We start from the raw sequence: 56074 nt of genomic DNA, 5'->3' as shown, positions 1-56074 counted from the left end.
GGCCGGACACCACCGAAGGCTGGCGGCGGTACAGCCAGGTGCGGCGGTTTTCATGGCGCGGCGCGGTGAAGGCGGTGCCCGAGAGCAGCTCGGTGTAAAGGTCGAAGGGCGCGCGCTGCGGGTTGTTGCGGCCCTGGGGCAGGGCACCGGCCACGGCCTCGGAGGCGTACTCGTTGCCGAAGCCGCTCTGGTAGCGCCGCTGCTCGGCATCGGGCTTGTTGTTGGCGGATGGATTCGTCATGGTTCTCTCTTCCGGAAATCGCGATGAAGTTGGCACGTGTGTTCAGCTGCTGCCGCGCGCGGCCTCGAAAGCCTCGCGCAGCACGGCCAGCGAGCCGACGTGGTTGGCCAGCACGAGCACGAGCCGTGCGTTGAAGGCGTGGCTCTCTTCGGTGGAAAGCCCCTGGTGGGCCTCGATCAGCGCTTCGTAGAAATCGTCGGGCGCTTCGAGGTTCGGCGTGGTGATCAGATGTGGTTGCATGGTGCTGCTCATCCCTTTGCCAATGCGCGGTCGATGGCCGCGCGGATGTTCCCCGCCGTGGGCTGCCGCCAGCGTGCGCACACGTGCTGGTCGGGCCGCAGCAGGTAGACGGTGCCGGGTTGCGCGTCGTAGCGTTGCATGGCGAGTTCGCCTTCGGTCGTAGCGGCTTTCACGCGAACGATGTGCAGCGGAAGGTCGCATGCCTTCAGCGCCTGCAGGCTGCGTTCGGTCGCTTCACCGGTGCCGAATACCAGCGCCGTGAACTGCGCCACATGGCATTCGCGCAGCAGCCAACCGCTGCTGCCATCAGGTTGCACGATGGGTGCATCGGCTGCCGCCGCGCCGGGCACCATCGCACCGACGAAGGTATCGACGTCCGGCGTGTTGAGCGGCGAATCGCGCAGCACCGCCGGCACCGAGAGCCGCCCGCTGTTGACCAGCGTGCGCGCGAAGGCTTGGCGCTTGGTGAGCTCCAGCACCGCGTCGCGGAACAGGCGGCTCACTTCGCTCTTGGGCGTGATGAAGTCGGTCGCGCGCGTGGAGTTGCGGATGTTCTCGTCGGCCGCGAATTCGCGCTCGCTCGCGTAGCTGTCGAGCAGCGCCTCGGGCGCGCTGCCCTGGAGCACGGCCGCAAGCTTCCATGCGAGGTTGTCCGCGTCCTGCACGCCCGAATTGGCGCCGCGCGCGCCGAAGGGCGAGACGCCGTGCGCCGAGTCGCCCGCGAACAGCACGCGGCCATGGCGAAAGCGCTCCATGCGCTGGCACGCAAAGGTGTAGACGCTCGCCCAGCCGATGGTGAACTGCACGCCTTCGAAGCCGATGCTGTCGAGCAGCGCGCGCACGCGCGGCGTGATGTTCTCGGGCTTGCGCTCTTCCCCCGGATCGGCATCCCAGCCAAGCTGGAAGTCGACACGCCACATGCCGTCGGCCTGCTTGTGCAGCAGCACGCTCTGGCCCGGGTGGAACGGCGGATCGAACCAGAAGCGGCGCTCCGTCGGCAGGTCCGCATCCATTGTGATGTCCGCAATCAGGAAGCGGTCGCGGAAGGTGCGGCCTTTGGCTTCGAGGCCCAGCAACTGCCGCAGGTTGGAGCGCGAGCCGTCGCAGGCGGCAACGTAGCCGGCTTGCAGCCGGTAGTCGCCCTCGGGCGTTTCCACGGTGAGAACGGCGCCGTCGTCGTTCTGCTCGATGCCCGTCACCTTGTTGTTCCAGCGCAGGTCGATCAGCGGCAGCGCCGCGGCGCGTTCGACGAGGTAGCCTTCGACGTAGTACTGCTGCAGGTTGATGAAGGCTGGACGCTCGTGGCCGGGTTCGGGCAGCAGGTCGAAGCTGTAGACCTGTTCGTCGTGGAAGAACACCCGGCCCACATGCCACGACACGCCCTTGCCGACCATGCGGTCGCCGCAGCCGAGGCGGTCGAACACCTCGAGCGTGCGCTTGGCGAAGCAGATGGCGCGCGAGCCGCTGGAAAGAGTGTTGTCGTTGTCGAGCAGCACCACGGGAATCTGGCGCAGCGCAAGGTCGATGGCCAGCGTGAGGCCGACCGGGCCGGCGCCGACGACGACCACCGGGTGGCGGACGGGCGTGGCCGCGTCCTGGTCGGCGTGGCGCTCGTGGTCGAAGCGCAGGCTTTGGTAGTCGATCACGTTTGTCTCCGTGTCTTTTGTCTTGCTCCTTCCCCCTTTGGGGGAAGGCTGGGATGGGGGCTGACGGCGCTCATTGCCGGCGCCGCGTGCCCCCACCCCAACCCTCCCCCAGCGGGGTAGGGAGCAATGCGGGGTCAGCCTTCGAGCGCCTTCCACATCTCGATGTCCCGCTCCGCCGTCCACACGCGCGGATCGGCATGGCCCGAGGCTTCGTCGTACGCGCGGCTCACGTCGAACGGCATGCAGTGGTCGAAGATCACCCACTGGCTGTACTTGGGCTTGAGCTTGGCGTAGGTGTCCTTGTAGACCGTGTTCAGGTCGCGTCCGGCCTTCACGCCCTCTTGCACGCTCGCATACACGTCGGAAATGAAGTTGCGTGTGCCGGTCAAACCTTCGGCCACTTCGGCCGGTGTGGTGAGCGCGGCGCCGCGGCCCGGCACCAGCGCGGCGGGCTTGAGGGAGGCGATGTTGTCCAGCGTTTGCGGCCAGTCCTGGAAGTAGGCGTCGCCCGCGTACGGCGTGGCGCCGAACTCGACCAGGTCACCCGACAGCAGCGTGCGCTCCTCGGGCAGCCACACGACCGTGTCGCCCTTGGTGTGGCCGCGGCCGAGCTGGATCAATTGCACCTCGAGCTTGCCGAGCCACAGCGTCATCTTGCCGGTGAAGGTCATGGTGGGCCAGGTCAGGCCCGGGGGCACCGTTTCCACGTTCTGGAACAGGCGCGGAAAGCGGCCGATTTCGCTGGCCTTGTCGGCCTCGCCGCGCTCCACGATCAGGTCGCGCGTGTCCTGGCTGGCCAGGATGTGCTCGGCACCGTAGCCGGCCGCGCCCAGCACGCGCACTGCGTGGTAGTGCGTCAGCACCACGTACTTGATGGGCTTGTCGGTCACCTCGCGGATGCGGCGCACCACGTCGGCCGCCATGGCGGGCGTGGCCTGGGTGTCGGCCACCAGCACGCAGTCGTCGCCAATGACGATGCCGGTGTTGGGATCGCCCTCGGCCGTGTAGGCCCAGGCGTGCTCCGAGATCTGGCTGAAGGTGATCTTCTTTTCTTCCATGTCGGCCTGGCTGGCGAACTTCTTGGCTTGGCTCATCGTGTGTCTCCGTCGGGTGGATCGAAATTTTAATTCGTCTAAAGCAAATGAATTTGCGGTTAACGAATTTCTGAAGTGTAAGCCCGAGATCAGTTAATGTCTAATCCCTTCTTCATGAACGAACAATCAGACGCCAAGGCGGCCATGGCAGCCAACGAGACCGACCGCGCCGCCCAGCGCGGCATCCAGAGCATCGAAGTGGGCGGCCAGCTGCTGCGCGCGCTGGTGCACCACGGCCGGCCGATGGCCCTGAAAGACCTGGCGCGGGAAGCCGACATGACGGCCGCCAAGGCCCACCCGTACATGGTGAGCTTCGGGCGGCTGGGCCTGATCGAGCAGGACCGCGCCAGCGGCCACTATCTGCTCGGCCCGCTGGCCTTGCAACTGGGGCTCATCAGCCTGCAGCAGGCCGACCCGGTGCACATTGCGACGCCGCTCATCGCCGGGGTGGCGCAGCGCATCGGCCATACGGTGGCGCTGGCGGTGTGGGGCGCACGCGGCGCAACCATCGTGCGCACGGCCGAGTCGCCCTCGCCGGTGCATGTGAACATGCGCCACGGCACGGTGTTCTCGCTCACCAACACGGCCTCCGGCCGCGTGTTCGCCGCCTACCTGGAGGCCGAAACAGTCAAGCAACTGCTCGACGCCGAACGCCAGCGGCAAAAGCAGCGCAAGGCGGGCGAGCAGCCGCCATCGGCCGGCATGCCGCCGCAACCGCCGCTGCCGTCGTGGAGCGAGTTCGAGCGCCAGCTGCAGGAGGTGCGCGTGCACGGCATCAGCCGATCGGAAGGCGAAGTGATCGAAGGCGTGAGCGCCATGGCGGCGCCGGTGTTCGACCACACGGGTGCCATCGTGCTGTCGGTCACGGCCATCGGCCCGGCCGCCATCTTCGACACCGCCTGGGACGGCGAAATCGCACGCGCGCTCAAGGCCTGCGCGGGCACGGTCTCCGAGCGGCTGGGCGCAACGTCGGCCGGAAGAAACGCTTCCGCTCACCTGGATCCATGAGCCCGGACATCACTGCTTCGTTTTCCCCGCCCCCGATCGAATCCGCCATTGCCTTGCTGAGCGCCGCCCGGCGCATCGTCGTGTTTTCCGGTGCCGGCCTTTCCAAGGCCTCGGGCATTCCGACCTATCGCGACAGCGACGGACTCTGGATGAACCAGAACGCGCTGCAGTACTCGCATGCCGAAGACCTGCAGCGCGACCCGGCGGGATTCACGCGCTTCTGGTCGCGGCGGCTGTCCGCGGTGGAGGACGCGCAGCCGAACCCGGGGCATACCGCGCTTGCGCTGCTGCAGCGGCTGCGGCCCGCCACGCGCCTTATCACGCAGAACGTCGACGGGCTGCTGACGCTGGCCGGCGGGCTCGATGTGCTCGAACTGCACGGCTCGCTGCGGCGCTGGCGCTGCGACCACTGCGGCAATCGCCAGGGCCCGTGGCCCTTTCACCGCTGCATGCGCTGCGCCTCGCGCGCCCGGCCGGACGTGGTCATGTTCGGTGAAATGCTGAACCAGGGCGTGCTGCTCGATGCGCAGGCGGCCGCGCAGGAGTCGGACGTGTTCATGGTGGTCGGCAGCACGGCCGTCGTGTACCCGGCGGCCGAGCTGCCGCAGATGGCGGCATCGCACGGCAGCCGGCTGATCACGCTCAACATGGAGCCGCTGCCGCATCTGGACGATGCGGCGGCAGTGGTCTTGCGCGGGGAATCCGAGGTTTTGCTGCCGCAGCTGATGGCGCGGCTCGGCGGCTCGCCGCCCTAGGGGTCGATCAGCTCTTCTTGCCGCCGAGCAGCACCAGCGCGCCGCCCACGACAATCGCGGCCACGCTCGCCCAGGCCGGGAAGTTGACCTGCTGCTTCTCCTTCACCGAGAACTCCAGCGGGCCGAGCTTGGCCTGGTGCGTTTCCTTCGTGAAGCTGAAGCCGCCGAGCCCGAGGCCCGCGATACCCGCCACGATGAGCAGGATGCCGGCGATGCGTGTTGCGTTCATGGTGAGTTCTCCTCGGGTTATTGGCAGGGTGGCGTCGAGCCGAAGCAGAGCTTACTGCCGCGGCTGCTGGTCGACCCACTGCACGATGTCGGCCACGGCGGCATCGGTGGCCGCGGCCAGCGCCTTCACGCCGCCGGGCGCATCGGCGCTCGGTGCCGGCCGGCGCACGGTGAAGGTGCGCTGGCCGAGCACGCGGTCGCCGCCCGTGGTGCCGCGGATCAGCGTGGCGCGCAGGCGGACCAGGCCCACGCTGCTGCCCGCCGATTCGAAGTAATGGCTGAACTCGTCGAGCGAAATGCGCAGCGTGTCGGGCACGCGGCCCTCGGTGCGCGCGATGGTGGCGCTTTCTTCGGGGCCGAGCACCGTGCGCCGCTCGGAAAGCGCATCGCGCAGCCGCTGGCGCAGCAGCTGTGCCGGCGGCAGGCTCCAGCGCGACTGGCCGTAGGGGCGCAGCTCGTTGGCATCGGCATAGCCCAGCCGGTAAAGAATCTGCGTGCCATCGAGCCGCGCGTTGCTCTCGATTTCGGCCAGCGCGAGCGTGGGCAGTGCGGCGGCAGGCGGATTGGCGGTGGCGGCCGGCGCGGCAATGCCCGGGCCGAAGTCGTACAGCGTGGCGCGCGCAGGCTTGTCGGGCAGCGCGCCGCAGCCGGCAAGCAGCAGCGCAAGGCCCAGAGTCAGGCCGGAACCCAGGCCAAGACCGTGGGATGGACGGGAGTGCATGGCGTTCTTGTTCATGGTCATCACTTCAGGGGCGTCCCAGCGAGTTGGTGGCGGGCGGCGCGGAGAAGCCGGGCTCGCCCGGCCCCGCCGCGGCGCCGCCGTTGCCGAACAGCAGCGATTGCGGGTTGTCGTTGATGCCGTCGGCCGCGCGGCCGAGCCGGCGCACCGCGCGCGAGGTGTCGTCGGCCACCCGGTTCACGCGCGGCAGCGTGGCCGAGTTGAACGAATCGACCGCCTGCGCCAGTGCCTTGGTGCCGTCGCCCAGGCGTTCGATCGGGCCTTCGGGCGCGTTGAGGCGGCTCACCGTGGTGTTGAAGTTGTTGGCCACGCGCGAGACATCGCCGGCCGCCGTCTTGACCGACGACAGCGTGCCGGGCAGCGCCGCGAGCGTCGGGTTCAGGCCCGTCTTCACCGTGTTGTCCAGCTGTTTCAGCAACGTGTTGGCGCTGGCCGATGCCGCCGCAATGTTCTCCAGCGCATCGGCCACCCGCTTCTGGTTGCCGTCGCCGAGCAGCTGGTTGGCGCGCTTCGTGGCTTCGTCGACCTGGTTGATGATGGCTTCGCCGCGGTCCTGCAGTTGCGCGAGCATCGAGGGCTTGAGCGGAATGCGCGGCGGGTCGTCGTTGTTCGGCGCAAGCGCGACGCTCGATTCGCCCTTGTCGTCCAGCGCGATGAAGGCCAGGCCGGTCACGCCCTGGTAGCTCAGCGTGGCAAAGCTCGACGTGGTGAGCGGCACGCGCTGGTCGACCGTGATGCGCACGCGCACGTTGCCCTTAGTCTTGGGGTCGAAGTCGATCGAGGTCACCTTGCCGACCGCGATGCCCCGGTAGCGCACCATGGCCTGCGGTTGCAGGCCGCTGACCGGATCGCGCGTGGAGAGCTCGTAGATGTTGCGCACGGTGTTGTCGCGCGTGAACCAGACCACCAGCCCCACGAGCACGGCAATGAGGCCGAGCACGAAGGCGCCGGCGGCGAGGGCATGGGCTTTGTTTTCCATGTGTGGCTACCTTTCAGTGGGCCACGCCGGCAGTTGGCGGCGCGGCGTTGGAGGGTTTGTCATGCAGGGCCTCCAAGGCGCGCTGGCCGCGCCCTCCCAGAAAATATTCGTGAATGAACGGATGCGGATACGCGATGACTTCGCGCGCCGAACCGCTGACGATGACCTTGTGGTCGGCCAGCACCGCAATGCGGGTGCTCAGGTCGAACAGGGTGTCCAGGTCGTGCGTGACCATGACAACCGTCAGGCCCAGTTCGCGGTGCAGGCCGCGCAGCAGGTCGCAAAAACTGTCGGAGGCTTCGGGGTCGAGGCCGGCCGTGGGTTCGTCGAGCAGCAGCAGCGGCGGGTCCATGATGAGCGCGCGCGCCAGCGCCACGCGCTTGATCATGCCGCCCGACAAGTCGGCCGGGCTCATGTTGGCGTGCCGCGGCTGCAAGCCCACCATCTGCAGCTTGACCAGCGCCGCGTTGCGAATCAACTCGTCAGGCAGCAGCTTGAGCTCGCGCAGCGGAAAGGCAATGTTCTCGAGCACGCTGAAGGCCGAGAACAGCGCGCCGTGCTGGAACAGCATGCCCACGTTGGCCGCGCCCTGGGCGCTGAGCTCGCCGGGCGCCTGGCCCAGCACCTCGACGGTGCCCTTCGACGGCTTTTCGAGTCCGAGGATCTGCCGCAGCAGCACCGTCTTGCCGGTGCCCGATCCGCCAACCAGCGACAGCACTTCGCCTCGCGCGATGTGCAGGTCGAGGTCGCGATGAACCACGTGCTCACCCTCGGCATTCTTGAATACCGTCCAGAGCTTGCTGATGTCGACCACGTTGTTCGAATCGGTCATTCGAATACCTCCGCGCTTCGCACTGCGGTGCGAGCTTCCTTCGGAGCGGCCGTGCGGTGGCTCATGCCCTGAACCCGATTCCCTTGAACAGCACCGCGAACAGCGCATCGACCAGGATCACCGCCGTGATCGAGGTCACCACCGACGAGGTCGTGCCGCGCCCCAGGCTCTCGGTGTTGGGTTTTACCTTCATGCCGAAGTAGCAGCCGATCAGCGCAATCAGGATGCCGAACACCGCCGACTTCGCCAGCGCGAGCCAGATGTTGACCATGGGCACCGCGCGCGGCAGCGCCGAAAGAAAGTAGGCGGGCGAAATGTCGAGCGCCGCATCGGCTGCGAGCATCCCGCCCGCAAGCGCCGCCATCGATGTCCAGAGGCTGATCAGCGGCATCGCAATGGCCAGCGCCAGCACGCGCGGCATCACCAGCCTGAAGCCGTGCGGAATGCCCATCACCCGCATGGCGTCGAGTTCTTCGGTCACGCGCATCACGCCGATCTGCGCCGTGATGGCCGAGCCCGAGCGACCTGCGATCAGCACCGCAGCCAGCACCGGCCCGAGCTCGCGGATCAGCGACAGCCCCAGGATGTTGACCACGAAAGCCTCGGCGCCGTACTGGCGCAACTGCTGCGAGATCAGGTAGGCCAGCACCACGCCGATCAAGAGGCCCACCAGCGCGGTGATATGCAGGGCAGTGGCGCCGAACTGATAAAGGTGGCCCGAAAAATCGCGCCAGGGCGCGCGGTGCGGCGCGCGGTGCGGCGCGCGCAGGAGCGTGCCCACGTCGAGTGCGAGCTGGCCGACCAGTCCTACGAAATCGCGCATCACCTCCAGCGCGCGCGCGCCGGTGTGCGAGAAATGGCGCACCCGTTCGGCCAGCGTGGGCGGCGGCTCCTCGGGCGTTCCGACCGTGTACTGGGCCACCTGGTCGAGCACCGCCTTGTGCTGCGGCGACATCTCGAGCGTGGCCGGCCAGTCGTGGCGCCAGTGTTCCCACAGCAGCTGGGCGCCGATGTGGTCGAGCTGCTCGATGGGGCGCAGGTCCCATGCGCGGTCGTCCGACGGCGGTGCGCCTGCCAGGTCTTTTTCGAGAGCCTGCCACGCGGTGCGCGACGACATCGCCAGCGTGGTCCATCGGCCGCGCGCCACGGTCCAGCTGCGGCCGTCCTGCTCGCGCTGCTCGACGCGCGGCAACACGCTGTCGGCGGCGGAGGCGTCGTCGGCAGGCGAAGTTGCTATGGGCATGGTGCGGCGGGGCGGGGCGGAGTAAGAAAAAAGAAGCGGTCGGAAAGGGCGCATCGTAACCGGATGAATCGGCTTTTCCCGTACGCCGCGCCGGTGCTTTGCGTAGGGCGGAACGCCGTCCGAATGGCCACGCGCGCCCTTTTTCCGGTCAGTTCCAGGCCCGCGCCAAAGCGTTCCACGCGCTCGCGATCACGGGCTCGTTGCGCCGCGCCGCCAGCGAGACGAAGCGCAGCGCGCAATCGAGCTGCACGCGGTCGGCCATCACCAGGCCGTGCGACTGGCTCTCGCGGATGGCAATGGAGTCGCGCAAGAGGCTCAGCCCCACGCCCGACTTCAGCAGGTCGAGCATCGAGGCTTCCTGGTCCACCAGCGCCGCGCGGCGCGGCGAAAGCCCGAGCGGACCGAACACTTTATTGAGCAGCCTGTGGTGCGCGGACTCCGGCGGCGTGGCGAGCCACGGCAACGCGGCCAGTGCCTTCCAGTCGCGGCCCAGCACCTGCGGACCCCAGCCCGCGGGTGCGACCACCCGGTAGGTAAAGCGCGTGAGCGTGCGAGCCGCGAGCGGAGCCGGCGCGGCGGCATCGCGATCGGCATCGTCGTCGGTGTCGAGGTGAAAACCCACGTCGAGTTCGCCGCGCAGCACCTGCGCCAGCACCGTGCCGCTCATGCCGTGGCGCAACTCGGTCTCGATCTGCGGCGCGGATTCGACCAGCTCTCGCAGGAACACGCCAAGCCGGGTGAACTCCGGATCGAGGATGGTGCCGATGCGCAGCGCCCCGCGCACCGTGCCCTGCAGGTTGCGCGCGGCCTGCTGCAAGTCGCCCACGGCCGAAAGCACGCGCTCGGCTTGCGGCAGCAGCGCGGCCCCGTCGGCAGTGAGCGCGAGCCCGTGCGGCGTGCGCGTGAAGAGCTGGAGCCCGGTCTCTTCGGCCAGGCGCTTCAATTGCAGGCTCACCGCCGGCTGCGTCAGGTGCAGCCGCTCGGCGGCGCGCGACACGCTGCCTTCGCGCGCCGCAAGCACGAAGGCACGCAAGATCTGGAGGTCCAAGGCGGCGGCAGTCATATAAGAGTGATTTATAAGCCACTCGCGCCGAAATCATTGGCTTTTTGCCGGCCGCTTGGGTGAAACTTGCCCAAGAAGCCCGTGCAGGGCCCATGAGCACCAAGAATATCGTTCCCCCGGAGACAAGCCAGCGCCATGAGCGACAACACATTCGACTACATCGTCATCGGCGGCGGCACGGCCGGCGCATTGATGTGCAACCGGCTGACCCGCAAATCGCAGCAGCGCACGCTGCTGATCGAGGCCGGCCGCAAGGACGACTACCACTGGATCCACATTCCGGTGGGCTACCTGTATTGCATCGGCAATCCGCGCACCGACTGGCTCTACAGCACCGAGCCCGACGCGGGCCTGAATGGCCGCACGCTGCGCTACCCGCGCGGCAAGACGCTGGGCGGCTGCTCCAGCATCAACGGCATGATCTACATGCGCGGCCAGTCGCGCGACTACGACCAATGGGCGCAGCTCACGGGCGACGACGACTGGAAGTGGCAGAACGTGCTGCCCGACTTCAAGAAGCACGAGGACTACTACCTTGGCGCCGACGAGCTGCATGGCGCGGGCGGCGAATGGCGCGTGGAGAAACAGCGCCTGCGCTGGGACATCCTCGACGCGTTCGCCGAAGCCGCCGTGGAGGCCGGCGTGCCGCACAGCACCGACTTCAACCGCGGCAGCAACGAAGGTGTCGGCTACTTCCAGGTCAACCAGAAGAACGGCTGGCGCTGGAACACGGCCAAGGCCTTCTTGCGGCCTGTGTGCTATGGCCGGCCCAACTTCGAAATGTGGGTCAACGCGCATGTCACCAAGCTGATCATCGAGGCGCAGCCAGACGGCAGCCAGCGCTGCACCGGCGTGCAGGTGTGGGACGGCCACGAGATGATCACCGCGCACGCCACGCGCGAGGTGGTGCTCTGCGCGGGCAGCATCGGCTCGCCGCAGATCCTGCAGCTCTCGGGCATCGGCCCCGCCGAGCTGCTGCGCCAGCATGGCATCGATGTGGTGGTCGATGCGCCGGGCGTTGGCGCCAACCTGCAAGACCACTTGCAGATTCGCGCGGTCTACAAGATCAACGGCGCGCCCACGCTCAACGTGCTGGCGTCGTCGATGTACGGCAAGGCAAAAATCGGCCTTGAATACCTGATGAAGCGCAGCGGCCCGATGAGCATGGCACCGTCGCAACTGGGTGCTTTCACGCGCAGCTCGCCCGAGCATGAGTGGCCCAATCTCGAGTACCACGTGCAGCCGTTGTCGCTCGACGCATTCGGCGAGCCGCTGCACAGCTTTCCGGCCTTTACCGCGAGCGTGTGCAACCTCAACCCGACGAGCCGCGGCACGGTGCGCATCAAGAGCCCGCGCTTTCAGGACGCGCCCGCCATTGCGCCCAACTACCTGAGCACGGATGAAGACCGCAAGGTGGCCGCCGATTCGCTGCGCGTGACGCGCCGCATTGCCTCGCAGCCCGCACTCGCCAAATACAAGCCAGAGGAATGGAAGCCCGGCGTTCAGTACCAGAGCGATGAAGACCTGGCGCGCCTCGCCGGCGACATTGCAACCACCATCTTCCATCCGGTCGGCACAACCAAGATGGGCGCCGACGGCGACCCGATGGCGGTGCTCGACTCGAAGTTGCGTGTGCGTGGTGTGCAGGGGCTGCGCGTGGTCGACGCGGGTGCGATGCCGACCATCACCAGTGGCAACACGAACAGCCCGACATTGATGATGGCCGAGAAGGCTGTGGGGTGGATTCTGGAAGCGAATCGCTGAGGCCGCGTTTCTCTTGGGCCATTGTTGTTTGGGGCGCTGCTGTTCAGGGCGTGTGCAAAGGCCACCGGGTACTCCCCTCCGCGAATGTCCCCCGGGGCTGCGCCCCTCCTCCTTTATTTCGCTGCGCGGAGCACCCGATGCCCTGTGCACTTGGGCACGCTGCTGGTGCTTCGCTGATCAACGACTGCTCTTTGCATCGCACCCGCTGGCGGGGTGCCTTGCGCAGCGAAATAAAGGAGGAGGCCGCAGGCCGGGGGACATTCGCGGAGAAAGGTACCCCGTCGGCGGGTGCGCCGCCCTGAACACAGCGCCCTGAACACAGCCGCCCCAAAAACTCACGCACCAATCACTTCTCGATGGTCTTGTTCCAACGCGCATTCCAAGCAGGACGGTTCGCGTTGATGCTTTCCCAATCGATGGTGATCGCAGTCTTCATCCACTGGTTGATGTCGGCCACCTGCTTTACGCCATCGCCCACCGCCGGAGCCTTGGGGTTGGTGGGAATCTGCGCGCCGTATTGCAATACGTTGGCCTGAGCCAGCGGGCTCAACAGGAACTCGGCGAGCTTTTGCGACAGCTCGGGTTCGCTGTTGTTGGCAATCACGCACTGGCCCACCATCAACACCACCGCGCCTTCCTTCGGCGGTGCGTACTCCACCGGAATGCCCTTGGTCTTGAGCGCGGCCACGGCCGTGGGCGTCAGCGGGAAGATCGCGGCCTCGCCGGTCTGGACCATTTCGGAGAGCTTGGCTGAACTCGGGATGTACTCGAGCACGTTCGGGCCGATGGTGGTGGGCCAGGCCTTGAAGCCCGGCTCCACGTTCTTGTCGTTGCCGCCCTGGATGCGGTTGAACATCAGGAAGCCGTGCAGCCCGAAGGATGATGACGACATCGATTGGAACACCACCTTGCCCTTGTACTTGGGATCGGCCAGGTCCATCCACGAGGTGGGCGGCGCCCAGCCTTTTTCCTTGAACATCTTGGCGTTGTAGGCCAGGCCCGTCATGCCCAGGCTCACGCCGCTGGCCATGTCATCCTTGAAGCGCGCGGCCGGATAGATCTCGGCGAGCGACGGGTTGGGGCGCTGCTTCTGGCACAGGCCCATGCCGATGGCGCGCACCATGATGCCGTCGTCCAAAAACATCACATGCATCTGCGGACGGTCCTTGTTGGCCTGCGCCTTCGCGAGGATGTCGGACGAGGTGCCCGGCACCACCACCACCTTGGCGCCGTAGAGCTTCTCGAAGGCGGGGAACACGTACTGCGTGTATGCCTTCTCCATGGTGCCGCCGTTCATGCCGATGTAGAGCGTCTTGGTCTGCGCGCCGGCGATGCCGCTGGCCGCGAGCGCGGCCACTACTGCCGCACCGAGCACGGTCCGGCGAAGAGAGAAGAAAAAGGTCTTCTGGAAACGGGACATGGTGTTTTCCTTTCAGGGTGGGCTGGTAGTGGTTTCTTCGGGAAAGAAGCGTTCGATCGAGAAGGCATCGATCGGCGTGCTGCTGCGGCCGTCGCGCACGAGCTCGGCGAGTACCTCGCCGGCGGCGGGGCCGATCTGGAAGCCCGCGCCCGAGAAGCCGAAGCCGTGGAACAGCCCGGGCGTGGTGCGGCTCGGGCCGAGCACGGGCTGGCGGTCGGGCAGGTAGCCCTCGGTGCCGCTCCAGGTGCGGATGAAATGCGCATGGCGCAGCGCGGGCAGCAGCTCGATGGCCTGCGCGGAAAGCGAGGCGATCGCGTCCCGGTCGGAGCGGGCGCGGTCGGCATCGAGCGCCACACCCTTTCCGCCTCCGCCCAGCACGAGGTTGCCTCGCGCCACCTGGCGGCAGTAGATGCCGCCGCCTTCGACGCCGAGGCTCCAGTTCATGAAGAAGGGCAGCGGCTCGGTCACTGCCATCGCGGGATGGCCCGACTGCAGCGGCACGGCTTCGCCGAAATACGCGGCCACGGGACCGGCCCATGCGCCCGCGCAATTGAGCAGCGCCGGCGCATGCACTTCGAGCGCATTGCCTGATCGAAGTACGAATTTCGTGCCGTCGTGCGCTACCTCGTCGACCTTGTGGCGCTCGAAGATTTGCGCGCCCGCGCGCTGTGCCGCCAGTGCGAAGGCCGGCGATACGAGGCGTGGATTGGCTTGCCCGTCTTCCGCGCACAGCGAACCGCCCACGGCGCGCTTGCCGAGCCAGGGGCAGCGCTCGCGCAGGCGGGCGTCCGAAATCAGTTCGAGCCCGAGGTCGAAGTCGCGGCTCTGCGCGCGGTACCGCTCGAGCGATTCCATGTCCGCTTCGCTGCGCGCGATCTTGAAATGCCCCGAACGCAGGTACTCGCCATCGGTGCCGATGGTTTCGCGCAGGCTGCCCCAGATGCGGTGTGCGCGTTGCGCCAGCGGCAATTGGCTCACCGGCCGGCCCTGCCGCCGCACGCCGCCGTAGTTGACGCCGCTCGAGCGCGAGCCGCACAGGTCGCGCTCCAGCAGCACCACGCCGATGCCCATCCGCCGCAACGCCAGCGCAGCGGATGCGCCGACGATCCCGCCGCCGACGATGGCGACGTCGGTGCGCAGTGTCTTGCGTCCGCTCATGCGCCGGCTCCTTCGGTCGAAGGCGCCGTGGCGGCCAGGTGAATCGGAATCGGCTTGATCGGCGCCTGCCCGCGCAGCCGGCCGACCTGCTGCACCGGCTGGCCCGTGGCATGCGCAAGGATCTCGGCTGCCGCCGCGCCGCACATGCGGCCCTGGCAGCGGCCCATGCCCACGCGCGAGAGCGCCTTGAGCCGGTTCATTTCATCGGCGCCTTGCTCGGCAACGGTCTGGCGCAGCGTGCCCGCCGTGATGTTCTCGCAGCGGCAGACCACCAGTTCGTCGGGCGCATGCGCGGCCCAGTCGTGCGGCACCGGAAAGGCGCGCTCCAGCCCCTGGCGGAAGGCGCCGAGCTTGTGCAGCTTGCGTTCGAGCATTGCCGCGCGTGCGGTGTCGACGGCCACGCCGCCGTCGGCGAGCAGCGCGAGCGCGGCGCGTTCGCCGGCCCACTCGGCCGCATCCGCACCCATGATGCCGGCGCCGTCGCCCGCGAGGTACACGCCCCGCACGCTGGAGCGGCCGGCCGCATCACGCACCGGCAGGTGCGCACGGTGCAGCGGCGCAAATTCGAAGCGGCAGCCCAGCAGGTCGGCCAACTGCGTTTCGGAGCGCAGCGCATAGCCGAAGCCGACGGCATCGCAGGACAGCGTGCGCTCTTCGCGTCCGTCGTGCCACGCCACGCCGGCCACGCGGCTCTCGGTGGCATCGCCGAGCACGCGCAACGGCCGCACGCCACCATGCAGCGCCACGCCATGCGCGCGCAGCCACGCCACGTAGTACACGCCCTTGGCGAACACCGTCGGTTGCCGCAGCATCGCGGGTGTGGCGGCAAGCTGGTCCGCGAACCGCGAGGTGTCGAGAACCGCGGCGACCTTCGCTCCGGCCTTGGCGTACTGGTACGCGACGAGATACAGCAGCGGACCGGTGCCCATGAACACCACGCGCTGCCCGATGGCGCAGCCCTGGAACTTGAGCGCCACCTGCGCGCCGCCGAGTGTGTAGACGCCGGGCAGCGTCCAGCCAGGGACCGGCAGCACGCGGTCGGTGGCGCCCGTGGCGACGATCAATTGGCGGTAGGGCACGCTGGAGGTGCTGCGCATGGGGCCGTGCAGCACGTCGAGCCGGCCGCCTTGGGCGTTCCATACCAGGCTGTCGGGGCGGTAGTCGATGCGTTCGCGCAAGGCGTCGAAGGCGGAGTGCACCGCATCGGCGCGGCGGGCCTCGAAACCGTAGAGCACATTCGCGCTGCGCTCCACCAAGCTCGAGGGCGGGCGCCGGTAGATCTGCCCGCCGGCGCGCGACGCCTCGTCGATCACCACGGGCCGGAGCCCATGCGCCACCAGTACCTGTGCGGCGCGCACCCCCGCAGGCCCGGCGCCGACGATCACCGGCTGCAATGCGAACGAAGAAGAAGGAGCCGTCATGCGCCGCTCCTTCCCGTGACCAGCGCCATGCCCGGCGCAATGAAGGTGGAGCAGGCGCGCAGGCGCTCGCCTTGCTCGGTGGCAATCCAGCAATCCTGGCAGGCGCCCATCATGCAGAAGCCGGCGCGGGGCTCGTCGCTGAACTCGTTGCGGCGCAGCTGCGCGGCTTGCGTGAGCACGGCCGTGAGCACGGTGTCGCCCGCGAGTGCGGAGGCGGGCCGGCCGTCGAGCGTGAAGGGCACCGCGGCGCGGCCAGTCTCGGCCACGCGATGCAGCAGCGGTTGAATAACGGTCGGCAGGTTCATCTACCGGCGCCCCACCAGCACGCGGTCCAGCCCGTAGACGCGGTCGAGCACCACCATCGCGATGGCCGTCACCGCCACCATCAGCGCCGACACCGCCGCCATCAGCGGATCGATCGACTCGGTGGCATACATGTACATGCGCACCGGCAGCGTCACCGTGCTGGGCGAGGTGACGAAGATCGACATCGTCACTTCGTCGAAGCTGTTGATGAAGGACAGCAGCCAGCCGCCCGTGACGCCCGGCAGGATCATCGGCAACGTGATGCGCCGGAACACCGTGGCTTGGCTTGCGCCCAGCGACAGTGCGGCCTGCTCGGCGCTGCGGTCGAAGCCCACGAGCGCGGCCACCACCAGGCGCAGCGTGTAGGGCGTGACGATCAGCGCATGCGCCATCACCAGCCAGCCGAAGCTGCCCGTGCCGCCCACCAGCGCGAACAGGCGCAGCAGCGCCACCCCCAGCACCAGGTGCGGAATGATCAGCGGCGAGAGGAAGAGGCCGTTGAGAAAGTCGCGCCCCGGAAACGCGTAGCGCGTGATTGCCATGCCCGCCGGTACCGCGAGCAGCGTGGCAATGGTGGCCGAGGCCAGCGCAAGCCACAGGCTGTTCCAGAACGACTGCATGAAGTCCGGGTGTGCGAACACCGCCTTGAACCAGCGCAGCGAGAAGTGCGTGGTCGGAATGGTCAAGGTGTTTTCAGGCGTGAACGCGACGATGCACACCACCACCAGCGGTGCCAGCATGAAGGTGATGACCAGCGCGTTGAAGGCGAGGGCGAGGGGGCCGTTCTTGCTCATCGGGTCAGCCCAGCGCTTTCTTGTAGCGGCCTTCTACCAGGCGGTTGTAGCTCAGCATCACGATGAGGTTGGCCGCCAGCAGAACCAGCGCAACGGCCGCCCCGAGCGGCCAGTTGAGCTCGTGCAGGTATTCGTCGTAGACGACGGTGGCAACCATCTTCAACCGGCGGCCACCGAGCAGGCCCGGTATCGCAAACGAGCTTGCGGCCAGGCCGAACACGATCAGGCTGCCCGAGAGAATGCCCGGCATCACCTGCGGCAGCACGATGCGCCGCAGCGTGGTGAAGTGCGAGGCCCTGAGCGAAAGCGCGGCGTTCTCCACGCCTGCATCGAGCTTCTGCAGCGAGGTCCACACCGGAATCACCATGAACGGCAACATCACGTGGACGAGCGCCACGATCACCGCAATCTCGGTGTAGAGCATCTTTACCGGCCCGATGCCCACCAGGCCCAGCAACGCATTCACGGCGCCCTCAGGCCCCAGCAGCATGCTCCAGCCGAAAGCGCGCACCACCACCGAAACGAGCAGCGGCGCCAGCACCACCAGCAGCAGGATCGATCGCCATGGGTTGCGCATGCGGCTCAGCACATAGGCCTCGGGCGCGCCGACGAGCACGCAGATCAGCGTGACGAGTCCCGAGATCCAGAAGGTGCGCCAGAAGATGCCGTGGTAGTACGAGTCGGTGAACACGTGCGTGTAGTGCTCGAGCGTGAACTCGCCCGTCTTGGGGCCGGTGGCCGGGTCGTACACGTTGAAAGACAGCACCACCGTGAGCGCGAGCGGCACCACCAGCAAGGCCGCGAACAGCAGCAGCGCGGGCGCCGAAAGCCACCATGGCGTGGCCTTGTGCGTGGCACCGCTCATGCCGCCACCGCCTCTTCGGCCGGCAACAGGCGCGTGCAATGCGCAGGCCAATCGATGCCGACCGGGCTGCCTTCGTCCAGTGCCTCGCGGCCGTCGTTGGGGCTCAGCACCATCAGGTCTCCGGCGGGCGTGCCCAGGCGATAGAGCCATTGGCTGCCCAGGAAGAAGCGTTCCCGCACCGTGCCGTCGAGGCGGCCGCGGCCGGCCTCCACCAGCTGCAGCTTCTCGGGGCGCACGCTCATCAGCACCGGGTCGCCCGGCTTGTAGCCGGTGTCCTCGACCTCGACGGTGAGCGAGCCGATCTCGACGCGGCAGCTGCGTGCGCCGCAGGCCGCGACGCGGGCGTCCAGCAGGTTGGCCTTGCCGACGAAGGTGGAAATGAAGCGCGTGCTCGGATGCTCGTACACGCGATGCGGATGGTCGATCTGCGTGGCGCAGCCGCCTTCCATCACCACCACGCGGTCGCTGATCGACATGGCCTCGCTCTGGTCGTGCGTGACCATCACCGTGGTGGTGCCGACCTTGCGCTGGATCTGGCGCAGCTCGAACTGCATTTCTTCGCGCAGCTTGGCGTCGAGATTGGAGAGGGGTTCGTCGAGCAGCAGCACAGGCGGTTCGATGACCAGTGCGCGCGCAAGCGCCACGCGCTGTCGCTGGCCGCCCGAGAGTTCGCGCGGGTAGCGCGTGGCATGCGCTTCCAGGTGAACCAGCGCCAGCGCCTGCTTCACCCGTTCAGCGCGCTCGGCCTTGGGCATCTTGCGCATCTCAAGGCCGAAGCTCACGTTGTCGGCCACGGTCATGTGCGGAAACAGCGCGTAGGTCTGGAACACGATGCCGAGGCCCCGCGTGTTGGCCTTGGCATGCGTGATGTCCTTGCCCGCGAGTTCGATGCGCCCGCTCGACACCGCCTCGAAGCCCGCAATCATCTGCAGCGTGGTGGTCTTGCCGCAGCCCGAAGGACCGAGCAGCGAAACGAACTCTCCCTTTTCCACCGCAAGGTTCATGGCCGACACGGCGCGCGTGGCGCCGTAAAACTTGGTCACGTCGGTAAGCCGTAGGAATGACATGGAAGGGCCTTTCTGCGCGGTGTCGTGAACGGCGCGCCGCACCTTGGTGCGCGCCATGGACAAGAGAGAACTTTTAGTTCACTCTATTGCAACGATTGCGCCAACCCGCCTCGGGTATTCCATTAATCAGAATTTTTCTCTGATTTATTCCGTTGAACGGAATATCATTCGAATGATGGACCCAAAGAATTCCACAAAAGAGGCCGCCGAAAGCCTCACGGCCGCTAGCGGAGGCGTTCCGCGCGTGTTTTCAGTGCTTCGCGCGCTGGGTGCGGTGCAGGCCGAAGGCGGCCGCGTGACGCAAATTGCACGTTCGGTCGGCCTCACGCAGGCGACCACGCACCGCCTGCTGCAGTCGCTCATGGCCGAAGGCATGGTCGAGCAGGACGAGCGCAGCAAGCTCTACCGCCTGAGCATCGATTTCTTCGCGCTCGCGGCCAGCGCCGGCAACCCGGGTGACCTGCGCTCCATTTGCCGCCCTGTGCTGCTGCGCCTGTGCGCGAGCCTTGGCGACAGCATCTTCTTGCTGGCGCGCAGCGGCTTCGACGCGGTGTGCCTCGACCGCAGCGAAGGCCCGTTTCCCATTCGTTCGTTCACGGGCGACATCGGCGGGCGCATTGCGCTGGGCGTGGGGCAGGGCGCGCTCGCCATCCTTGCCTTTCTGCCGGAGGCCGAGCGCGAGGAAGTGATCCGCTTCAACCTGTCGCGCGTGCGTGAGTACGGCGTGTACGACGAGGTCTATCTGCGCACCGAGATCGAGCGCGTGCGCCAGGCCGGCTATGCGGGGCGCAACACCGGCCTGCTCGAAGGCATGGCCGGCGTGGCGGTGCCCATTCTCGACCGCGAGGGCCGCGCGGTGGCCGCGCTGAGCGTGGGCACGATCGCGGACCGGCTCAACGCCGACCGCATGCCCACGGTGGTCGAGCTGCTCAAGCGCGAGGCGGCAGCCATCGGGCCGAAGATCAACCCCTTCGATGCAACGCTCAGAAGGCCCGCGCAGAGCCTGGCGGGGTCGCCGGCGGGGCAGAAGATCCCCTTGCCGGACGCACCGGAGCCCCGATAGGCGCCGCGTTCATTTCAGCTTCCGGTCTTCGCTCTTGGCTTCCGCCATGGCCTCGGGCTCCAGTTCCTCGGCGGAGCGGTTCAGGCGGATGAAGATGCCCCAGCCCGCCATGAGCAGGCCGACCGAGCCCAGCATGGCGGCGGCGTGCAGCATCAGTTCGGGCGCCTCGCGCGCCTTGAAGGTCGCGACCAGCCCCTCGACCGCCACGGCAACCACGATGACGACCATGAACCTGGACAGGAAGCGGCGCACCCGTGTCGGCGCGCCGATGTGTGCGTCGCGCACCACTTCTTCCTCGAGCACGGTCTGGGAGATCTGCAGCGCCACCACGCCCGCCGCCAGCAGGCCCACCGCTTCGATGACCGCCTCGGCCGCGGGAACATCGAGCCCCTGCATGACCGCGCCCCACCCGGCCCGCGCCGCAATCACGACGAGAACGAGCGATGCGGCGGCAAATGCGAGGGCCATCAGGGCATGGATTGCGGCGTACAGGGTGAGGATCGACTTCATGGCGCTACCGGGGTTGAACGTGCGGCGAGGCGAGGCCCCGGGGCAGCGCACGAGGACCGCGCCGGGGTGCGGAATCTTCGGCGCAGCCCGGCGGTTTGCGCGTAGGCGCGAAGCCCGTCCCGCACCGGGCGCATGCCGAGTTCATTCGGCAAACGCATCAAGTCCTTCCTTTTTTTCACTAGGCAAGCGCGCGGGATTGGAAGATATTGCGCCGGTCCCGTCCTGCCGTTTCCCTTCCTCTCTTCTCCCTTCCCGGAGCGCGCCCATGTCCGAAGCCCAAGCCCCTGTCTCCCTTGCCGCTGAAATCGAACAGCTGCTGCAGCGCCTGGGCGTGCCCCGCAGCGCCTATACCGGCGGCGAACTGACGGTGCGCTCGCCGGTGACGGGCGAGGTGATTGCACAGGTGCCGCAAACCAGCCCGGCCGAAGCGACCGCCGCCATCGGCCAGGCACATGAAGCCTTCAAGGCCTGGCGCAGCGTGCCGGCACCGCGCCGCGGCGAGCTGGTGCGGCTGCTGGGCGAAGAGCTGCGCGCCGCCAAGGCCGACCTCGGCCGGCTGGTCACGCTCGAGGCCGGCAAGATTCCGACCGAAGGCGCGGGCGAGGTGCAGGAAATGATCGACATCTGCGACTTCGCGGTCGGCCTCTCGCGCCAGCTCTATGGCCTGACGCTGGCCACCGAGCGCGCCGAGCACCGCATGATGGAAACCTGGCATCCGCTGGGTGTGTGCGGCGTGATCTCGGCCTTCAACTTTCCGGTGGCCGTGTGGTCGTGGAACGCGGCGCTGGCGCTGGTGTGCGGCGATCCGGTGGTGTGGAAGCCGTCCGAAAAAACGCCGCTCACCGCGCTGGCCACGCACGCCATCGCGCAGCGTGCCGTTGCGCGCTTCGGCGAAGACGCGCCCGAAGGCCTGCTCGGCCTGCTGCTGGGGCAGCGCGACATCGGTGAAGTGCTGGTCGACGACCACCGCGTGCCGATTCTCTCGGCGACCGGTTCGACTGCGATGGGCAAACAGGTGGGACCGAAGCTGGCCGCGCGTTTTGCGCGGGCCATTCTTGAGCTCGGCGGCAACAACGCCGCCATCGTCACGCCGTCGGCCGACCTCGACCTTACGCTGCGCGCCATTGCGTTCTCGGCCATGGGCACGGCCGGCCAGCGCTGCACCACGCTGCGCCGGCTCTTCGTGCATGACAGTGTGTACGACGCGCTGGTGCCCAAGCTCGCCAAGGTGTACGGCAATGTGCGTGTGGGCGATCCGCGCGAGGCGGGCACGCTCGTTGGGCCGCTGATCGACCGCGCGGCGTTCGACGGCATGCAGAAGGCGCTGGGCGAAAGCCGCGAGATCGGCGCCACGGTGCATGGCGGCGAGCGCGTCGAAGGCATCGGCACCAAGGACGCCTACTACGTGCGCCCCGCATTGGTGGAACTGAAGTCGCACGACGGCCCGGTGCTGCGCGAAACCTTTGCGCCCATTCTCTATGTGGTGCGCTACAGCACGCTCGACGACGCCATCGAATGGCACAACGCGGTGGGCGCAGGCCTGTCGTCGTCGATCTTCACGCTCAACGTGCGCGAGGCCGAGCGCTTCCTGTCGAGCGCGGGGTCCGACTGCGGCATTGCCAACGTCAACATCGGCCCGAGCGGTGCCGAAATCGGCGGCGCCTTCGGTGGCGAAAAAGAAACCGGCGGCGGCCGCGAAGCCGGCTCCGACAGCTGGAAGGCGTACATGCGCCGCGCCACCAACACCATCAACTACTCGACGGCGTTGCCTCTCGCGCAAGGCGTGACCTTCGATATCGGCGATTGATCCAACGCAGGCCTTCGTCCTTGCCGCGCAGTTCCGCTGCGCCGGCAAGGCAGAACGCTGCGCGAGCCCCAAGTAAAACCACCAGGAGACAGAGAACATGAAGATGCGTTTCAAGACACTCACCGGCGCGGCGCTGCTTGCGCTCGCATTCGGCGCTTCGGCGCAGCAAGCCCCCGCCGGAGGCACGCTCGACAAGATCAAGAGCAGCGGCAAGGCCGTGCTCGGCGTGCGCGAGGCCTCGCCGCCCATGGCCTACATGCTGGGCGCAAACGATAAGTACGTGGGCTACCACGTCGAGCTCTGCGAGCGCGTGCTGAAGGACATCGCGCCTTCCGCCAAGCTCGAATACATGGCCGTCACGGCGCAGAACACCATTCCGCTGGTGCAGAACGGCACGCTGGACATCGGCTGCGGCCCCACCACCAACAACACGGCGCGCCAGCAGCAGGTAGCCTTTGCGCTCACCACCTATGTGAGCGAAGTGCGCATGGCGACCAAGGTCGATTCGGGCATCACGTCGCTCGACCAGCTGGCCGGCCGTACCGTGTCGGCCTCCACCGGCACCACCGCCGTGCAGTTGCTGCGCAAGCGCGAGCGCGCGCAGAACACCACCATCAACACGATGCTCGGCAAGGACCACCTCGAGAGTTTCCTTCTGATGGAGTCGGGCCGCGCGGATGCCTTCGTGCTCGACGACAACCTGCTCGCCGGGATCATTGCGAACTCGAAGAACCCGACGGCCTATCGCATCACTGGCGAAGCGCTGGGCTCGGAGCCGATCGCGCTGTTGTTCCGCAAGGACGATCCGGCCTTCAAGGCCGCGGTGGACGATTCGCTGCGCAAACTCATGAAGAGCGGCGAACTCGAGAAGATCTACGCCAAGTGGTTCGTCGCGCCGATTCCGCCGAAGAACACCAGCCTGAACCTGCCGATGAGCACGGCGCTGAAGCAGCTGATTGCCGAACCGAACGACAAGCCGCTCGAGGCCTACGCCAAGTGATGTCCGCCGTGCTCGATTCCGCGCTTTCGTCGGCTTGCACATTCGAGCCTGCGCAGCGCGTGCGCGCCATCGGCGTGTCGGAAATCCTGCGCATCACCGACCATGCCAATGCGTTGAAGCGCGCCGGCCGGCCGGTGATCGTGCTGGGCGCGGGCGAGCCGGACTTCGACACGCCCGAGCACATTCGCGCCGCCGCGGCGCGTGCCATGGAGCGCGGCGACACGCGCTACACCGTGCTCGACGGCAGCCCCGCCATGAAGGCCGCGGTGCAATTCAAGTTCAAGCGCGACAACGGGCTGGACTTTGCGTTGAATGAAATCAGCGTGGGCGCGGGCGCCAAGCAGGTCATCTTCAACGCGTTGATGGCCAGCCTGAACCCGGGCGACGAGGTGATCCTGCCGGCGCCGTACTGGACGTCTTACGCCGACATCGTGCAGATCTGCGGCGGCATGCCCGTGAGCGTGCCGTGCACCGAGGCGCAGGGCTTTCGGCTGGATGCTGCGCAGCTCGAGGCGGCCATCACCCCGCGCACGCGCTGGCTCTTCTTGAACTCGCCATCGAACCCGAGCGGCGCGGCCTACAGCGCGGCGCAGCTCGCGCCGTTGTGCGAGGTGCTGCTGCGGCATCCCGCGGTGTGGGTGCTGGCGGACGACATCTACGAGCACATTCTCTATGACGGCCTGGCGTTTGCCACGCCGGCCACCGTGGAGCCGCGGCTGCGCGAGCGCACGCTCACCGTGAACGGCGTGTCGAAGGCTTATGCAATGACAGGCTGGCGCGTGGGCTACGGGGCAGGGCCGCGCGCGCTGATCGCGGCCATGGCGGTGGTGCAGAGCCAGTCGACCTCCTGCCCGTCGTCGGTGAGCCAGGCGGCCGCGACCGAGGCGCTCACGGGGCCGCAAGACATCGTGGCCGAGCGATGCGATGACTTCCAGGCGCGGCGCGACTTTGTGGTGGCGGCATTGAACCGCGCGCCCGGCCTGCGTTGCCGCGTGCCCGAAGGCGCTTTCTATACTTTTGCGAGCTGTGCCGGCGTGCTCGGCCGGCGCACGGCGAGCGGCATGCTGCTGCAGACCGACAGCGACTTCTGCAACTACCTGCTGCAGGAGTTCGAAGTGGCGGTGGTGCCGGGCAGCGTGTTCGGGCTCGCGCCGTATTTCCGCATTTCGTATGCGACATCGATGGCGCAGCTCGAAGAGGCGTGTGCGCGCATTGCCGCGGCATGCGAAGCTCTCGAATGAATTTCTGATTGGACACAGCATGACTTCTCCCCGCACCGGCGGCCAGATCCTGGTCGACCAGCTCATCACCCACGGCGTCAAGCAACTCTTCTGCGTGCCCGGCGAAAGCTTTCTGGCCGTGCTCGATGCGCTGCACGATGCCTCCATCGACGTGACGGTGTGCCGCCAGGAAGGTGGCGCCGCGATGATGGCCGAGGCACAGGGCAAGCTCACCGGCCAACCCGGCGTGTGCTTTGTCACGCGCGGGCCGGGCGCCACCAACGCGGCGGCCGGCGTTCACATCGCGCACCAGGATTCGACGCCGATGCTGCTCTTCGTGGGCCAGGTGGCGCGCGAGGCGCTGGGCCGCGAGGCCTTCCAGGAGCTGGACTACGGCGCGGTCTTCGGCACCATGGCCAAGTGGGTGGTGCAAATCGACGATCCGGCGCGCGTGCCCGAGCTGGTCTCGCGCGCCTTTCACGTCGCCACCTCGGGCCGTCCCGGGCCGGTGGTGATCGCGCTGCCGGAAGACATGCTGACCGAAGCCGCGGTGGTGGCCGATGCGCAGCCCTATGCCGTGACCGAAACCTATCCGGGCGCGACGCAAATCGCGCAACTGCAGCAGCGGCTGTCGCAAGCACAGCGGCCTGTGGCCATCCTCGGTGGCAGCCGCTGGTCAGAAGCCGCGACGCGGCAGTTCGCGGGTTTTGCAGAGGCGTTCTCGCTGCCGGTGTACTGCTCGTTCCGGCGCCAGATGCTGCTGTCGGCCGAGCATCCTTGCTATGCGGGCGACCTGGGGCTTGGCGCGAATCCGCGCATGCTCGAGCGCATCCACAATTCAGACCTGGTGCTGCTGGTCGGCGGTCGGCTGTCCGAGGTGCCGTCGCAGGGCTATGAGTTGCTTGCCATTCCGCAACCGAAGCAGGCGCTGGTGCATGTGCATGCCGATGCCGACGAGCTCGGCAAGCTTTACCGCCCGGCGCTGGGCATCCACGCCACGCCGCAGGCGTTTGCCGAGGCAGTGGCCGCGCTGCGCCCAGCTTCACCGCCGGTTTGGCTGGCCGAGATGAAGACCGCGCGCGAAGACTTTTTGCGCTGGAGCGATCCGGCCCTCATCCGCATTCCGGGCCCGCTGCAGATGGGCGAGGTGATGCAGCACCTGCGAGAGGTGCTGCCGGCCGACACCATCTTCTGCAACGGCGCCGGCAACTTTGCCACCTGGGTGCACCGCTTCTGGCCGTTCCGCTCGTTTGCGAGCCAGTTGGCGCCCACCAGCGGGTCGATGGGCTATGGCCTGCCGGCGGGCGTGGGCGCCAAGCGGCTGTGGCCGCAGCGCGAGGTGGTGGTGTTCGCGGGCGACGGCGACTTCATGATGCACGGCCAGGAGTTCGCAACCGCCGTGCAGTACGGCCTGCCGATCATCGTGGTGCTGCTGGACAACGCCATGTACGGCACCATCCGCATGCACCAGGAAAAGCACTACCCGGGCCGCGTGAGCGCCACGCAGCTGAAGAACCCCGACTTCCGCGGCTATGCCGAAGTGTTCGGCGGACATGGCGAGCGCGTGACCCGCACGGAGGAGTTCGGCCCCGCGCTGGCGCGCGCCCGTGCGAGCGGCAAGCCCGCGGTGCTGCATTGCCTGCTCGATCCGGAGGCCATCACGCCGGCCAGCACGCTGCAGAGCATCCGCAAGGCCGCACTGGCTGGCGGCTGAGCGCCTGGCGTCGAAAAAGAATCAGCCCAGGCCGCCCGCAAACCGCGGCCGGGGCTTCGGCGGATTGCCGTCGGGCGCGCGCGCGGCCAGCCGTGCGGCGCGCGCCAAGGGCTCCATGGCCTGCTCGAGGCGGGTGGCGAGCAGGTAGAGATCCTCGTCCTTGGTCTCCGCGGCATGCGCGCGCGTCATGCGCACGATCTCGGCGGCGTATTCGGCATTGGTGGCCATCCATTCGGTGTCGGTCACGCGCCCGTGCTTTCGCCGCAGTGCCACGTGCAGCCGTGCGGCAAGGGCGATGCGTTCGCTTTCGGACATGGACATGGTTCGAGGGGCTCCATGAATGGCTCAATCCGCCTGCGTGCACAAGTCGTGCCATGTCGGGTCCGCTGCGTTAACGCTCCGAAACACTTTTGTTTGCCGTGAGCCCCTGGAAGGTAAGGCAAAGCGGGTAATTCCCAATGCACTGGCCCGGTGCACCGCCTAAAGTCTGCCCACTCGCGAACGGGCCAAGCTCGTGCTGCCGAGGGTCCGAGGAGACAAATTCGGTCTACAACAAAAATTCTTCAAGGCTTCCGTTCGAGAAGCCGTGTTTGAACTTGAAAGGCGCCGCTGGTCGGCGCCTTTTTTATTGCCCGGCGCAGCCCCTTCGCCTGCCGATTCCTGACTGGCGCAAGAGCGCTTGCAAGCCCGCCCTGCCTTTCATCGAAGCTCCTCTTTTGGTAGCGCCTCGGGTGCGACAATCCAGGCATGGAAATGCTGGTGGTCACGGGCGCTTCGCTGCTCGCAGGGTTTGTCGATTCGATCGTGGGCGGCGGCGGGTTGATCCTTGTGCCGGCGCTCTTCGCCGTGTTTCCGGGTGCACCGCCGGCCACGTTGCTGGGCACCAACAAAAGCGCTTCTATTTGGGGCACGGCGGCCGCGGCCGCGCAGTTCAGCCAGCGGGTGCAGATGCGCTGGGGTGCTTTGTGGCCGGCCGCCCTGCTCGGATTTGCGGGGTCGATGCTCGGCGCCTGGGGCGTGACCCTGTTTCCGGGCGACTTCCTGCGGCGCGCGTTGCCCATCGTGCTGCTTGGCGTGCTGCTCTACACGCTGGCGCGCAAGGACCTGGGCCGCCACCACGTACCGCGCTTCAGCGGCCGTGCCGAAACGCTGGCGGCCTGCGCCATCGGCCTGTCGATCGGCTTTTACGACGGCTTCTTCGGGCCTGGGGCGGGCAGCTTCCTCGTCTTTTTGTTCGTGCGCTGGATGGGCTACGACTTTCTGAATGCTTCTGCGTCGGCCAAGATCATCAATACGCTCACCAACGCCGCGGCCCTGCTGCTGCTTGCCCTCAAGGGGCATGTGTGGTGGCACTATGGGCTGGTGATGGCGGTGGCCAACGTCGCGGGCAGCCTGCTGGGCACGCGTGTTGCGCTGAAGCATGGAGCGGGCTTCGTGCGGGTGGTGTTCATCGCGGTGGTGAGCGCGCTCATCCTGAAGACCGCCTATGACGCATTCCTGAAATAGCACAACGAGAAAGTCTCATTCATGGCATTGCCAGAGTCCGCTGTACCCGTTGAACGACCCGCAGCCGTCAGCTTCTGGCAGGCCTTCGCCTACTGGCTCAAGCTTGGCTTCATCAGCTTTGGCGGTCCGGCGGGGCAGATTGCGCTGATGCACCAGGAACTGGTGGAGCGCCGGCGCTGGATCTCGGAAAAGCGCTTTCTGCATGCGCTCAACTACTGCATGCTGCTGCCAGGCCCTGAGGCGCAGCAGCTTGCCACCTACATCGGCTGGCTCATGCATCGCACCTGGGGCGGCCTTGCGGCGGGTGTGCTCTTCGTGCTGCCTTCGCTCTTCATCCTCATCGGGCTGTCGTGGGCGTACATGGCCTACGGCCACGTGCCGGCGGTGGCGGGTCTGCTCTACGGCGTGAAGCCCGCGGTCACGGCCATCGTGCTTTTCGCGGCATGGCGCATCGGCTCGCGGGTGCTCAAGAACGCCTGGCTCTGGGCGATTGCCGTTGCCGCTTTCATAGCGATCTTTGCGCTGCAGCTGCCGTTTCCGCTGATCGTGCTGTCCGCCGGGGCCGTCGGCTACTTCGGCAGCCGGTTCGCGCCGGCGTACTTCTCGCCGGGCGGTGGGCACGGCGCCGCGGCGGGCTCGGCCGGCCCGGCGCTCATCGACGATGACATGCCCACGCCGCCGCATGCCCTTTTCAGCTGGGGCCGCTTCGCGCGCGTGCTGGCGGTGTTCTTCCTGCTGTGGCTCGGCGCGCTGGGCGCGCTCACGGCGCAGTACGGATGGAGCGGCGCGCTCACGCAGATGGGCTGGTTCTTCACCAAGGCGGCGCTGCTGACCTTCGGCGGGGCCTATGCGGTGCTGCCCTATGTGTTCCAGGGCGCGGTCGACCACTACCACTGGCTGACCGCCACGCAGATGATCGACGGCCTCGCACTCGGAGAAACCACGCCCGGTCCCTTGATCATGGTCGTGTCGTTCGTGGGCTTCGTCGGCGCGTGGGGCCAGGCACTGTTCGGCCCCCATGCGCTGTTTGCAGCCGGCGTGGCAGGCGCGACGGTGGTGACCTTCTTCACCTTCCTGCCGTCGTTCCTGTTCATTCTGCTGGGTGGCCCCTTCATCGAGTCGACCCACGGCAACCTGAAGTTCACTGCCCCGCTCACCGCCATTACCGCGGCCGTGGTCGGCGTGATCGTCAACCTGGCGGTCTTCTTCGCCTACCACGTGCTCTGGCCGAAGGGCTTGTCAGGGCCCTTCGAGTTTCCCTCCGCCGTCATCGGCGCGCTCGCGGCCATCGCGCTTTTCCGCTTCAAGGCCGGCGTGATCCCGGTGGTGCTCGCCTCGGCACTCGCAGGTATGGCCTGGCAACTGCTTGTGCGCTGACCGCCGGCTTGCGTTTATTCCTCGACGAAGGCTTCCTCTCGCTTCGCCTTGATGGATGGCAGCAGCACGATGCCCAGCAGCAGCGCTGCCGCGACCAGCAGGCCTGCCGACAGAGGCCGCGTGACGAACACGCTCCATGTGCCGCGCGACAGCAGCAACGCGCGGCGCAGGTTTTCTTCCATCATCGGCCCGAGGATGAAGCCCAGCAGCAACGGTGCCGGTTCGGTCTTGAGCTTCAGGAACAGGTAGCCGACAAAGCCGAAGATCGCGACCATCCACACGTCGAAGGTGTTGTTGTTGGTCGAGTACACGCCAATCGCGCAGAACAGAACGATGGCCGGGAACAGGAACTTGTAGGGCACCGTCAGCAGTTTGATCCACATGCCGATCAGCGGCAGGTTCAGCACGATCAGCATCGCGTTGCCGATCCACATCGAGGCGATCAGTCCCCAGAAGAGTTCCGGGTTGCTGGTCATCACCTGCGGGCCCGGCTGGATGTTGTGGATGGTCATCGCACCCACCATCAGCGCCATTACCGCGTTGGGCGGAATACCCAGCGTGAGCAGCGGAATGAACGAGGTCTGTGCGCCCGCGTTGTTGGCCGATTCGGGCGATGCCACGCCGCGGATGTTGCCCTTGCCGAAGGCGACCTCGCCGGGGCGCATCTTGATTTTCTTCTCGAGTGCATAGGCCGCGAAGGCCGCAAGCAGCGCGCCGCCGCCGGGCAGGATGCCGAGCGCCGAACCCAGGGCGGTGCCGCGCAGCACCGCGGGCGTCATGCGCTTGAAGTCATCCTTGGTAGGCCACAGGCCCTTCACCTTGTGCGTGAACACCTCGCGCTCGTCGTCGGGCTGCGAGAGGTTGCCGATGATTTCGCCGTAGCCGAACACGCCCATGGCAATCACCACGAAGCCGATGCCGTCGGTGAGCTCGGGAATGTCGAAGCTGAAGCGCGCGACGCCCGAATTGACGTCGGTGCCCACGATGCCGAGCAGCAGGCCGAGCACGATCATGGCCACGGCCTTGAGCAGCGAGCCCGAAGCCAGCACCACGGCGCCGATCAGGCCCAGCGTCATCAGCGAGAAGTACTCGGCCGGGCCGAACTTGAAGGCCAGCTCGGTGAGCGGCGGCGCGAAGGCAGCCAAGATGAGCGTGCCCACGCAACCGGCAAAGAACGAGCCCAGGCCCGCAGCAGCGAGCGCAGGGCCGGCGCGGCCCTGCCTTGCCATCTGGTAGCCGTCGATACAGGTGACCACGGAGGATGACTCCCCGGGCAGGTTCACCAGAATTGCGGTGGTCGAGCCGCCGTACTGCGCACCGTAGTAGATGCCGGCCAGCATGATCAGCGCCGACACGGGCGGCAGTGCGTACGTGGCCGGCAGCAGCATCGCGATGGTCGCGACCGGGCCGATTCCCGGCAGCACGCCGATCAGCGTGCCCAGGATGCAGCCGACCAGGCAATACAGCAGGTTGGTGAAAGTGAAGGCGACGCCGAAGCCGGTCGCGAGGTTGTGGAACAGTTCCATGGCGGTGCGCTCCTCAACCCGAAATGAAAGTAGGCCAGACCTGGATCTGCAGCTTCAGCGCCCAGATGAAGGCCACGTAGCTGCCGGCCGCCAGGATGGTGGAGAGCACCAGCACGTCGCGCAGCTTGAAGTGCTCGCCCGCCATGCTCGAGATGATGGTGAGCGCGTAGATCGCGACGATCATCCCCATGGCGGGAAGGCCGATGCTCGGCAGCCCGCCGAGCAGCACGCCGAAGGCCAGGTTGGCGCCCAGCACGAAGGCCAGCGGCTTCCAGGCCCATTTGCCGATCGGGTCGCCGCCGGCGGTTTCGACCACCATGGCCTGGAACATGATGGCCCCGCCGAGCACCGCCAGCAAAATGCCCAGCATCAGCGGAAAGTAGCCGGGCCCCATGCGGGCACCGTCGCCGATGGTGTAGGTGGTGGCGCCGATGGCGAAAGCGCCGCCGACACTTGTGAACATGACTCCTGAAAAGAAGTCCGCCTGACTCTTTATGCGCATTGTCTCGACCCTCTTGATTGGACGGGTGAGGGTCGTCGCCCGCGGCTGACCTTGGGCTGACCGGCGCGGTAAGGACAAATGCGTACAAGGGTGCCCAGGCCTTTGCGCGGAGCTCAGGCGGAGCGTGGGGCGCAGAAACGAAAAAAGCTCCCGAAGGAGCTTTTTCATTTGAGAGCGAGGTCTCGGGGGAAGGGCTTAGTAGCCGCCGCGACCACCGCCGCCGCCGCCGTAGCCACCGCCACCACCGCTGCGGCCACCGCCGCCGCCGCCACCACCGTAGCCGCCACCGCCACCACCACCGCCGTAACCACCACCACCGCCGCCGCCGTAGCCGCCGCCACCACCGGTACGGGGGGGACGAGCTTCCATCGGACGTGCTTCGTTCACGGTCAGGGCGCGGCCCTGGAGCGAATGACCGTTCATGGCTTCAACGGCAGCCAGCGCTTCAGCGTCGGTGCCCATTTCCACGAAGCCGAAGCCCTTGGAGCGGCCGGTGTCGCGTTCCATCATGACCTTGGCGCTGACGATCGAGCCGAACTCGCCGAAAGCCTGTTCCAGGTCGTTGTCACGCACAGAGTAGGCGAGGTTGCCTACGTAGAGTTTCTTGCCCATTGAGGGACTCCTAATTCAAACCAACAAAACAAAGCGATGGAGTCCCAGAATCACAACAAACAAATGCGCTGTGGCGCGAAACTGACCGATCACCGAATTACGTGCACGGGAGGCAGGCTCACAGACACGTAGGCACGATTATCAATGCGATCTGGAAAAAGGGTGATGAAATTCGCTCTTCTTACGAAACATCACGCCTTGGAGGGCGGTTTCGCAACGGTTGCAGAAGGCCGGAGAGCCCGTTGTGGTCTATTTCATGCATCAAATGGAGCAGCCGGCCGATTTCACCTGCGGGAAAACCCTCGCGTGCGAACCAATTCAGGTAATTGCCCGGCAAATCGGCAATCAACGTGCCCTTGTGCTTGCCGAAAGGCATTTCGAGCGTGACAAGGCGCTGCAGGTCTTCGGGTTTCATGAGGTTCAGCCTCCGGCGCGCTTCACTACGTGGCCTCGCTTGGTGAGCGCCGCGATCACCAGTTCGCGGTGGTCGCCCTGGATTTCGATGGTGCCGTCCTTCACCGTGCCGCCCGTGCCGCAGGCCGTCTTGAGCTGTTTGCCCACGGCCGCGAGCGCCGCCGCATCGAGCGCCAGGCCCTTGATCACCGTGACGCCCTTGCCTTTGCGGCCCTTGGTCTCGTGCGATACACGCACAATGCCGTCAGTGGCCGGAATGCGCGCCCTGAGCTCCTTGCAGCGGCACTGCGCGATCGGCGCGCGGCACTCGGGGCACATGCGGCCTCCGGCTTCGGTGGAATACACCAGGGCGGTGGACTGATTGCTCTTCATCGTCATTCGGTCGATCTCTTCTTCAACGCTTCGGTTCCTGTCGGTTCCCGGTTCATCTTTCTCTGTCTGCTCACATGCCATTCGACTCACTGGGCCTGGCCCCCGCGCTCGTGCAGGCTGCCGCCGAAAGCGGCTATGCCGCGCCGACCGCCATCCAGGCCGCGGCCATTCCCGCAATTCTGCAAGGCCGCGACGTGCGGGGTTCGGCGCAGACCGGCTCGGGCAAGACCGCCGCATTTTCCCTGCCGCTGCTGCAGCGCCTGGCGGCCGAGCGCGCCACGTCGCCGCGCCGCGTGCGCGCGCTGGTGCTCGTGCCCACGCGCGAACTCGCCGCCCAAGTGGGCGAAACCATGCGCAGCCTTGCGCAGCACCTGCCCGAGCGGCTCAAGATCGCCATTGCCTTCGGCGGCGTGTCGATCAACCCGCAGATGATGAGCCTGCGCGGCGGTGCCGACATCGTGGTGGCCACGCCGGGCCGGCTGCTCGACCTGGTGGACCACAACGCGCTCAAGCTCAATGCGGTTTCCATGCTCGTGCTCGACGAGGCCGACCGATTGTTCGACCTTGGCTTTGCCGAAGAACTGGGCCGCATCCTCGCGCTGCTGCCGCCGCAGCGCCAGAACCTGCTGTTCTCGGCCACCTTCCCGCCTGCCATCCAGGCGCTGGCCGACACCGCGCTGCGCGACCCGGCGGTGATCGATGTGCAGGGCGAGCCCGGCACCGAACCCGCCATCGTGCAGCGCGTGATCGAAGTCGACGCCAACCGCCGCACGCAGCTGCTGCGCCACCTGCTGAAAGAAAACGAGTGGGACCGCGTGCTGGTCTTCGTCGCCACGCAGCATGCGGCCCAGACCGTGGCCGAGAAGCTCTACAAGAACGGTGTTTACGCGGTGCCCTTCCACGGCGACATTGCGCAGGGCACGCGCACCGGCATCCTCGCGCAGTTCAAGGAAAGCCGCTGGGACGTGGTGATTGCCACCGACCTTGCGGCGCGCGGCATCGACATTGCGCAGCTGCCCGTGGTGATCAACTACGACCTGCCGCGCTCGCCCACCGACTACATCCACCGCATCGGCCGCACCGGCCGCGCCGGCGAAAGCGGGCTGGCGATCAGCTTCGTGAGCGCAGCCACCGAGGCGCACTTTCGCCTGATCGAAAAACGTCAGGGCCTCAGCCTGCCACGCGAACGCATCGAAGGCTTCGAGCCGACCGAAGCCCCCGTGCCGATGGTCGATGCCTCGGGCACCGGCGGCATCAAGGGCAAGCGGCCGAGCAAGAAGGACAAGCTGCGTGCCGCAAACGCCCTGACCGCGGCGCGGCACGGCGACGGCGAGCACAACGACTGAAGTCCGGGGCCTAAAGCCAGCCCAGCTGCCGCGCGGTCAACTCCTTCATGATGTCCTCGGCGCCGCCGCCGATCATCATCACTTTCACTTCGCGGTAGATGCGTTCACTGACGGTGCCGCGCATGAAACCCATGCCGCCCAGGATCTGCACGGCCTGGTCGGCGCAGAACTGCATGGTTTGCGTCGCATGGTTCTTGAGCATGCAAACCTGCGCGACCCACTCGGGCGCATTGCACCTGCCCGCCGCCTCGTGCGCATCCCCTTGCGCCGATACGGCTTCGAGCCACGCTTCAGTGGACGCAATGCGCATCTGCATGTCGACCAGCTTGTGGCGCACCGCCTGGTGTTCGATGAGCGCGGCGCCGAAGGTCTTGCGCTCCTGAGACCAGGCCAGCGCCTCGTCGAGGCAGGCCTGCGCAAAGCCGAGTGCGCCCGCCGCCAGCCCGATGCGTTCGCCGTTGAAGTTGCCCATGACCATGCGAAAGCCCGCGCCTTCGCTGCCGAGCAGGTAGCGTGCAGGCACGCGCACGTTGTCGAAGTGAAGCTGCGCGGTGTCGGAGCACAGCCAGCCCATCTTCGTGAGGCGCGTGCGCGTGAGGCCAGGCGCATCGCCGGGCACCAGCAGCATCGAGATGCCGCGGGCGCCGCGCTCTTCGCCGGTGCGCACCGCCACCGTGATCCAGTCGGCCCGCACGCCCGAGGTGATGAAGGCCTTTTCGCCGTTCACCACGTAGTGTTCGCCGTCGCGGCGCGCCGTGGTGCGCAGCGCCGCCACGTCGGAACCACCGCCGGGCTCCGTGATGGCGAGCGCGGCAATCTTCTCGCCGCGCAGCACCGGCGGGACCACTTCGCTGCGCACCGCATCGCTCGCATGCAGCACCACGGGCGGCAGGCCGATGTTGTGCGAGAACAGGCTGGCGAGCACGCCGCCGCTCTTGCCGTGGCGCGCGAGCGCAATCCACGCGGGGAGCTTCAGTGAATACGGGGCCGGCGTGCCGCCCAGCGATTCGGGGTAGCCGAGGCCCAGCAAGCCGAGTTCCGCTGCGCGCGTGTACAGCACCCGGGGAAACTCGCCCGAGTCGTCCCAGGCCTGCACGTGCGGCGCGATCTCGTTCTCGGCAAAGCGCCGCACCGTGTCGGCCAGCGCCGCGCGGTCGGATTGCAGTTCGGCGTCCATGTGCGCTTCAGCCGCCGTCAGCCGCGTGGTGGCCGCTTGGCAATGCCCATCGTCTTGGCGAGGATGCCGAGCATCACCTCGTCCGCGCCCCCACCGATGGAGCCGAGACGGCCGTCACGGTACAGGCGAGAGACGCGGTTCTCGAGCGTAAAGCCCATGCCGCCCCAGAACTGCAGGCAGGTGTCGGCCACCTGCCGCGTGAGCCGGCCGGTCTTGAGCTTGGCCATCGAGGCCAGTTCGAGCACGTCCTCGCCCTGCACATGCAGGTCGCAGGCGCGGTAGGTGAGGGCGCGCAGCGCTTCCACTTCGGTCTTGAGCTCGGCGAGCTTGAACTGCACCCACTGCTGCTCGGCCAGCGTGGCGCCGAACATCCTGCGCTCCTGCGCCCATCCGATGGTCTGCGCGATGCAGTCTTCCATCGGTTCGAGTGAGCTTGCAGCGGCCCACAACCGCTCTTCCTGGAACTGCTGCATCTGGTAGACGAAGCCCTGGCCTTCCTCGCCGATGCGATAGCGCTGCGGCACGCGCACGTTGTCGAAGTAGATGAGCCCCGTGTCGCTCGAGTGCATGCCGATCTTGCGGATCTTCTTCGCCTTCTCGATGCCGGGGCTGTCCATCGGCACCATCACGAGCGACTTGTTGCGATGCACGGGTCCATCGCCGGTATTGACCAGCATGCACATCCAGTCGGCCTGCAGGCTGTTGGTGATCCACATCTTCTGGCCGCTGATGAGGTAGTCGCCGCCGTCCTTGCGCGCATGGCTCTTCAGGCCCGCCACGTCGCTGCCCGCGCCGGGCTCGCTCACGCCGATGCAGCCGACCATGTCGCCCGCGATGGCAGGTTCCAGGAACTCGCGCCGCAGTTCGTCGCTGCCGAAGCGCGCGAGCGCGGGCGTGCACATGTCCGTCTGCACGCCAATCGCCATCGGCACGCCGCCGCAGCTCACATGGCCCAGCGCCTCCGCCATGGCCATCGCATACGAATAGTCGAGCCCGGCGCCGCCGAAGGCTTCGGGCTTGTTGAGGCCCAGCATGCCCAGGCTGCCGAGCTTCTTGAAGACCTCGTGCGCGGGAAAGATCTCGGCTTCTTCCCATTCGTCGACATGCGGATTGATCTCTTCGTCGATGAAGCGGCGCAGCGTCTTCTGAATCTCGAGGTGCTCATGGGTGTACTGCATGCGGTTGTCTCCAGTCAGTCAGTCGTTCGGTTCGTCGGCGTTCTTGAAGACACGCGGCGTCTGCGCCCGGTGAAAGCCGTCGAAAGGCCGCACCGCCACACGCTGCTGCGTCTCTTTGTCCGGCAGTGCCATCGGCCAGCCCATGCGCACCTGCGGCCGTGCGCCATCCACTCGCAGCACGCTGCCGCTGATGAAGCTGGCGGCGGGGCTTAACAAAAAGGCAATGGCGGCGGAGGTCTCGGCCTCGTTGCCGAAGCGGCCCGCTGGCACCGTGCTGCGCATCGCGCGCAGCATGTCGCCTGCTTCGGGCGGGTAGTGGTCCATGCCGCTCGATGCGATGTAGCCCGGCGCCACGGCATTCACGCGCACGCCGCTCGCGGCCCATTCGAGCGCTGCGGTCTCGGTGAAGCTCACCATGCCGGCGCGCGCTGCGCCGCTGTGGCCCATGTTGGGCATCGAGCCCCACATGTCGGCCACGATATTGACGATGGCGCCGCCGTGCGCCTGCATGCTCTGCAGAAAGCATTCGCGCGCCACGAGAAAGCCGCCCGTGAGATTGGTATGGATCACCGCCTCCCACCCCTTGGCCGAGATGGCCGCGAGCGGCGTGATGTACTGGCCGCCGGCGTTGTTGACGAGCCCGTCGATGCGGCCGTGTACGGCAACGATGGCGGCTATCGCGCTGCGCACGGCTTCTTCTTGCCGGATGTCGAAGGCTTGCATGCTCGCCTTGCCGCCGTCGCCGGTGATTTCGGCCTGCACCGCTTCGAGCTTTTCAAGGTTGCGGCCGACCAGCACCACCTGCGCGCCGAGCGATGCGAGTTCGTGTGCCGTGCAGCGACCGATGCCCGAGCCACCGCCGGTGACGACGATCACCTGGCCGGCAAAGAGGCCGGGCGAGAAAACGGAGCGGTACCGGGAAGGAGCGTTCATCGGGCGGCTTTCAACAAATATCTGCGCAGGCGCGGCCTCGTCAGGCATCGGCGATTTCCGCCACCACATGGCGTGCGGCCACTTGCGTGCCCACGGCCACATGCAGCGCGGCCAGCCGGCCGGCACGCGGCGCGCAGTGCACATGTTCCATCTTCATGGCCTCAAGCGTGACGAGCGGCTGGCCGGCGGCCACCGTGTCGCCCTCCGCCGCCAGCAGCGCAATGACGCGGCCGTTCATCGAGGCGCGCAGCAGCCCGTCGGCGGCAGCAACACCCTCTCGCGCGACCGCGGCATGCGTCAGGTCATGCAGCTGAAAAGGCCGGCCGCGAAAGTGAAAGAAGAGGCTGCCCGCCGATCCGCGCGCCACCACCGCTTGTTCGGCCAACCCGTTGCAACAAAAGCGCACATGTCCTTCGCCGGGCAGCGCAAGCAGGTCGATGCGCACCGGAGGATGTTCGCCAATGGAAATGTCGAAACGGCCAGCGCCAAGAGGCTGCACGCGCGCCTGGCAGGCCGTTCCATCGAGCGCGAAGCGCAATGCATTCGGCAGCCTGTGCGCAAGCGGCGAGGGCCAGCCGTGCTCTCCCAGCTGGAGCAACAGCGCAGCGAGCAACGTGGCGCGCGCTTCGGCCGCGGCGTCGGGCGCGAGCAAGACGTCGAGCTGTTCGGCGATGAAGGCGGTGGTCGCCGCGCCGCTCACGAACGCCGGGTGTGCGAGCGCGCGCTGCAGCAGTTGCTGGTTCGTGGCAACGCCCAGCGCCACCGTGTCTTGCAAGCCGGCGAGCAGCCGTTGCCGGGCTTCATCGCGCGTGCGGCCGTGGGCCACCAGCTTGGCAGTCATCGAGTCGTAGAACGGCGGTACCTGAGCGCCGTCGCGCAGCGCGTGTTCGGTGCGCAAAGTTGGCGAAGGCCGCCAAACGGCGAGCGTGCCGCTTTGCGGCAGAAAGCCCTGCCGCGGATCTTCGGCGCACAGGCGCACTTCGATCGCGTGGCCGCTCATGCGCACATCCTGCTGCGTCAAGGGCAGCGGCTCGCCGGCCGCGATGCGCAACTGCAGCTCGACCAGGTCGAGCCCTGTCACAGCCTCGGTCACCGGGTGCTCCACCTGCAACCGCGTGTTCATTTCCATGAACCAGTAGCGCCCCTCGGCATCGAGCAGAAACTCCAGCGTGCCCGCACCTTCGTAGCCGATGGCTTTTGCGGCGGCGACGGCCGTTGCGCCCATGCGTTCGCGCAAGGCTGCGGAAACGGCCGGCGAGGGCGATTCCTCGATCACCTTCTGGTGCCGCCGCTGCACCGAGCAGTCGCGCTCGCCCAGGTGAATGGCGTTGCCGTGCCGGTCGGCGAACACCTGGATCTCGATGTGGCGCGGTGCCACGATGGCGCGCTCCAGGATCACGGCCGCGTCGCCGAAGGCATTGAGCGCTTCCGACTGCGCGCTCTGCAGCAGTTCGGCAAAGGCCGCGGCCGAGGGCACCAGGCGCATGCCGCGTCCGCCACCTCCGGCTGTTGCCTTGATCATCACGGGCCAGCCGATGCGCGCGGCTTCGGCGGCGAGTGTGGACTGGCTCTGGTCTTCACCCTGGTAGCCGGGAATGCACGGCACGCCGGCCGCCTGCATCAGCCGCTTCGCGCCGGCCTTGTCGCCCATTGCGCGAATGGCTTCGGGCGAGGGGCCGATGAAGACGAGGCCCGCATCGCGGCAGGCCTGCGCGAGCGCGGCGTTCTCCGCCAAAAAGCCGTAGCCCGGATGCACGGCCTGCGCGCCGCTTGCAAGCGCAGCATCGACGATGGCGGAAATGTTCAGGTAGCTTTGCGCGGGCAGCGATCCGCCGATCCAGACCGACTGATCGGCCTGGCGCACATGTTCCGCGTCGGCATCGGCGGTCGAATACACCGCCACCGTGCGGCAACCCATGGCGCGCGCGGTGCGCATGACCCGAGTTGCGATCTCACCGCGATTGGCGACAAGAATCTTGCTGAAGCTCATGGCCGTGCCACCGAGAACTGCATCGCCTGCGGCACGCGCGCATCGGCATCGCGGCACACCGAAAGCACTTCCGCCAGCACCGCACGCGTATCGCGCGGGTCGATCACGCCGTCGTCCAGCAGCAGCGCGCTGGTGGTGAACACGCTCATCTGCCGATCGAAGCGCTCGACGATCTGCTGCTGCATCGCGTCGATCTTCGCGCGGTCGACAGCGCCTTTGCGCGCCATGCCCGCTTCCATCACGATGGCCATGGTTCTTGCCGCCTGCTCGCCGCCCATCACGGCGGTGCGCGCGTTGGGCCACGAAAAGCAGAAGCGCGGCGCAAAGCCGCGGCCGCACATGCCGTAGTTGCCCGCGCCGTAAGAGGCGCCGCAATGCAGCGTGATCTGCGGCACGGTGGCGCTGGTCACCGCCTGGATCATCTTGGCGCCGTGCTTGATGATGCCGGCCTCCTCGTGCGCGCGGCCGACCATGTAGCCCGTGATGTTCTGCAGGTAGACGATGGGCGTGCGCGACTGGCAGCAGGCCTGGATGAAATGCGTGGCCTTGGTGGCTCCGTCCGAATCGATCGGGCCGTTGTTGGTGACGATGCCCACGGCGTGGCCTTCGAGCCGCATGTGGCCGCACACGGTGGCGCTGCCGTAGTGCTCGCTGAATTCGAGAAACTCCGAGCCGTCGGCAATGCGCGCAATTACCTCGCGCATATCGACCGGCCGCCGCCCGTCGCCCGGCATGATGCCAAGCAGTTCTTCGGCCTCGTACAGCGGCGGCGCAAACTTGCGCGGGGCTTCGCCTCGGGCCCAGTCGATGCCGCCCAGAATGGATCGCGCGATCCGGATCGCATCGCGGTCGTCTTCCGCGAGGTAGTCGCCCAGCCCCGAAATGTGCGTGTGCATCACGGCGCCGCCCAGTTCTTCTTCTGTGGCAATTTCGCCGGTGGCGGCCTTGAGCAGCGGCGGGCCGGCCAGGAACGCGCGGGTGCGGTCCCGCACCATCACGATGTAGTCTGAAAGGCCCGTCTGGTAGGCGCCGCCCGCGGTCGAGGACCCGTGCGTCACCGTCACCACCGGAAGCCCCGCGGCCGAGAGCCGCGCCAGGTTGCGGAAGATGCCGCCGCCGCGCACGAAGTCCTGCACGCGGTATTGCATGAGATTGGCGCCCGCGCTTTCCACCAGCTGAACGTAGGGCAGCTTGTTTTCGAGCGCGATCTCCTGCATGCGCAACTGCTTGTCCAGGCCCATCGGCTGCAGCGCGCCGGCGTCGATGCCGGAGTCGGACGCGCTCACCATGCAGCGCACGCCGGCCACCCGGCCAATGCCCGCGATCACGCCGCCGCCGGGCACGCTCCTGCCGAGATCTTCGTCGTCATGGCCCAGGCCGGCCAGCGAGGCCAGCGGCAGAAAAGGCGCGCCGGTGTCGAGCAGCAGCGCCAGGCGCTCGCGCGGCAGCAGTTGCCCGCGCCTGGCGAATCGCTCGGCCGAGGCATTCGAGGCCGCCGCCGAGCGGGCCTCGTGCGACCGCATCTCGCCAAGTAGCGCGAGCATGCTGGCGCGATGGGCCTGGAAGGATTCGCTGGCCGCGTGCAGCCGGGATTCGATGGCGGGCATGAGGAGTCAGTGCAGATCGCTTTCGCTCTGCACCAACTCTAGGGCGCCGATGCGCGCCCGGCTTGCGCCAATTAGCTGGTGCGGACCCGGCGCGCCGCAGCGGGGGCGTCCATGCTGGTGCCCGTGATCACCCAGTAGATGAAGATCAGCACTGCGCCCGCGGTGCCGAACACCGAAAGCCCCATGTAGTTGCCGCCGATGGCCAGCGCATCGGTCGGAGCGGCGGCAGTGCAGATCATGTTGGCGGCGCTCATGCCCACGTAATGCATGGTGCACACCGCCACGCCCATCACCGCGGCCGCGGCCACCTTGTGGCTCAGCCGTCGCAGGTTGAAGGCCAGCCACAGAGCTGCGCCGGCGGCAGTGATGGCAATGGCCACGGACAGGCCGACGATGTTGAGATCGAAATCCATCGAGGCGCGCATGTTCATGGCAAACATGCCCATGTAGTGCATCACGCACACGCCCAGGCCCGCCAGCAGGCTGCCGGCCAGCCAGCCCGGCTTGCTGAATTTGCTTCGCCCGCCCGCCAGGTACAGCGCAATGCCGGAGATGAGGATGGCCGCCACCAGGGACACGACGGTCAGCGGCACGTTGTATGAAATGCCCACCGGCAGCCGGTAGGCCAGCATGCCGATGAAGTGCATCGACCAGATGCCGATGCCGCCCAGCGCCACGGCGGCGCAAGCCACCACCGCCAGGTTCGGTTTCCCGTCCGCCCCGACCATGCGCCCTGCGCAGATCAGCGCCACCAAAGAACCCGCGAACGAAATGAGGAACGAGAGCGCCACCAGGCCGAGCGAATACTCGGGCGACAGCAACTGGCCAACAACGAGGGGAGTCATGCTTTGTTCTCCTGGAAAAAAGAACGACTCACCGCCGTAGGGTTGGGTGTGGAAAGGGTTGTAACGAGTCGTTCGCCGACCAGTCTGTAATAGTTGTTTTTAAAAGTAAACAGAATTTGGTGCGGTTTTGTTTACCTTCTCACACCTCATCGTTGAGGCCGAATCCGGTAGATCGCATTGTTCCGGTCGGCGGCCATGTAAATGGTCCCGTCGCCGCCCACTGCCACGCCTGTCACCACGTAGGGCGGCGGTAATCCGGGGCCCGCGGCCAAGCCGATCGGCAGGTTTTCCGCCACGGTGCGGCGCGAGCCGTTCGCCGGATCGATTTCCACCAGCCGGCGCGCCGCGCTCTCGGCCACGATGAAGCTGCCCCACGGCGTTTGCGCCAGGCCTTCGGGCAGCGCCAGTCCCTCCGCAATGGCACGGAGCGGTGCGCTCGCGTCGAGCGGAATGCGGGTCAGCTTGCCCGCGGCCTCGGTCACATAAAGTGCGCCGTCCTGGCCGATGATCATTTGCACCGGGCCGCTCAACCCGCTAGCGAGCACTTGCTTGTCTGCAAACTTGGCGCCGCGGGCGCGCGTGATGCTGCCGGTGGCAATCTCGGCATAGATCACGCTGCCGTCGTCCATGGGCATGGCGTCGAAGGGCGCCTTCAGCCCGTGAATGGTCTCGACGGTCCGCAGCGTCTGGCGGTCGACCAGCTGCACCGTGCCTGTGAACCACGAGGTCAGCGCAAACAGATTGCCCGACAGGCCGACGGCAAACGGATAGTCGAGCTCCGGATCGCGCTGCATCCGGAAAACGTCGCGCACTTCGCCGGTGCGCACATCCACCTGGCGAAAGCCGAACACATCGGCCACCCAGAGCGTGTGGCCCTCGATCTTCAGGCCCGCGGGCGCCGCGAGCTTGCCGCTGGTGAGCGTGCGCAGCGCACCGGTGGCGGGGTTGAAGGCCTGCACCTCGTTGTTGGCCATGTTCGAGATGTAGATGGTGCCGTCGGGCGTGTCGTGCGCAATGGCCAGGTTGTCGAGCGAAGGGCGCAGCTGCTTCGCGACGGTCTTGCGGCCGGTGGCCAGGTCCACGCGCACCAGTTCGCCGCTGCGCGCATCGACCACCCAGAGGTTGCCCTTGCCGTCCAGATTGGCGGCCGCGGGAATCTTGAAGCCGTCGGCAATCACAGTCATCTGGCCGTTGGCGGGGTCGATCTTCACGACTTGGCCCTTGAACCAGAGCGGTCCGTACAGCATGCCGTCGGAGCCGACCTCGAAGCCGTTGAAGCCGCCCATGTCCTTCTTGATGAGCCGCGGTGGCTTCTGGCCTTCGCGGTCGATCTCCCAGAGTGCATCGCCCAGAAACACCTGCGAGGCATAAAGCTTGTTGTTGCGGCGGTCGAAGTCGAGCGAGTTGAGGCCGGGCAGGTCCTTGGCGAGCACGCGCGTCGGCGCGCCGTCGTTCTCGCGGTAGCGCAGCATGCCCATGAGGTAGTTGGTCCAGGCCAGCTCGCCCTTGGGGCCGACCGCGATGTCGTCGGCCTGGCCCTCGGGTGCCTCGATCAGCACCTTGGCCGCGCCGGTGGCGCGGTCTACCTCCCAGAGCGTGTTGCCGAGCACGGAGCCGGCGAGCAGCCGGCCTTTCTGGTCGATGGCCAGGCCGTGCACCCCCGAGAAGGAGGACGGAGGCACCAGCGCCTCGGGTGCGGCCCATGACGCGGGCCGCGTGGTGGGCGGCGGTGCGACAACGGTGCTGCAGGCGCCCACCAGGGCGAGCGTGGCGGTCAGCGCGGCGGTAGCGCGCAACAGGCGACGGGGCATGCCTTCTCCTTCTTGTGGTTGCGCGTGCAGTCTAGAAGGAGAAAGGGGATGCGGCGCAGTCACTCGCGTGACATGTGTCGAGTCGCAGCGCGGTTGGCTCCCGTGTCCATGCGGAGTCAACCACCTGCGCTTCAACGATCATCCAGAGGGGAATCGCTGTTTCGCTGGAGATGGAATTATTCGTGGTGTTGTCTCAATAGCTTCGGAAGTCAGCGGCGAGATTCGCGGCCTCGGCGCTAGCGTCTTAGGTAAGCTGTGGCGATGTGGCGATGTGGCGATGTGGCGATGTGGCGATGTGGCGATGTGGCGATGTGGCGATGTGGCGATGTGGCGATGTGGTGTTTGAGGCGAAGAAGGGTGCATTCGGCCAAGACCCGTCGATTGCACGGCCTGTCAAAATTCGGTCGGCAGACGTTCAGGTGTCAAACCGCAGCGGGAGCAGGATCAGTGTCGAATCGCAAATCTAGGCATCTCGCACGCGAGCGACTTGAGCACCAAGTGGAGAGGGCCGTTGAAGACCTTGTCGGGCAAAACGGGACGGTCTACGTAGAGCGCTCTGGAGAGGGGGCGACCGCTATCGGCGAGACCGCCACGACTTTCTTGAATGGCCACATATACGGGGTACGAATTAGTTGGAGGGGCGGAGCGAATGACCGGTCCTGGCCGATTCTGTTGAAAAACTCGGTCGCAGCGTTCACCGCTGCACCGTGGCGAAAATCGACCTCTCAGATCGACCCAGGATCGACGATCGCGGCCCAGGGAATGGTTTGACCACCCCTGCAAATGTGCCCAAGAGAGCGCAATTCGAGTTTTTCAACAGAATCGGCCGATTTTTGACCTTGACGGCGTACTACGCGGGGCACGCAGTCGCTCTTTCCGCAGAAATGGTCTCGCGCCCTGGAGTCACTTTGTAGAGGACCAGGTTCGCCTTCCCACGGTGAACGGCCCAGGCCATCCATTCGGTGGCGGGGCCCTTCTCAAACTCGCTCGAATAGGCAAAACGTACCTGATTGGGGAAGCACGATGCCGCAGCCTGTCGTGTGCTTTTCAGAGGGCCCAAATTTTCCGTGGCCGTCTGCGCGGCCGAGACGAATTGTGCAAGGGTCATTGCCTGCTGTAACTCGGGCGCACCAAGAGCGTAAATGCCCTCATAGTCGCCTCTGGCGTATAGAGCGCGAAACTTCGCGACGGCGGCCTCCGCCGCAGCTCTATCTTTCGTAAAGGAGCCAAATTCAACGTCGCAGCCGGCGACGCATAGAACAAGCGCCATTGCGAAGCGCAACGATGATTTCACCAAAATTGGCCTCCAGGCTGATGCAATGTGGCACGTGCGCGCGGATGTTATCGATCGACTCTAGTCATCGTCTGAGCAGCGTCAGCACGCTTCGTCAGTAAAACTGGAAGACCGCAACGAACTTCCGGTCTTGGCCGCATTCTGCCTTTCCTGCTGAGGCTACAGCGGTTGTCGAGGGCCGGACGGCTACTTGGAGCTTCCACGATCTATGAGGTCCTATGCAAGGCCAGCAATCCAACCGATGCCCACCAACCATGTCCCGGCCTGAACTGTGTCGACGTCAACTGGCGCGGCCCAATGGACCACCACCGCGAGTGCCAAGCCGACAGCGGCGCCGAGACAAGACCATGGGGAGACGAGCGCGCCAAGCATTTGAGACGTATAGGCGAATGTCTGCTTCTGGCCGATTCTGTTGAAAAACTCGAATTGCGCTCTCTTGGGCACATTTGCAGGGGTGGTCAAACCATTCCCTGGGCCGCGATCGTCGATCCTGGGTCGATCTGAGAGGTCGATTTTCGCCACGGTGCAGCGGTGAACGCTGCGACCGAGTTTTTCAACAGAATCGGCCGACTGCAGCCGGTCGCTTGCGAGCGGCAACTCTTGGCTATGGAGGCGAGGTGTGTCTGCACAGCAAATTCGGTCAAGACGCGAAGCCATCCCTTTGACATGATCCAGCCATGAACAGCACGGCACCACCAGTCCTCGACCCGCTCTCGAGCGTCGCTGTCTGGATTGAGCAGCAGCTCGACCAGTCGTTGACTCTGGAATTGGTCGCGGCGCAGGTTGGCCTGTCGCCGTATCACTTCTCACGGCTGTTCACCGCACGCATGGGCCGCAGCGTCATGGCCTATGTGCGCGGCCGCAGACTCGTGCGCGGGGCCCGACGGCTCTGCGATGAGCCAGACCTGAAGCTCGTCGATCTTGCGTTCGACTGCGGATTTGAATCCCAGGAGGCGTTCACGCGCGCGTTCAAGCGCCTGTTCGGCGTCTCCCCGGGCCGGTTCCGCAGCGGATTCGCGGTCGAACCCATTGAAGGCCAATATCCTATGAACCTCACTCCTGCACAGAATACATCCGTCTCTCGTTTGCCCGAGCTCGTAGCGATGCCCGCTTTCCGCGTCGCCGGCCCTTCGCGCCGCTTCGACGAGGCTACCAAGTCGGAGATCCCGCAGTTGTGGTCCGCGTTGATCGGTGCGCTGCCATTCGCAGGCCAGGTCCAGAGCTGGGCGACCTATGGTGTTGTCTCCATTGCTGACAAGGCCGAGGGCTGTTTTCAGTACATGGCAGGTGTCGGTGTCGAATCCACCTGCGTGCCGCCGTCCAATTTCTCGACGATGGAGATCCCGGCCGCAACCTACGTCGTGTTCCGAATCACCCTCAATGGCACGGCGCTGCAACCGCAGGTCAAGGAGGCTCTGGCATCCATATGGGGCGAGTTGATCCCGACCTCGGACTTGAAGGTCGCCGACGGTCCCGACTTTGAGCTCTATGACGGCCGTTTCGATCCGCAGCAGCCAGGAGCATTTATCGATTTCCACGTTCCCGTGGAGGCCTGAATTGAGAAAGGCGGCGAGTGTCCGCTGCTGGCCGACTTGTAGTCTCGCGACAGGTCAGCGCACAGCGGCGCTGCTAGGGAACAAGCGGAGAAAGGGCACAGCCGCATCGGATGGCACTTTCGCCGCGGGCCGCGACCACCCTTGGAAGGTGAGGCTGCGCCGGGCGGGGCAGAAGACCTCAGGCAGCCGGCTCCTTTGTCACGAGCCAGATGCCACCGCAGACTAGCACCGTGGCCGCCGCGTAGCGCCAGTCCAAGAGGCTCTCATGCAGGAAGAGGCTCGACAAGGCCACACCGAAGACCGGCACCATAAAGTTGAAGGCCGTAATCATGCTCACGCGGTTGTATTTGAGCAGCAGGCTCCAGATGGAGATCGCCAGTGAGGACAGTACAGCCATGTACACCAGCAGCGCCGTCGAGGCGGGAGTGAAGCCCGAAAGATGGCCACCGCTCGCGTATCCGCCCACCAGCAGTGCGGCACCGCCAATTGAAAGCTGCAATCCCGTCATCACGATCGGATCGATGCCCTGGGAGATGCGCTTGCCGTAGATGCTCGCAGCGGCCAGAACCAAAGCCGCAATGACCACGAAGCCTTCGCCGAGCAACGTGAATTCGAAGGACGGGATGCCGCCCAAGCCTGACCCGAGGTTAACCACCATCACGCCCGCGAAACCCGCGATGCACCCCACCACCTTGTTGAAGCTCAGTCGATCGTTGTGGAAGATGAAGTGCGCCAGCAGCACGCTGAAGAAGGTGCCGGTGGCGTTCATGATCGAACTCTTCACCCCGCTGGTGTACGCCAGGCCGACGTAGAAGAACACGTATTGAAGCGTCGTCTGCGTCAGGCCCAGTAGCGAGATCTGCGTCCACTCCCGCCGCGTGAAGCCTCGCACCGCCTGGCCACTGGCCACGGCGTAGACGAGCAGGAGCAGGCCTGCGACCAGGAAGCGCCAGCCTGCGAAGACGAGCTTGGAGGGCACGTCGGCAGGGGCAATGCCGAACAACGCATATCCGCCCTTGATGGCCGGATACGAACTGCCCCAGAGCACGCAGCACAGAAGGGCGAGGAAAAAAACGACTCTGCGGTTCGTCAAAAAGGGATGGGCGGGGTTGGCAGGGTGCATGAACAGGCAAAAGGGATCACGGAGTGCGAGCGGTGCGTAGCCGTAGTAGTCGGCGGACGCCAGACCGCGTGTCGAAACGCGTCTGCGAAAGATGGAGCGCTTGCGTACAAGCCCTCGATTGTCTCCCGGGGCAATGCTGCGGCGCATGGGCGGTCAACAACACATGGCCCGCGAGGCAGGGTAAAAATTCAAGAGACAGTGAGAACTGACTCATGCGGACTTTTGCCTGCCGTCGATTACCCGCGCAGCAGCTGCGTCGCCGTGTGGATCAACAGCCCCACCAGCCCGCCCACCAGCGTGCCGTTGATGCGAATGAACTGCAGGTCGCGGCCGATGTTGCGTTCGAGCTCCACGGTCATTTCGTCCGCATTCCATTCGGCGACCCGCTCTTCGATGTAGCGCCGGATGTCTTCGCGGTAGCGTTCGATGGCCAGCGGCGCTGCGGCTTCTATCTGCTCGTTGATCCAGCGGCGGATCGCTTCGTCGGCCTGCAGGCGCGCGCCCAGCGCGCCGGCCATCGACGCGATGCGGCGGCGGATCGTCGAATCGCCCCGGCCCAGGTCGTCGTGCAGCCACGCGAGCAGCTCGCCCCACAACCCATGCAGGTAGTCGCCCAGCGCGGGGTGGGCCATCAGCTCGGCGCGGATCTGTTCACCGCGCTGCTGGAACTCGGGGTCGAGCTTGAGCCGCACCACGAAGTCGTCGACAAAGTGGTCGAAGCGCTTGCGCATCGGGTGGCCCGGTTCGGCCGCCAGCTCGGCAATGGTGCGCGCCACGGCCGCCACGATCTTGCGCGTGGCGAGCTTGGCCGCGACCTGGTCGAGCCCCACGTAGCGCAGCGTTCTTATCTCTCGCGCAATGGCTTCGGTGATGTGCGCCTGAATCTCTTCGCCTTCGAGCAGGCCGGCCACCTGCTGCAGCACATCGTCGAGCAGGGCCTGGTGGCGCCCGCCCGCGGTGAGTGCGTCCAGCGCCTGGCCGGTCAGGCGCGAGAGGTCGATCTTCTCGAGACCGGCCGCGGCGGCGCGGCCCATGAAGGCGCGAACCCGCTCGTCGTCGAATGCCGAGAGGCCGTAGCGCGTGGCCGCCACGCCCCATTCGCCCAGCTTCTCGCCGCTGGCGGGGCGCGCCAGCCAGTCGGCAATGCGGCCGGCCGCGTCGAATGCCCGCAGCTTGGCCAGCACCTGCTCGGTGCCGAGAAAGTTGTTGCAGATGAAGCCGGCCAGCTTGGCGCCGATGCGGTCCTTGTTGCTCGGGATGATGGCCGTGTGCGGAATCGGCAAACCCAGCGGATGGCGGAACAGTGCCACCACCGCGAACCAGTCGGCAATGGCGCCAACCATCGCGGCCTCTGCAAAGGCGGCCACGTAGCCCCAGGCCGCGTGCTCGCCGTGCAGCGCGCTGGCCAGCGCATACAGCAGCGCCGCGGCGCACAGCAGGCCCAGCGCGACGCGCTTCATGCGTTGCAGCGCGCCGCTGCCGTGGTGGTCTTCAGCCAATGGTGGGCGTGGCCGCAAGGCGTTCCATGAACAGTTCGCAGCGCGCCAGCTGCTCCAGGCTCACGAACTCGTCGGGCTGGTGCGCCTGGTTGATGCTGCCCGGGCCGCACACCACGGTGGGGATGCCGGCGTTCTTGAAAAGGCCCGCTTCGGTGCCGAAGGCCACCAGCGTGGTGCGCTCTTCGCCCGCCAGGCGCTGGGCAAGCAGCGTGATGGGGTCGTCGGCCGCACCAAGAAAGCTCGGGATCTCGCAGATCGTTTCGAACCTGAAGCCCGCATCCGGCGCCACCTTCTTCATCGCGGGCTCGATGCTCGCGGCATAGGCCAGCACGTCGGCCTGCATGCGCTTCGCATCGGCCGTGGGAAGGTCTCGGAACTCGTAGCGGAACTCGGCGTCGCGCGGCACCACGTTGTCGGCAATGCCGCCGTGGAACTGCCCCACGCTCGCGGTGCTGAAGGGCACGTCGAAGCCTTCGTAGCGCGGCTCGCTGCGCTCGAAGCCCTCGGCCATGTCGCGCACCTTGCCCACCACGCGGGCCGCCATCTCGATGGCGTTGACCGAGTGCGGCGTGAGCGACGAATGCGCCTCCTTGCCGCGCACGCAGCACTTGTAGCGGTACACGCCCTTGTGCGCGATGGCCGGCACCATGCTGGTGGGTTCGCCCACGATGCAGGCGAGCGGCTTGATGTTGGCGTCGCGCATGTCGGCAATGAGTTCCTTCACGCCGAAACAGCCTATTTCTTCTTCATAGCTGAAGGCGAAGTGCACCGCGTAAGGCGAGTCGCTTTCCAGGAAGCGCTTGGCGTTGGCAAGGGCGATGGCAATGAAGCTCTTCATGTCCGCCGAGCCGCGGCCGTAGAGGCGCTCGTTCTGCACCACGGCGGAGAGCGGGTCTACGCTCCATTCCTGCCCATCCCAGGGCACCGTGTCGGTGTGGCCCGAAACGATGACGCCGGCCGGCTTGCCTTCGCCGAGCGTGGCGAACAGGTTGGCCTTGGTGCGTTCGGCGTTGTAGGTGATGCGGCTTTTGACGCCCAGCGCGGCCAGGTGGCTCTGGGCGAGGTCGATCAGTTCGAGGTTGCTGTTCGCGCTGATGGTGTTCATGCGCACGAGCGCCTGGGCCAGGGCGAGGCTTTGAGGGGAAAGCGTATGGAGCATGCAACAGATTGTCCAAGAAGTCGGCGCTGCGCGCCGCGGTTGCCGGCGCTGTCATGCGAAGCGGGTACCCTGCGCCTCTTTTGGATGGAGAAAAAGACGATGCGCAACCTTCAGCTGGCTCTCTCTGCAACCGCGGCGCTCTGCCTTGCCGCCTGCGGTACCACCGGCCCCGCCGGTTCGTCCGGAAAGCTGCTGACGCTCGACGGCCAGCCGCCGCTGGTCATTGCGCACCGCGGTGCCTCGGGGTACCTGCCCGAGCAGACGCTCGAAGCCTATGCGCGCGCCATCGAACTGGGCGCCGACGTGATCGAGATGGACCTGGTCTCCACCAAGGACGGCGTGCTCATCGCCCGCCACGACCCCAACCTGGCCATCAGCACCGACGTGGCCAAGCACCCGCGTTTCGCCTCGCGCAAGAAGACCATCAAGATCGACGGGGAAACCCAGAGCGGCTGGTTCAGCAACGACTTCACGCTGGCCGAAATCAAGATGCTGGGCGGTATTTCGACCGACCCCGAGCGCCCGCAGGAATTCAACGGCAAGTTCAAGGTCCCGACCTTCCAGGAGATCATCGATTTCGCCAAGGCCAAGTCGAAGGAAACCGGCCGCACCATCGCGATCTATCCCGAGACCAAGAACCCGACCTACTTCCGCGACCTGGGGCTGCCGATGGAAGACAAGGTCATCGCCGCCATCAACGCCGCAGGCTGGAACAGCAAGACCGCGCCCATCTACGTGCAGTCGTTCGAGCCGGGCAGCCTCAAGTACATGAAAGCCAAGGGCCTGAACACTCGGCTCATCCAGCTGATCGACGGCGACGGCATCGACATGAAGACCGGCGCCATGACCTACGCCGTGCCGGTCGACCGCCCCTACGAATGGACCAAGGCGGGCGACAAGCGCAACTTCGACGTGATGGTCACGCCCGCCGGACTGGCCGAAATCAAGACCTATGCCGACGGCATCGGCCCGTGGAAGCGCTACATCGTGAGCATCAAGGGCAGCATCGGTTCCGACGGCAAGCCGCTCGACGTCAACAAGGACGGCAAGATCAACGATGCCGATGCGACGTCGATTTCGCCCACCACGCTGGTGGCCGATGCCCACAAGGCGGGCTTGTTCGTGCACCCGTTCACCTTCCGCAACGAGTCGCGCCGCCTGGCCGCCGACTACAACAAGGATGGCAAGAACGAGTACGCCATCTATTACAAGCTCGGCGTGGACGGCGTGTTCACCGATTTCACGGACACCGCCGTGGCCGCCCGTGCCGAGTACCTGAAGAGCCTCGGCCGCTGATCGGTTTCCTGAACGCAGCCTGAGGGTTTGCCCGGCACGGTCTTTGCGGGGATTTCCGCAAAGCCTAGACTGTGCCCCATGAAACTCATCGATTCGCTCGTCACGCAGGCGGCGGGTATCGCCGCCGTGCGGCGTGACCTTCACGCCCATCCCGAACTCTGCTTCGAAGAAGTCCGCACCGCCGATGTGGTGGCAGGCAAGCTCACGGAATGGGGCATTCCCATTCACCGGGGCCTGGGCACCACCGGGGTGGTGGGCATCGTCAAGAACGGCACCAGCAACCGCGCCATTGGCCTGCGCGCCGACATGGACGCGCTGCCGGTCACCGAGCTCAACACCTTCGCCCATGCCAGCAAGCACCACGGCAAGATGCACGCCTGCGGGCACGACGGCCACACCGCCATGCTGCTGGCCGCGGCGCAGCACCTGGCAAAGAACCGCAATTTCGACGGCACGGTGTACCTGATCTTCCAGCCGGCCGAAGAGGGCGGCGGCGGCGCGCGCGAAATGATCAAGGAAGGGCTCTTCGAGCAGTTCCCCATGGACGCCGTGTTCGGCATGCACAACTGGCCCGGCATGAAGGCCGGCCAGTTCGCGGTGAGCCCGGGGCCGGTGATGGCGTCGGGCAACAAGTTCTATGTGAACGTGATCGGCAAGGGCGGCCATGCCGCGCTGCCGCAGACCGGCATCGACCCGGTGCCGATCGCCTGCGAGATCGTCCAGGCCTTCCAGACCATTCTCACGCGCAAGATGAAGCCGACCGATTCGGCCGTGATCTCGGTTACCACCATCCACGCGGGCGAGGCCAACAACGTGATTCCCGACAACTGCGAGTTGACGGGCACCGTGCGCACCTTCTCCATCGAGGTGCTCGACATGATCGAAGCGCGCATGAAGAAGATTGCCGAGAACATCTGCGCGGCGCACGACGCCACCTGCGACTTCCGCTTCGAGCGCTACTACCCGCCCACCATCAACACCGAGGCCGAGGCCCACTTTGCCCGCCGCGTGATGGGCGAGATCGTGGGCGCCGAGAACGTGTTGCGGCAGGAACCCGCCATGACCTCGGAAGACTTCGCCTTCATGCTGCAGGCCAAGCCGGGCGCCTATGCCTTCATCGGCAACGGCGACGGTTCGCACCGCGACGTGCACCATGGCGAAGGGCCGTGCACGCTGCACAACGCGAGCTACGACTTCAACGACGACCTCATTCCCCTGGGCGCCACCTGCTGGGTGCAACTGGCCGAGCAGTTCCTGAAGCCCGGAGGAAACGTATCTTGATCGGCATCGGGGAGGCGTTTTCGCCGCGCTACGCCCAGGCGCGCCAGAAATTCCTGCAGGCCTGCGTGAGCGCGGGCCTCACAGTCGAGCCGCATGCGCATCCGGACAAGGGGCAGGACGGCGAAGAGCTTTCGATGGACGTGGCGCTCGACGGCGATGCGAATGCGGAGCGCCTGCTGATCGTCTCCAGCGCCTGCCATGGCGTGGAGGGTCATTGCGGCAGCGGCGTGCAGGTGTTCGCTCTGCACGACGCCGAATGGCGCGAGAAAGCCAAGGCGCAGGGTGTTTCGGTGCTGTACGTGCACGCGCTCAACCCGCACGGCTTTTCATACGGGCGGCGCGTCACGCAAGAGAACGTCGACCTGAACCGCAATTTCGTCGATTTCTCGCAGCCGCTGCCCGTTAACCAAGCCTATGCCAAGCTGCATCCGCTGTTGTTGCCCGACGCGTGGCCGCCCACGCCCGAGAACCAGGCCGCAGTCGATCAATGGATCGAGAAGCATGGCGTCGCTGCGTTCCAGGCGGCCGTCACCGGCGGTCAATACCAGTTCTACGACGGGCTGTTCTTCGGCGGCAAGGCGCAAACCTGGAGCAACAAGACGCTGCGCAACGTGCTGCGCCGCCATGCGGCCGGCACACGCCGGCTGGGCTGGATCGACCTGCACACCGGGCTCGGGCCGAACGGCATCGGCGAACGCATCTTCGCGGGACGGGACGACAAGGCGGCCTACGCGCGCGCCAACGCCTGGTGGGGCGCGCCTGCGGCGCCGGTGACGTCGATCTACGACGGCTCGTCGACCTCGGCGCTGCTGAGCGGCCTCATCAGCGAAGCGGTGTACCAGGAATGCCCGCAGGCCGAATACACCGGCATTGCGCTCGAATACGGCACGCTGCCGATGCTCGACGTTCTGGGCGCGCTGCGCGCCGACCACTGGCTGCACAAGCACCCTGAAGCGCCGGCCGACTTGGCCGACGGCATTCGCGCGCGAATGCGCGATGCCTTCTATACCGACACCGACGCCTGGCGCGGCCAGATCGTCAGCCAGGCCCGCCAGGCCATGTTCCAGGCGGTGGACGGCTTGAGCGGCTGACGCAAGAAGAGGGGCGCAATGCCCCTGCGGTCAGGTCCTGATCTTGCCGTCCCCGGTGATCATCGACAGCTCGACAAACTTCGAGCCCACGTGGTTCTTGGGCGAGAACGACACCTCGAAGCCGCCGAACTGCTGGCGGTCGATGCTCTCCAGCCCCGCAATGAGGCCGTCGCGCGAGGCCTTGCCTGGCGCCCGGCGCAGGCCTTCGGTCAGCACCTTGGCCGCAAGGTAGCCTTCCATGCTCGAGAAATTGGCGCTCGCCGCGGCACCGGCTTTTTTCACAGCATCGCTGAACTCGCGCGTGATTGCGTTGGCGGGGTTGTAGGGCGAAGGCACCACCTGCGTCACCATCACGCCCGCGCCGCCCTTGCCCAGCTCGTCGGCCAGCGCCTGGGTACCCACGAAAGACACATTGAAGAAGGTGCCGCCGTAGCCGGCCTTGCGGGCCTCGCGAATGAAGGCCGCGCATGCCTTGTAGGCGCCGACCTGAACCACGGCGTCGGGGCGCGCCGCCACGATGCTCTTCACGGCCGAGGCCACGTCGACCGAGTTGCGCTCCACCGTGGCCAACGCCACCGGCTTGAGGTCCTGCTGCGACAGCGCCAGGGTCACGCCGTCGAGCCCGGCCTTGCCGTAGGCGTCGTTCTGGTAGAAGACAGCGATCTTCTTCAGGTGCAGGTGGGTGAGCTGCTTCACGATGAGCGCGGTCTCGTCGTTGTACGAGGCGCGCAGGTGGAACACGTTCTTCTGGAACGGTTCGCGCAGCGACATGGCGCCGGTGAACGGCGCGATGAAGGGCACCTTGTCCTTCACCGCGAGCGGTAGCGCCGCCATGCTGGTGGGCGTGCCGATGTAGCCGAACAGCGCGAACACGTCTTCATCGATCAGCTTTTGCGTGTTGGCGGCGCAGCGGTCGGGCTCGTAGCCGTCGTCCAGGTTCTTGATCACCACCTGGCGGCGGCCGGGCTGGGCGTTGTACTGGTCCAGGAACAGCTTGGCGCCCTGGTGAAACTGAATGCCGAGCTGCGCGGCCGGGCCGGTGAAGGGTGCCGATTGGCCCAGCACCAGCGGCGTGTCGCCCTGTGCCCTGGCCAACTGGAAACCACCCAGCGCTGCCGCGCCGGTGGCCAGGGAAAAATGTCTGCGATTGATCATGGTGAAAACCTCTTTTGCGCATTGCAGCGCACTATCTGGAAAACTTAGACTTGCCGGATGAACGATGCCCCGGTCTCTACAACAGCTGTTCTCCCCACCGAAACGTCCATGGTCCTGGGCGCCTGCCCGCACGACTGTCCGGACACCTGCGCGCTGGTCACTACCGTCAGGGACGGTGTGGCCGTAAAGCTACAGGGCAATCCGGCCCATTCGCACACCGGCGGCGTCCTTTGCACCAAGGTTTCACGCTACATCGAGCGCAACGACCATGCCGAGCGGCTCGTGCAGCCCATGAAACGCACCGGCCCCAAGGGCAGCGGCCAGTTCGAACCCATAAGCTGGGACGCCGCTCTTGACGACATCGCCGCGCATCTCCGTGCATTGCAGACAGATCCGGAAACAATTGTGCCTTATAGTTACGCAGGCACCATGGGTCTTGTGCAGGGCGAGTCCATGGACCGTCGTTTTTTCCACAAGCTGGGCGCGACGCTGCTGGACCGCACGATCTGTTCCATGGCCGGCGGCGAGGCGATGGTCTACACCCTGGGCGCCAAGATCGGCATGCGGATCGAGTTTTTCGCCGAGGCCAAGCTGATCCTGATCTGGGGCAGCAACTCCATTGCCAGCAACCTGCACTTCTGGCGCCATGCCCAGGCCGCCCGGCGCGCCGGGGCACGGCTGGTGTGCATCGACCCGCGCAAGACCGAAACCGCCGACAAATGCGACGAGCACATCGCCTTGCTGCCCGGCACCGACGCCGCGCTGGCCCTGGCGCTGATGCACGAACTCATCGTGCACGACTGGCTCGACCACGACTACATCGAAAACCACACGCTCGGCTGGGAGCAGTTGCGCGAGCGTGCATTGCAATGGCCGCCGTCGCGCGCCGCCGCCGTGTGCGGCGTGCCCGAGGCGCAGATCGTGGCGCTGGCGCAGGCCTACGGCACCACCAAGCCCGCCGCCATTCGCCTGAACTACGGCATGCAGCGCGTGCGCGGCGGCGGCAACGCGGCGCGCGCCATCGCCTGCCTGCCCGCGCTGGTGGGCGCCTGGCGCGACCGCGCGGGCGGGCTTCTGCTGAGCAGTTCGGGCCACTTCCCGGCCGATCGCGCCGCGCTGCAGCGGCCCGACCTGCTCGCCGGGCGCCGGCCGCGCACCGTCAACATGAGCACCATCGGCGACGCGCTGCTCGACGAAGCCAAGCCGGTAAAGGCCATCGTGGTCTACAACAGCAACCCGGTCGCGGT

Annotated in this window: 52 protein-coding genes (2 of these 52 only partly in view); 16 read left to right on the top strand and 36 right to left on the bottom strand. The window is 66.5% G+C overall.

Annotated elements, in window-relative coordinates; all coding sequences use genetic code 11:
- The 4 genes from hmgA to EJI00_RS12500 form a co-directional block, all read right to left on the bottom strand.
- Positions 1-241, bottom strand: partial view of a homogentisate 1,2-dioxygenase gene (gene hmgA / locus EJI00_RS12515; RefSeq protein ID WP_126747833.1) — the start only. The gene continues 1085 nt to the left of window position 1, outside the view; 241 of the gene's 1326 nt are visible here — the first part of the coding sequence; it begins with the start codon at positions 239-241; its stop codon lies beyond the left edge, outside the window.
- A 42-nt stretch (positions 242-283) separates the two neighbouring features.
- Positions 284-481 carry a DUF2783 domain-containing protein gene (locus EJI00_RS12510; protein ID WP_126747832.1) on the bottom strand — a complete coding sequence of 66 codons (198 nt, stop codon included), beginning with the start codon at positions 479-481 and terminating at the stop codon, positions 284-286.
- A gap of 8 nt (positions 482-489) precedes the next feature.
- The gene (locus EJI00_RS12505) at positions 490-2127 is read right to left on the bottom strand and encodes an FAD-dependent oxidoreductase (protein WP_126747831.1); all 1638 of its coding nucleotides are present in this window, start codon (positions 2125-2127) and stop codon (positions 490-492) included.
- A gap of 134 nt (positions 2128-2261) precedes the next feature.
- The gene (locus EJI00_RS12500; protein ID WP_126747830.1) at positions 2262-3221 is read right to left on the bottom strand and encodes an MBL fold metallo-hydrolase; all 960 of its coding nucleotides are present in this window, start codon (positions 3219-3221) and stop codon (positions 2262-2264) included.
- A gap of 144 nt (positions 3222-3365) precedes the next feature.
- On the opposite strand from EJI00_RS12500, the gene EJI00_RS12495 reads away from it, so the two are divergent.
- Both EJI00_RS12495 and EJI00_RS12490 read left to right on the top strand, forming a co-directional pair.
- The gene (locus EJI00_RS12495) at positions 3366-4229 is read left to right on the top strand and encodes an IclR family transcriptional regulator (RefSeq protein WP_126747899.1); all 864 of its coding nucleotides are present in this window, start codon (positions 3366-3368) and stop codon (positions 4227-4229) included.
- Positions 4226-4984, top strand: a complete 759-nt coding sequence (locus tag EJI00_RS12490; RefSeq protein WP_126747829.1) for an SIR2 family NAD-dependent protein deacylase — start codon at positions 4226-4228, stop codon at positions 4982-4984. The genes EJI00_RS12495 and EJI00_RS12490 overlap by 4 nt, the downstream gene beginning before the upstream one ends.
- 7 nt (positions 4985-4991) lie before the next feature.
- Here EJI00_RS12490 and EJI00_RS12485 read toward each other — a convergent pair whose 3' ends face one another.
- From EJI00_RS12485 to EJI00_RS12460, 6 genes are all read right to left on the bottom strand, one after another.
- Positions 4992-5213 (bottom strand): hypothetical protein, encoded by a 222-nt coding sequence (locus tag EJI00_RS12485; RefSeq protein ID WP_126747828.1) that lies wholly within the window; start codon positions 5211-5213, stop codon positions 4992-4994.
- Positions 5214-5264: 51 nt separating this feature from the next.
- On the bottom strand, positions 5265-5933 hold the full coding sequence (locus tag EJI00_RS12480; protein ID WP_185868126.1) for an ABC-type transport auxiliary lipoprotein family protein: 669 nt from the start codon (positions 5931-5933) through the stop codon (positions 5265-5267).
- 25 nt (positions 5934-5958) lie between these two features.
- Entirely contained in the window at positions 5959-6930 is a 972-nt protein-coding gene (locus EJI00_RS12475) for an MlaD family protein (protein ID WP_126747826.1), read from the bottom strand.
- Positions 6931-6943: 13 nt separating this feature from the next.
- Positions 6944-7762 (bottom strand): ABC transporter ATP-binding protein, encoded by an 819-nt coding sequence (locus EJI00_RS12470; RefSeq protein ID WP_126747825.1) that lies wholly within the window; start codon positions 7760-7762, stop codon positions 6944-6946.
- 61 nt (positions 7763-7823) lie between these two features.
- Entirely contained in the window at positions 7824-9005 is a 1182-nt protein-coding gene (locus tag EJI00_RS12465; RefSeq protein WP_126747824.1) for an MlaE family ABC transporter permease, read from the bottom strand.
- A gap of 148 nt (positions 9006-9153) precedes the next feature.
- Positions 9154-10068 (bottom strand): LysR family transcriptional regulator, encoded by a 915-nt coding sequence (locus EJI00_RS12460; protein WP_126747823.1) that lies wholly within the window; start codon positions 10066-10068, stop codon positions 9154-9156.
- 135 nt (positions 10069-10203) lie between these two features.
- Between EJI00_RS12460 and EJI00_RS12455 the strand changes: the two genes are divergently transcribed.
- On the top strand, positions 10204-11832 hold the full coding sequence (locus EJI00_RS12455) for a GMC family oxidoreductase (RefSeq protein WP_126747822.1): 1629 nt from the start codon (positions 10204-10206) through the stop codon (positions 11830-11832).
- 346 nt (positions 11833-12178) lie between these two features.
- Here EJI00_RS12455 and EJI00_RS12450 read toward each other — a convergent pair whose 3' ends face one another.
- From EJI00_RS12450 to EJI00_RS12420, 7 genes are read right to left on the bottom strand one after another with little or no spacing between them, the layout of a single operon-like run.
- Complete coding sequence (locus tag EJI00_RS12450; RefSeq protein ID WP_126747821.1) at positions 12179-13252, bottom strand: ABC transporter substrate-binding protein; 1074 nt, start codon at positions 13250-13252, stop codon at positions 12179-12181.
- A gap of 12 nt (positions 13253-13264) precedes the next feature.
- A complete protein-coding gene (locus EJI00_RS12445; RefSeq protein WP_126747820.1) occupies positions 13265-14410 on the bottom strand; it encodes an NAD(P)/FAD-dependent oxidoreductase in 1146 nt (381 codons plus the stop codon).
- Positions 14407-15831: an NAD(P)/FAD-dependent oxidoreductase gene (locus EJI00_RS12440; RefSeq protein WP_126747819.1), complete on the bottom strand. Its 1425-nt coding sequence runs from the start codon at positions 15829-15831 to the stop codon at positions 14407-14409. Before EJI00_RS12440 ends, EJI00_RS12445 begins: the two co-directional genes overlap by 4 nt.
- Positions 15828-16136 carry a (2Fe-2S)-binding protein gene (locus tag EJI00_RS12435; protein WP_126747818.1) on the bottom strand — a complete coding sequence of 103 codons (309 nt, stop codon included), beginning with the start codon at positions 16134-16136 and terminating at the stop codon, positions 15828-15830. The genes EJI00_RS12440 and EJI00_RS12435 overlap by 4 nt, the downstream gene beginning before the upstream one ends.
- Complete coding sequence (locus EJI00_RS12430) at positions 16137-16931, bottom strand: ABC transporter permease (protein ID WP_047784138.1); 795 nt, start codon at positions 16929-16931, stop codon at positions 16137-16139.
- A gap of 4 nt (positions 16932-16935) precedes the next feature.
- On the bottom strand, positions 16936-17796 hold the full coding sequence (locus EJI00_RS12425) for an ABC transporter permease (RefSeq protein ID WP_126747817.1): 861 nt from the start codon (positions 17794-17796) through the stop codon (positions 16936-16938).
- On the bottom strand, positions 17793-18863 hold the full coding sequence (locus tag EJI00_RS12420; RefSeq protein WP_126747816.1) for an ABC transporter ATP-binding protein: 1071 nt from the start codon (positions 18861-18863) through the stop codon (positions 17793-17795). Before EJI00_RS12420 ends, EJI00_RS12425 begins: the two co-directional genes overlap by 4 nt.
- A 175-nt stretch (positions 18864-19038) precedes the next feature.
- Here EJI00_RS12420 and EJI00_RS12415 point away from each other — a divergent pair, with 175 nt between their 5' ends.
- On the top strand, positions 19039-19926 hold the full coding sequence (locus tag EJI00_RS12415; protein ID WP_126747898.1) for an IclR family transcriptional regulator: 888 nt from the start codon (positions 19039-19041) through the stop codon (positions 19924-19926).
- A gap of 9 nt (positions 19927-19935) precedes the next feature.
- On the opposite strand, the gene EJI00_RS12410 is transcribed toward EJI00_RS12415, so the two are convergent.
- Complete coding sequence (locus EJI00_RS12410; protein WP_126747815.1) at positions 19936-20436, bottom strand: hypothetical protein; 501 nt, start codon at positions 20434-20436, stop codon at positions 19936-19938.
- A 265-nt stretch (positions 20437-20701) separates the two neighbouring features.
- Between EJI00_RS12410 and EJI00_RS12405 the strand changes: the two genes are divergently transcribed.
- The 4 genes from EJI00_RS12405 to EJI00_RS12390 all read left to right on the top strand — a co-directional run bounded on the left by EJI00_RS12405 (position 20702) and on the right by EJI00_RS12390 (position 26177).
- The gene (locus tag EJI00_RS12405; protein WP_126747814.1) at positions 20702-22243 is read left to right on the top strand and encodes an aldehyde dehydrogenase family protein; all 1542 of its coding nucleotides are present in this window, start codon (positions 20702-20704) and stop codon (positions 22241-22243) included.
- Between the two features lie 97 nt (positions 22244-22340).
- On the top strand, positions 22341-23243 hold the full coding sequence (locus EJI00_RS12400) for an amino acid ABC transporter substrate-binding protein (RefSeq protein ID WP_126747813.1): 903 nt from the start codon (positions 22341-22343) through the stop codon (positions 23241-23243).
- Positions 23243-24484 carry a pyridoxal phosphate-dependent aminotransferase gene (locus EJI00_RS12395; protein WP_185868121.1) on the top strand — a complete coding sequence of 414 codons (1242 nt, stop codon included), beginning with the start codon at positions 23243-23245 and terminating at the stop codon, positions 24482-24484. The genes EJI00_RS12400 and EJI00_RS12395 overlap by 1 nt, the downstream gene beginning before the upstream one ends.
- Positions 24485-24503: 19 nt before the next feature.
- A complete protein-coding gene (locus EJI00_RS12390) occupies positions 24504-26177 on the top strand; it encodes a thiamine pyrophosphate-binding protein (protein ID WP_126747811.1) in 1674 nt (557 codons plus the stop codon).
- A gap of 21 nt (positions 26178-26198) precedes the next feature.
- Here EJI00_RS12390 and EJI00_RS12385 read toward each other — a convergent pair whose 3' ends face one another.
- Positions 26199-26498 (bottom strand): hypothetical protein, encoded by a 300-nt coding sequence (locus tag EJI00_RS12385; protein WP_126747810.1) that lies wholly within the window; start codon positions 26496-26498, stop codon positions 26199-26201.
- Positions 26499-26924: 426 nt separating this feature from the next.
- Between EJI00_RS12385 and EJI00_RS12380 the strand changes: the two genes are divergently transcribed.
- On the top strand, positions 26925-27683 hold the full coding sequence (locus tag EJI00_RS12380) for a sulfite exporter TauE/SafE family protein (RefSeq protein WP_126747809.1): 759 nt from the start codon (positions 26925-26927) through the stop codon (positions 27681-27683).
- Between the two features lie 21 nt (positions 27684-27704).
- On the top strand, positions 27705-29060 hold the full coding sequence (chrA, locus tag EJI00_RS12375) for a chromate efflux transporter (RefSeq protein WP_126747808.1): 1356 nt from the start codon (positions 27705-27707) through the stop codon (positions 29058-29060).
- A gap of 14 nt (positions 29061-29074) precedes the next feature.
- Here chrA and EJI00_RS12370 read toward each other — a convergent pair whose 3' ends face one another.
- The 5 genes from EJI00_RS12370 to EJI00_RS12350 all read right to left on the bottom strand — a co-directional run bounded on the left by EJI00_RS12370 (position 29075) and on the right by EJI00_RS12350 (position 32486).
- Positions 29075-30586, bottom strand: coding sequence for a tripartite tricarboxylate transporter permease (locus EJI00_RS12370; RefSeq protein WP_126747807.1), 1512 nt, complete (start codon positions 30584-30586; stop codon positions 29075-29077).
- Positions 30587-30599: 13 nt separating this feature from the next.
- The gene (locus tag EJI00_RS12365; protein ID WP_126747806.1) at positions 30600-31088 is read right to left on the bottom strand and encodes a tripartite tricarboxylate transporter TctB family protein; all 489 of its coding nucleotides are present in this window, start codon (positions 31086-31088) and stop codon (positions 30600-30602) included.
- Between the two features lie 195 nt (positions 31089-31283).
- Positions 31284-31700: an RNA recognition motif domain-containing protein gene (locus EJI00_RS12360; protein ID WP_126747805.1), complete on the bottom strand. Its 417-nt coding sequence runs from the start codon at positions 31698-31700 to the stop codon at positions 31284-31286.
- Between the two features lie 181 nt (positions 31701-31881).
- Positions 31882-32115, bottom strand: a complete 234-nt coding sequence (locus EJI00_RS12355; RefSeq protein WP_126747804.1) for a DUF3820 family protein — start codon at positions 32113-32115, stop codon at positions 31882-31884.
- A 5-nt stretch (positions 32116-32120) separates the two neighbouring features.
- A complete protein-coding gene (locus tag EJI00_RS12350; protein WP_126747897.1) occupies positions 32121-32486 on the bottom strand; it encodes a translation initiation factor Sui1 in 366 nt (121 codons plus the stop codon).
- A 74-nt stretch (positions 32487-32560) separates the two neighbouring features.
- Here EJI00_RS12350 and EJI00_RS12345 point away from each other — a divergent pair, with 74 nt between their 5' ends.
- Positions 32561-33832 carry a DEAD/DEAH box helicase gene (locus EJI00_RS12345; RefSeq protein ID WP_126747803.1) on the top strand — a complete coding sequence of 424 codons (1272 nt, stop codon included), beginning with the start codon at positions 32561-32563 and terminating at the stop codon, positions 33830-33832.
- 10 nt (positions 33833-33842) lie between these two features.
- Here the strand turns inward: EJI00_RS12345 and EJI00_RS12340 are convergent, their stop codons facing one another.
- The 8 genes from EJI00_RS12340 to EJI00_RS12305 all read right to left on the bottom strand — a co-directional run bounded on the left by EJI00_RS12340 (position 33843) and on the right by EJI00_RS12305 (position 45264).
- Positions 33843-35009 (bottom strand): acyl-CoA dehydrogenase family protein, encoded by a 1167-nt coding sequence (locus EJI00_RS12340; RefSeq protein ID WP_126747802.1) that lies wholly within the window; start codon positions 35007-35009, stop codon positions 33843-33845.
- Between the two features lie 17 nt (positions 35010-35026).
- Positions 35027-36187 carry an acyl-CoA dehydrogenase family protein gene (locus EJI00_RS12335; RefSeq protein WP_126747801.1) on the bottom strand — a complete coding sequence of 387 codons (1161 nt, stop codon included), beginning with the start codon at positions 36185-36187 and terminating at the stop codon, positions 35027-35029.
- Between the two features lie 18 nt (positions 36188-36205).
- Entirely contained in the window at positions 36206-37120 is a 915-nt protein-coding gene (locus EJI00_RS12330; protein WP_126747800.1) for an SDR family oxidoreductase, read from the bottom strand.
- A 40-nt stretch (positions 37121-37160) separates the two neighbouring features.
- Positions 37161-39110 carry an acetyl/propionyl/methylcrotonyl-CoA carboxylase subunit alpha gene (locus EJI00_RS12325; RefSeq protein ID WP_126747799.1) on the bottom strand — a complete coding sequence of 650 codons (1950 nt, stop codon included), beginning with the start codon at positions 39108-39110 and terminating at the stop codon, positions 37161-37163.
- Complete coding sequence (locus tag EJI00_RS12320; RefSeq protein ID WP_126747798.1) at positions 39107-40717, bottom strand: acyl-CoA carboxylase subunit beta; 1611 nt, start codon at positions 40715-40717, stop codon at positions 39107-39109. Before EJI00_RS12320 ends, EJI00_RS12325 begins: the two co-directional genes overlap by 4 nt.
- A 71-nt stretch (positions 40718-40788) precedes the next feature.
- Positions 40789-41562 carry an MHYT domain-containing protein gene (locus EJI00_RS12315; protein WP_126747797.1) on the bottom strand — a complete coding sequence of 258 codons (774 nt, stop codon included), beginning with the start codon at positions 41560-41562 and terminating at the stop codon, positions 40789-40791.
- 146 nt (positions 41563-41708) lie between these two features.
- A complete protein-coding gene (locus EJI00_RS12310; protein WP_126747796.1) occupies positions 41709-43373 on the bottom strand; it encodes a hypothetical protein in 1665 nt (554 codons plus the stop codon).
- Between the two features lie 1510 nt (positions 43374-44883).
- The gene (locus EJI00_RS12305; protein WP_126747795.1) at positions 44884-45264 is read right to left on the bottom strand and encodes a hypothetical protein; all 381 of its coding nucleotides are present in this window, start codon (positions 45262-45264) and stop codon (positions 44884-44886) included.
- Between the two features lie 80 nt (positions 45265-45344).
- On the opposite strand from EJI00_RS12305, the gene EJI00_RS12300 reads away from it, so the two are divergent.
- The gene (locus EJI00_RS12300; RefSeq protein ID WP_126747794.1) at positions 45345-46223 is read left to right on the top strand and encodes an AraC family transcriptional regulator; all 879 of its coding nucleotides are present in this window, start codon (positions 45345-45347) and stop codon (positions 46221-46223) included.
- A 178-nt stretch (positions 46224-46401) separates the two neighbouring features.
- Here EJI00_RS12300 and EJI00_RS12295 read toward each other — a convergent pair whose 3' ends face one another.
- From EJI00_RS12295 to argE, 3 genes are all read right to left on the bottom strand, one after another.
- Complete coding sequence (locus EJI00_RS12295; RefSeq protein ID WP_126747896.1) at positions 46402-47346, bottom strand: DMT family transporter; 945 nt, start codon at positions 47344-47346, stop codon at positions 46402-46404.
- Between the two features lie 236 nt (positions 47347-47582).
- Complete coding sequence (locus tag EJI00_RS12290) at positions 47583-48845, bottom strand: DUF445 domain-containing protein (RefSeq protein ID WP_260590703.1); 1263 nt, start codon at positions 48843-48845, stop codon at positions 47583-47585.
- The gene (gene argE, locus EJI00_RS12285; RefSeq protein WP_126747793.1) at positions 48838-50004 is read right to left on the bottom strand and encodes an acetylornithine deacetylase; all 1167 of its coding nucleotides are present in this window, start codon (positions 50002-50004) and stop codon (positions 48838-48840) included. Before argE ends, EJI00_RS12290 begins: the two co-directional genes overlap by 8 nt.
- 99 nt (positions 50005-50103) lie before the next feature.
- On the opposite strand from argE, the gene EJI00_RS12280 reads away from it, so the two are divergent.
- The 3 genes from EJI00_RS12280 to EJI00_RS12270 all read left to right on the top strand — a co-directional run bounded on the left by EJI00_RS12280 (position 50104) and on the right by EJI00_RS12270 (position 53672).
- Positions 50104-51300 (top strand): glycerophosphodiester phosphodiesterase, encoded by a 1197-nt coding sequence (locus EJI00_RS12280; RefSeq protein ID WP_126747792.1) that lies wholly within the window; start codon positions 50104-50106, stop codon positions 51298-51300.
- Positions 51301-51378: 78 nt separating this feature from the next.
- Entirely contained in the window at positions 51379-52581 is a 1203-nt protein-coding gene (locus tag EJI00_RS12275; protein ID WP_126747791.1) for a M20 aminoacylase family protein, read from the top strand.
- Positions 52578-53672, top strand: coding sequence for a M14 family metallopeptidase (locus EJI00_RS12270; protein ID WP_126747790.1), 1095 nt, complete (start codon positions 52578-52580; stop codon positions 53670-53672). The genes EJI00_RS12275 and EJI00_RS12270 overlap by 4 nt, the downstream gene beginning before the upstream one ends.
- Positions 53673-53702: 30 nt before the next feature.
- Here EJI00_RS12270 and EJI00_RS12265 read toward each other — a convergent pair whose 3' ends face one another.
- Positions 53703-54827, bottom strand: coding sequence for an ABC transporter substrate-binding protein (locus EJI00_RS12265; protein WP_126747789.1), 1125 nt, complete (start codon positions 54825-54827; stop codon positions 53703-53705).
- A 57-nt stretch (positions 54828-54884) separates the two neighbouring features.
- On the opposite strand from EJI00_RS12265, the gene EJI00_RS12260 reads away from it, so the two are divergent.
- Positions 54885-56074: the 5' portion of a molybdopterin-dependent oxidoreductase gene (locus EJI00_RS12260; protein ID WP_126747788.1), read on the top strand. Its footprint extends 898 nt past the window's final position; only the first 1190 of its 2088 coding nucleotides appear in the window; its start codon is at positions 54885-54887; the stop codon falls past the right edge of the window.

The sequence above is a fragment of the Variovorax sp. DXTD-1 genome, from assembly GCF_003984625.1.
Classification (GTDB): domain Bacteria; phylum Pseudomonadota; class Gammaproteobacteria; order Burkholderiales; family Burkholderiaceae_C; genus Variovorax.
The sequence above is the reverse complement of the archived record's forward strand: the minus strand, read 5'-3'. Positions and strand labels throughout refer to the sequence as shown.

Bases quoted from the DNA above. Each gene is read 5' to 3' on its own strand.
- EJI00_RS12510 (WP_126747832.1), bottom strand. From the start codon at position 481: ATGCAACCACATCTGATCACCACGCCGAACCTCGAAGCGCCCGACGAT.
- EJI00_RS12500 (WP_126747830.1), bottom strand. From the start codon at position 3,221: ATGAGCCAAGCCAAGAAGTTCGCCAGCCAGGCCGACATGGAAGAAAAG.
- EJI00_RS12495 (WP_126747899.1), top strand. From the start codon at position 3,366: ATGGCAGCCAACGAGACCGACCGCGCCGCCCAGCGCGGCATCCAGAGC.
- EJI00_RS12490 (WP_126747829.1), top strand. From the start codon at position 4,226: ATGAGCCCGGACATCACTGCTTCGTTTTCCCCGCCCCCGATCGAATCC.
- EJI00_RS12485 (WP_126747828.1), bottom strand. From the start codon at position 5,213: ATGAACGCAACACGCATCGCCGGCATCCTGCTCATCGTGGCGGGTATC.
- EJI00_RS12480 (WP_185868126.1), bottom strand. From the start codon at position 5,933: ATGCACTCCCGTCCATCCCACGGTCTTGGCCTGGGTTCCGGCCTGACT.
- EJI00_RS12475 (WP_126747826.1), bottom strand. From the start codon at position 6,930: ATGGAAAACAAAGCCCATGCCCTCGCCGCCGGCGCCTTCGTGCTCGGC.
- EJI00_RS12470 (WP_126747825.1), bottom strand. From the start codon at position 7,762: ATGACCGATTCGAACAACGTGGTCGACATCAGCAAGCTCTGGACGGTA.
- EJI00_RS12465 (WP_126747824.1), bottom strand. From the start codon at position 9,005: ATGCCCATAGCAACTTCGCCTGCCGACGACGCCTCCGCCGCCGACAGC.
- EJI00_RS12460 (WP_126747823.1), bottom strand. From the start codon at position 10,068: ATGACTGCCGCCGCCTTGGACCTCCAGATCTTGCGTGCCTTCGTGCTT.
- EJI00_RS12455 (WP_126747822.1), top strand. From the start codon at position 10,204: ATGAGCGACAACACATTCGACTACATCGTCATCGGCGGCGGCACGGCC.
- EJI00_RS12450 (WP_126747821.1), bottom strand. From the start codon at position 13,252: ATGTCCCGTTTCCAGAAGACCTTTTTCTTCTCTCTTCGCCGGACCGTG.
- EJI00_RS12445 (WP_126747820.1), bottom strand. From the start codon at position 14,410: ATGAGCGGACGCAAGACACTGCGCACCGACGTCGCCATCGTCGGCGGC.
- EJI00_RS12440 (WP_126747819.1), bottom strand. From the start codon at position 15,831: ATGACGGCTCCTTCTTCTTCGTTCGCATTGCAGCCGGTGATCGTCGGC.
- EJI00_RS12435 (WP_126747818.1), bottom strand. From the start codon at position 16,136: ATGAACCTGCCGACCGTTATTCAACCGCTGCTGCATCGCGTGGCCGAG.
- EJI00_RS12430 (WP_047784138.1), bottom strand. From the start codon at position 16,931: ATGAGCAAGAACGGCCCCCTCGCCCTCGCCTTCAACGCGCTGGTCATC.
- EJI00_RS12425 (WP_126747817.1), bottom strand. From the start codon at position 17,796: ATGAGCGGTGCCACGCACAAGGCCACGCCATGGTGGCTTTCGGCGCCC.
- EJI00_RS12420 (WP_126747816.1), bottom strand. From the start codon at position 18,863: ATGTCATTCCTACGGCTTACCGACGTGACCAAGTTTTACGGCGCCACG.
- EJI00_RS12415 (WP_126747898.1), top strand. From the start codon at position 19,039: ATGGACCCAAAGAATTCCACAAAAGAGGCCGCCGAAAGCCTCACGGCC.
- EJI00_RS12410 (WP_126747815.1), bottom strand. From the start codon at position 20,436: ATGAAGTCGATCCTCACCCTGTACGCCGCAATCCATGCCCTGATGGCC.
- EJI00_RS12405 (WP_126747814.1), top strand. From the start codon at position 20,702: ATGTCCGAAGCCCAAGCCCCTGTCTCCCTTGCCGCTGAAATCGAACAG.
- EJI00_RS12400 (WP_126747813.1), top strand. From the start codon at position 22,341: ATGAAGATGCGTTTCAAGACACTCACCGGCGCGGCGCTGCTTGCGCTC.
- EJI00_RS12395 (WP_185868121.1), top strand. From the start codon at position 23,243: ATGTCCGCCGTGCTCGATTCCGCGCTTTCGTCGGCTTGCACATTCGAG.
- EJI00_RS12390 (WP_126747811.1), top strand. From the start codon at position 24,504: ATGACTTCTCCCCGCACCGGCGGCCAGATCCTGGTCGACCAGCTCATC.
- EJI00_RS12385 (WP_126747810.1), bottom strand. From the start codon at position 26,498: ATGTCCATGTCCGAAAGCGAACGCATCGCCCTTGCCGCACGGCTGCAC.
- EJI00_RS12380 (WP_126747809.1), top strand. From the start codon at position 26,925: ATGGAAATGCTGGTGGTCACGGGCGCTTCGCTGCTCGCAGGGTTTGTC.
- chrA (WP_126747808.1), top strand. From the start codon at position 27,705: ATGGCATTGCCAGAGTCCGCTGTACCCGTTGAACGACCCGCAGCCGTC.
- EJI00_RS12370 (WP_126747807.1), bottom strand. From the start codon at position 30,586: ATGGAACTGTTCCACAACCTCGCGACCGGCTTCGGCGTCGCCTTCACT.
- EJI00_RS12365 (WP_126747806.1), bottom strand. From the start codon at position 31,088: ATGCGCATAAAGAGTCAGGCGGACTTCTTTTCAGGAGTCATGTTCACA.
- EJI00_RS12360 (WP_126747805.1), bottom strand. From the start codon at position 31,700: ATGGGCAAGAAACTCTACGTAGGCAACCTCGCCTACTCTGTGCGTGAC.
- EJI00_RS12355 (WP_126747804.1), bottom strand. From the start codon at position 32,115: ATGAAACCCGAAGACCTGCAGCGCCTTGTCACGCTCGAAATGCCTTTC.
- EJI00_RS12350 (WP_126747897.1), bottom strand. From the start codon at position 32,486: ATGAAGAGCAATCAGTCCACCGCCCTGGTGTATTCCACCGAAGCCGGA.
- EJI00_RS12345 (WP_126747803.1), top strand. From the start codon at position 32,561: ATGCCATTCGACTCACTGGGCCTGGCCCCCGCGCTCGTGCAGGCTGCC.
- EJI00_RS12340 (WP_126747802.1), bottom strand. From the start codon at position 35,009: ATGGACGCCGAACTGCAATCCGACCGCGCGGCGCTGGCCGACACGGTG.
- EJI00_RS12335 (WP_126747801.1), bottom strand. From the start codon at position 36,187: ATGCAGTACACCCATGAGCACCTCGAGATTCAGAAGACGCTGCGCCGC.
- EJI00_RS12330 (WP_126747800.1), bottom strand. From the start codon at position 37,120: ATGAACGCTCCTTCCCGGTACCGCTCCGTTTTCTCGCCCGGCCTCTTT.
- EJI00_RS12325 (WP_126747799.1), bottom strand. From the start codon at position 39,110: ATGAGCTTCAGCAAGATTCTTGTCGCCAATCGCGGTGAGATCGCAACT.
- EJI00_RS12320 (WP_126747798.1), bottom strand. From the start codon at position 40,717: ATGCCCGCCATCGAATCCCGGCTGCACGCGGCCAGCGAATCCTTCCAG.
- EJI00_RS12315 (WP_126747797.1), bottom strand. From the start codon at position 41,562: ATGACTCCCCTCGTTGTTGGCCAGTTGCTGTCGCCCGAGTATTCGCTC.
- EJI00_RS12310 (WP_126747796.1), bottom strand. From the start codon at position 43,373: ATGCCCCGTCGCCTGTTGCGCGCTACCGCCGCGCTGACCGCCACGCTC.
- EJI00_RS12300 (WP_126747794.1), top strand. From the start codon at position 45,345: ATGAACAGCACGGCACCACCAGTCCTCGACCCGCTCTCGAGCGTCGCT.
- EJI00_RS12295 (WP_126747896.1), bottom strand. From the start codon at position 47,346: ATGCACCCTGCCAACCCCGCCCATCCCTTTTTGACGAACCGCAGAGTC.
- argE (WP_126747793.1), bottom strand. From the start codon at position 50,004: ATGCTCCATACGCTTTCCCCTCAAAGCCTCGCCCTGGCCCAGGCGCTC.
- EJI00_RS12280 (WP_126747792.1), top strand. From the start codon at position 50,104: ATGCGCAACCTTCAGCTGGCTCTCTCTGCAACCGCGGCGCTCTGCCTT.
- EJI00_RS12275 (WP_126747791.1), top strand. From the start codon at position 51,379: ATGAAACTCATCGATTCGCTCGTCACGCAGGCGGCGGGTATCGCCGCC.
- EJI00_RS12265 (WP_126747789.1), bottom strand. From the start codon at position 54,827: ATGATCAATCGCAGACATTTTTCCCTGGCCACCGGCGCGGCAGCGCTG.